This is a genomic window from Pediococcus inopinatus (genome assembly GCF_002982135.1).
In the GTDB taxonomy this organism is placed as follows: domain Bacteria; phylum Bacillota; class Bacilli; order Lactobacillales; family Lactobacillaceae; genus Pediococcus; species Pediococcus inopinatus.
Window position 1 is genome coordinate 57,672 of the sequence record NZ_CP019981.1, and the last position, 57,671, is coordinate 115,342.

Here is a 57,671-nt window from a genome sequence, read left to right on the forward strand (position 1 = left end):
TAAACAACTTAAAACAATCTTATTTCAGTTTCCACCCTATTTTAATTGTGAAACAGCCAACATCAGATATTTATGGGACATTCGTGAGTTGATGGGTGACCTACCAATTTCCGTGGAGTTTCGTAATCAGAGTTGGTATGATCCGGCGGTTCAAGAGGAAACGATGCTGTATCTTAAAAAGTTGCGCATGAGTCATGTGAGTGTGGATGAACCAAGTTCGGTGCCAAATGGGGTGCCGTTAGTTAGCACCGTGACCAATTCTCAATTAGCTGTTTTACGATTACACGGGCAAAATGCAGAAGGTTGGGCACAAAAAGGGCCGAACTGGCGTAAAACACGGACTTTGTATCGCTACTCGGAAGAAGAGCTACAAAGTTTTGCGAAGCTTGTGAAACAGATGCAGGAAAAATCGGAAGAAGTGTGCATTATTTTTAATAATAATAGTGGGCATGATGCTGCTGAAAATGCCCTGCGTTTAAAAGAAATTTTGAATATTAGTTTTGATGGATTAGGTCCGTTACAGCTTGGTCTGTTTTAAGTGATAAATCAGAATGAAACAGGCTTTGCCAAGCGGTTCTTTGTGATATACTTAAAGTTAAAATAATTCAAATATAAAATTAAATTTTTTGTGAAACTAGGAAGGAAATCTCATATGGCAGATAAATCCACATACTATATAACAACTCCCATTTATTATCCATCGGGAAAATTACACATTGGTAATTCATATACGACCATCGCTTGTGACGCGGAGGCTCGTTTTCAGCGTCTAGAAGGTAAAGATGTTTTCTTCCTTACAGGAACTGATGAACATGGCTTGAAAATTGAACAAAAGGCTGAGGAACTTGGCACCACGCCTAAGGCTTATGTTGATGGCATGGCTGACGGCATCAAAAAGCTTTGGAAATTATTGGATATTTCAAACACGAAGTTTATCCGTACTACAGATGACTATCATGAAAAAGCCGTTCAAGAAATCTTCCAAAAATTGGAAGATAGTGGCGATATTTATTTGGGCGAATACGAAGGTTGGTACTCAGTTTCAGATGAAGAGTATTTTACGGAAACCCAATTAGCCGAAGTTTATCATGATGCAGACGGCAATGTGACCGGCGGAAAAGCTCCATCAGGGCATGAAGTTCAAAAAGTTAAAGAAGAGTCTTACTTTTTCAAAATGAGTAAGTACGCAGATTGGTTATTGCAATATTACAAGGAACATCCTGATTTTATTCAGCCTGCAAGCCGAATGAATGAAATGATCAATAACTTTATCAAGCCTGGTTTGGAAGATCTCGCTGTTTCACGGACCACGTTCAATTGGGGAGTTAAAGTAAAGGATAATCCGAAACACGTGGTTTATGTTTGGATTGATGCGTTGACGAACTATATCACTGCTTTAGGTTATGGCAGCGCGGATCAAAGTAACTTTGATAAATACTGGCCAGCTGATGTGCATATGGTCGGTAAAGAAATTGTGCGTTTCCATACGATTTACTGGCCAATCTTATTACATGCGTTAGGCTTACCACTACCTAAGCACGTAGTTGGGCATGGCTGGTTATTGATGAAAGACGGCAAAATGTCGAAGTCAAAGGGAAACGTAATTTATCCAGAAACTTTGGTAGAACGCTACGGTCTAGATGCTTTGCGCTACTATTTATTAAAAGCAATGCCTTACGGAAACGACGGTGTGTTTACACCGGAAGACTTTATCGACAAAATTAACTATGATTTGGCCAATGATTTGGGAAACCTTTTGAACCGGACAGTGGCGATGATTAATAAGTATGAAGACGGCGTTATTCCACCTTTCAAAGCTGGAGTTACCGAATTTGACGAGGATCTTGAAAAAACGGCTGCCACAGTGGTTACCAACTATCGTGAATTAATGAATTCGTTGCACTTCTCTGACGCTCTTTCTGAAGTCTGGAAGTTAGTGAGTCGTTCTAATAAGTATATTGATGAGACAGCCCCATGGGTTCTAGCTAAGAGTGACGATGAAGCTGATCGCGCCAAATTGGCTAGTGTGATGAATCATTTGGCTGAAAGTTTGCGTTTATTGGCTCACCTGTTGCAACCAGTTTTGACTCAGGCGCCTGGCAAGATTTTGACACAGTTAGGTTTATCTGCTCAAACGGTTAACTTAGATGAACTTAAGTTTGGCACAATTCCTGCTGGTACTAAAGTGATTGCTAAAGGAACGCCAATCTTCCCCCGTTTGGATGCTAAAGAGGAAGTTGCCTTTATTAAGGCTCAGATGACAAAGACTGACAAGAAAAAGGGTCGTGCCGCAATGGAAGCTGCTAAAAAAGCTGCCCAGACTGCTGATGAACCTGAATTAAAGTCAGCTAAAAAATCAATTCGGATTGAAGCTTTTGACAAAATCGAGTTGAAAGTTGCTGAAATCAAGTCTGTTGATCATGTTGAAGGTGCCGACAAATTGCTTAAATTTAAGTTAGATGCTGGGGACGTTGGTGATCGCCAAATTCTTTCAGGAATTGCTGAATATTACCCAGATCCAAGTGTTTTAGTTGGCAAAAAAGTGTTAATTGTCGCTAACCTTAAACCACGTAAGATGCGTGGTGAGATTAGCCAAGGCATGCTGTTGTCAGCGGAACACGATGGCCATATTCAAGTGGTTGAAGTACCAAAATCACTTGTGAATGGTTCGGGTGTGGAATAAGAAAAGTGCCTTTTGAGGCCCGTTTTAGAATGATAAAATTAACTCAAGACCAAACGCATTTATCTAGGTGTCTTGAGTTATTTTAGTAATTGGAGGAAACATGCAATTATTTGATTCACATACCCATTTAAATGATGCTGCATTTTTAGGCCAAGAAGCCAGTTACATTGAACATGCCCATAAATTAGGCGTTCAAAAAATGGCCATGGTTGGTTCAAATGCCAAACTAAATGCAGATGCGCTTATGTTAGCTCATAAATACGCTGGATTATACGCGGTAGTCGGTTGGCATCCGGAAGATTCCATAAATTTTCATGAACCTCAAGTCGAAACCTTAAAAACCCAATTACAAGATCCGAAAGTAGTTGCGTTAGGTGAAATTGGCTTGGATTATTATGAAACGAAATCGCCACAAAAAGTTCAGCGGCGTGTTTTTGAAGAACAGCTAGCGATTGCCAGTGAGCTCAATGTGCCAGTCGCCATTCATAATCGGGATGCGTTTGAAGATACGTATGCAATTTTAAAAAACGCGCATGTTGAAAACTTTGGTGGGGTGATGCATAGTTTTAATGGCTCGCCAGAATGGCTAGAAAAGTTTTTAAACCTTGGGATGCATATTTCATATAGTGGCGTGGCTAGCTTCAAATCTGCTAAGGATGTTCACGAGTCAGTGCAGGCAACGCCGCTAGATCGGATTATGGCCGAAACCGATGCCCCCTATTTAGCCCCGATGCCATTTCGCGGTAAACAAAATGAACCTGCGTATACTGTTTATGTGGTGGAAGCTTTAGCGCGCTTGCGGGATGAAGATCCGGATGTGACCGGCAAAGCTACTTATGAAAATGCCAAACGATTTTATAGGATAACAGATGATGAAAAAAATTAAAGAAGTAATTGTAGTTGAAGGTAAAGATGATACAGTCCGCATCAACAAAGCTGTCAATGCGGATACAATTGAGACGCGGGGATCCGCTATTTCGGAGCAAACTATTGATCAAATTCGTCGTTTGCAAGAAGAACGGGGCGTGATTGTATTTACGGACCCAGATTTTTCTGGCGAAAAGATCCGTAAAACCATTTCAGCGGCGGTCCCTGATGTGAAACATGCCTTTTTGGCACGTCGGGATGCGGTGCCTAGTAAAAAGGGGAGCCTTGGCGTAGAACATGCGACGCCACAAGCTATTCGTGACGCATTGGATAAAGTATATACGGAAGTTTCTGATGCCCCTCAGACAATCACTCGTGCAGACCTGTTGGATGCTGATTTAATTGCTGGGCAAGATGCAAAGCAACGGCGCACGGAACTTTGTGAAATTTTGAATATTGGCTATGTAAATGGTAAACAGCTTTTGAAAAGATTACAGCTATTTCAAATTAGCGATGAAGATTTTCAGGATGCGGTTTCTAAATTGGGACAAGAGTAAAGAAGGGACAACAGATGACAGAAGAAATAGATATTGCCGATCCAATCCGAACACGAGGCATTTTAGAACGCTATGGATTAAATGCCAAGAAGAGTCTTGGACAAAATTTCTTGACCCGCCCTCAAATTTTAAAGGATATTGTGTCAGCAGCGGAAATTTCTGAAGCTGATGATGTTATTGAAGTCGGCCCAGGAATTGGGGCTTTGACCGAACAATTAGCTCGCCACGCCCATCATGTGCTGGCTTTTGAAATCGATGATAACCTGCTGAACGTTTTGGATGAAACTTTAGCACCCTATCAAAACATTACGATCATTAATGGTGATATTTTGCAGGTGGATCTACCAAAAGTTGTCTCAGAAGAATTAGATGGCAAACACACTCTAAAAGTGGTGGCTAATTTACCATATTACATTACGACGCCAATTTTAAAGGGCTTGTTACAGAGCCCCTTAACGTTGGATCAGATTGTGGTTATGATGCAAAAAGAGGTGGCGGATCGCTTGAATGCAGTGCCAGGAACGAAGGCATACGGTTCGTTGAGTGTGGCAGTGCAGCTAGAAATGAATGTAAATGTCGAATTTGAGGTGCCTAAGACGGCATTTGTGCCACAACCAAAGGTGGATTCGGCGATCGTGAAGCTGACCCATCGCGAACCAAGAGAGGTGCAACCTTATTCAAAGGATGCCTTTTTCAAGACGGTGCATGGGTGTTTTGCGCATCGGAGAAAGACTTTGTGGAATAACCTTGTGGGAATTTACGGCAAGGATGATGAGACAAAGGCTAAGCTAGAAGCGGTACTAGCAAAATTAGAAATCAAGCCGGGAGTGAGGCCGGAACGGTTGACGGTGGATGATTTTGTAAGGCTGACGAACGAATTAAAATAGTGAGTGAGACAAAATGGTAAGTGTAAAGAAATAGGCGTGTCGTATGCGGGATCGCAATCCCGCGGGAGACACGCCTATTTCTTTACACTTATTTTGTCGAACTGTCCTAAAGCTCAGCGGAAAGCAAAAGGCGAAGACGTGACGGATGCGGGATTGCAATCCCGCGGGAGTCATGCTTATTTATCACCTTTTGCTTTGTCGAGCTGTCCTAAAACAGTGAACGAAACAAGTCGTTAAGAGTCAAAAAAATAAGAGAGGTGAAGGCGGGATCATATCCCGCTGCGAGTTTTTGCGGCTGAATTAGGCCACAAAAATCGACAACGAATGAGAGAAATGAAATTTTCGGGACGAAAATCATCAGTAATTTCGAGTAGTGAGAACCTCTCTTATTTTTTTGACTCTGACTTGTGCAGTTGTCCTCAGATTTGTCAGATCGCAATCCCGCATACGACACGTCTATTTCTTTACACTTATTTTGTCGAACTGTCCTAAGAAAGTGGACGAAACAAGTCGTTAAGAGCCAAGAAATAAGTAAGGTGAGATCATGAGACTCGGTATCCGGTGTTAGTGTTGCTTATTTACTAGTTTCCGTCTTGTTAAGTTATTCTCAGTTTTAGTAAGAGAATTTAATCAAAAATGCGTTAACTGTGATACACATTTTAGTGTGTTTTTTTTTGAATTTGTTTTCTAAATTCATTAATTTCATATTCAATCGATTTGTACATGTTTGTTGCTCCCATCAACGATAGAACTTTTCTTTCTTTTTCGGCAGTTATAAAGTCGCCATTGCATATAGCTATTCTAATTCTTCCTAGTATAAAAAGGTCGAAACGTTGAATTTGTTGAGACAATGACATACTCAGTTCCAAAAGTTGTAAAGCTGAATTCCAACAATTTTGTTGCATTAAGAGAAATGCTTCATTTAGTAAAAAACCATTTTTTAATTTCCTTAACTGAGGATAATTTTGGTCTATATTTTTGATAGCTGTATTAGCCATGGTGTAGGAAGTCTCTGATGAAAATAAAAATAAAATATTGTTAACAAGATAAAGATCCAGTTTATCCCAAGAATCGTGAGTTTCTAAATATTTCCAGACAGGAGTTACAATTATTCGCAACTCTTTAAGACTTTTGGTATCGGTACAAAGTAAAGCTTTTATAATTAATGAAATTCTATATATATCGTCGTTCTGTCCTTTGCTTAATAGATTATTGCATCGAATAAATAACTGTTCGAGAGCTTTATGTTGTGTTGAATTAGATAAATGAATGAAGTCGTCAATAATCTCTTGTTTTGAACTTTGTTTGAAGCCATTTCTTATATATTCAAACTCATTAGGTGTTACACCTAATTCTGATATTAGAATAATTGCTTTGGGGTAAGTTGGTATTTGACGATTATTTTCAATTTTTGATATTGAGGTTCTAGACATTAGGTTATTGTTCAGCTCTTTTTGACTCAAGCTCTTGGATATTCTAATTAGTTTGAGCGTATCACCAAAAGTCACTTAATCATCTCCAATTATATTGTGAATATAGTTTACCTTTTTTCACGAATAATTACAATCATGTTAAAATCATATTATAAAACGAGATGACGAATCGGCAGCAGCTTTAATTTAAAACTCATTTTTGGATTGTTGGTGGTTAAAAGGAAGGCAGAAAATTATATGAATAAGAATAGCTTTTTTGAGTATGTAAAATCTTTTCAAAATTAAATTCAAAGTTATACGGTTAAATATGGTGATAATAGCTTAATTGTTTATAAGCTCAAATTACAATTATTAAGTGAAACATTCGATTATTGTAATAGCAGTAGTTCAATTGAAGCTTACAAAAGATTTCAAAAAATATTATCATCGGTAAAAAAAACGTTAGACGTCATGAAAATGGGAGTCAGTAGAGTTTGAGGTGAGTGTGCCAAAAAATCACTTATTGCAGAAGCTCAAGAGAATCGGTGAAAAGTTTCAAAGTGAAAGTGATTACGCGTTTTCTTATAAGAATAAATTGGCGCAACTGTGGAACTGGGGTGATGGCGATTGAGTAATAAAAAAGTTATACTTGTGAGTCAATTTGTAAACAATTTTGGTTCGGGGTTCTCTAGAATTGCCCTTATTATATTAGTCACCACATGGTTTAAAAACCCAATATATGTGGGAGTATATTCTTTCTTTTTGTTTGTGCCCAATATATTATTGGCAACTCCAATTGGTTACTTTATTGATTCGTGCAGAAATCAAAAAAAATTGTTGATAAGTACAAGTTTTCTTTCAGCAATTGCAGTGTTAGGAATTGTATTGTTAACGTACTTCAAAGTAAAATCGTTTTTCCTACTAGTTCTTTTGGCCATTGTTTATAATCTATTTTCTGGATTTTATATGCCTGTTGTTACTAAGATAACCGTACAAATATTTGATCGCAATGAGTACAATGATATAAATGCGGCCATTAGTACGGCCATGACCGGAGCAAATCTATTTTCTGGAATTATAGTGACATTTTTCATTAGTTTTTTGTCTACCTATTTTTTATTTATTTTTGACTTTATGTCTTATCTAGTTATTACAATTTTATTAATTCAACTTCGTATTAAACCGATTGCGGAGACTGCAAAAACCGAAAAAGGGAATTTTTTAAGTTTTTTGAATGGTTTTGAGGTAGTTCGTGAGTTCTTAAACACTTACAAAGTAGTGGTTCCTGTTTTTCTCGCGGCAGTTTTGTTTAACATTATTTTAGCACCTAATGATGTGTACTTAACACAGATATCTAGTCGTGTTTTTAATAACCCAAGATTAGTAGGCTTTATGGAATCGTTTTTCTCACTTGGATTTTTATTAGGATCGCTGTTCTATAAAATTATTATTACAAGAGTTCCAATGCATAACCTTATTGAAACTGCATTGGTACTTGTCCCAATATCGCTATTAATTTTTGGAGATACAACCAACTTACTAGTGTCATTAATTGGGCTCGTAATATTAGGCTTATCATTACCATTTTTTAACATTTCTTCTAAAACCATACTTCAAAATAAGGTAGAAGAAGGAAAATTAGGCACTGTTTTTAATAGCTATTTTGCTGTGATGAATATAACCCAGCCTATTGGACTACTTGGAATTCCTATACTAATTAACTTTTGGGGTATTCAGAGGTTCGCATTAATTGGAGGTCTTGTATATTTAACTTTTGCAGTAGTGTTAATAATAACGCATCAAGTATCTCCTGCGTTGGATAAATAGAAATAGGTGGTGGTAATTTTGGTTAGGGAAAGTGTGCCTACAGGCAGACCATTTTAAATGGTTGGCTTTAAAAAATACGAGGAGGAATTTAATATGGAGAATACTTTAAATTTGGATCAATAAAAGCAGCTCGATTTTTAGAAAGTTGCAGATGTTGTTAAGCAACTAGAAAAAGATCCACAAACACTAGAGAAATTTTCATCGGTTACCTCGCAAAGGCGTTTTAGTAGTCGTAAAAATAAGGTCACAGTTCCCAATAATTGGCATATTTTAAGTCGAAGTCAGGCTGAATGGCCGTCAAAAACAGCAACTGCTAAAAAAACGGGAAATCTGAGATTAAAACAGCAATTACTCAAAATGTAGAAAAGGCAGTTAAATCCGATCCAACAATGTCTAAAAAAGAGCAACAAGTACTTGAACGAAAGGTTAAAACCCAAGGCGAAAATCAAGCGAAAAAAAAGAAATTTCGCAATTACGACAACTTGTTACCAAAGCAGCAATCAGTTCATTAAGTTGAACAGAAAAAAAACACGATTACCGAATAAACAATCATTCGATAATCGTGTTTTAATTTACAGTGAGTTTAATTATCACCGGGCGTCATCTGCTGCGCATCAATGGCTCTAGTATCTAAGAACCAGTATTGATGCCAATCACCTAGTAAAGCAGTGTACGAAACTGGGGTTTTACCCTGTTCTTCAACTTTTTCAGTTAAATAGTTTCTCAATATCCAAGGATCAGAAAGTGATTGTTGGGTAAGGGTGAATAAGTGATCCAGTTTTTCTAAACTGATGTTAAGGTCGCTAGCAACCTGTTCTTTGGTTAAACCAGAAATCTCAAAGTTTTCCTTGAGTTCCTTGCGCGTATTTTTCATTTGAGTGGGATTTAAAGACATTTTAAGTTTCCTCCTTTAAAATTAAAGCTTGAGTAATTTTTCTGCGTTACCATGGGCAAATAATTCACGTTGCTTGTCTGTTAAAGCGGAAATCTCTGTTAGGAAAGTTTTACCATTTTTAGGCTGCTTGTATGGATAATCCAGTGAATACATGATGTGTTCAGGCCCCATTTCATCTAAAATGAATTTCAATTGGGGTTCACTTAACATGCCACTTGGTGTGAGCCAAACATTGTTTCGATAGTATTCAGAAAATGGTTTCTTTAAACCAGAATAGTTGGTGAGTTCATCATCTAAACGTTCCAAGAACATGGGGATCATTTCGCCCCAATGTCCGGAAATGAGTTTTAGGTTAGGTAATTTATCAAAGATGCCAGACCAAATCATGCGCATAACTTGAATGCCGACATCCATATGCCAACCAAAACCGGCACTAGAGGCAATTCCAGTCACAACATCGGACCATTCACCGTTACCAAAGTAGTGGTCGGTAATATTTTGTGGAATAAAAGATGGGTGAAAGTAAACTGGGACATCCAAGTCACTTGCCATTTTGAAAATTGGGAAGAAAAATGGGTCATCAAAGAACTTATTATCAAAGTTACCTTTTAAAAGGACGCCTCTGAAATTTAATTCTTTAACGGTTCTTTTTAGTTCACTGGCAGCGGCCTCGGGATCACCGACTGGCAATACGGCTAATGCAGCAAACCGGTCTGGATGGGCGTCCACCACTTTGGCGAGTTCATCATTTGCGAGTTTGCAGAGCCGAACAGACACTTCGGGGTCCAAATTTTGAGGTTGTGAGTTACCATAAGAGAGAACTTGCATGTCAACGCCATATTTATTCATAAATTTTAGGCGGTTATCTACATCCTGCATATCAGTCGGAGTAGGTAGCGATGTGTGCATGTAAGTCAACATATCTTTACTTAGATTTGGCAAAGTGGGCTCACCAATGGCCTTGTTAATTTCATCGGTTAATAATTTTGATTCAATATGTTCTTCAAGCGTAATAACTTTCATTTTAAGTGCTCCTTTCGTCACGAGGATTTAAATCCTTTATACAATAGATATTATAAAGAGGCCATAAGGTAAATAAAAGCGTTTTGCAAGACACAAGAGGACTATATGTCTCATAGACGTGCAGCAACAGTGTAACGCAGATGAAAACGGTCAAATAGAATAAACTGAAATTAGAAGTTTTTGATAAAATTTGGCGGTGATTTCGAAACTACTTATTGCGGCTCATTAAGCATTGTGGTATAATTTGCAATTTTTGTGAAACTATGCTACAATGTTTCACATGGGAAGGTGATGCCAATGCCAAATACACTAGCCACAATTAAGTCTGATTTAGATAACAAGGTCGGAGAAGAAATGATGGTCGTTGCACAAGCAGGTCGTAAGAAAATTACGAAACGTCATGGTATTCTCCACAAAACATATCCAGCAGTTTTCGTTGTTGATTTGGACCAAGAAGAAAATTCTTTTGAGCGCGTATCTTATAGTTACACAGATATCCTCACCAAAAACATCGAAATTGCATTTGGAGAAGAATAAAAAGGCTCTTTGTCAAATCCTGTTGATAGATGAATTTGGGACACTGTTAGAAGTTATGCAACTTCTAACAGTGTCTTTTTGTTTGGTTTGGTTCTCATTTGTTGTAATTTAACTCTTGAAACTAAGTGGTGATAATTTCGGAAACCGAAGGCAGTTCTTTGAATTTGCTTAATCATTCTATTGATCCCTTCAATTGGACCATTAGAATACTTTGATTCACTGGCATTGAGGACTATTTCAAGATTCTTTTTAAATGTGGTTAAAACATCTTTCATTTGCGAGCTAAGCTTATCGTTGTTATATAAATATTGAACAAGACCATCTTTGTCGTGATTTTTAAGACATATCATAATGCCTTGCATGGCGTTATAAGTATTTAACAGTCTTTCATCAACATCTAGACCTAACTGAACTCTTTCGAGTTGAGTTACTTGTTTCCTAAGGTGTCGATCGAAAAATGTTTTTTTAATCTCAAGCTCATCGAAGTGTTTTAAATAAAGTTTCCAGGAGAATTTAAGCATCCGATATTCCTTGGATTGTTTCTTGTATTCTTTCATAATTTGAACGCGACTTTGGTTAAAAGATCTAGTCATCATCGCAACAATATGAAAACGATCGACAATTATTTTGGCATTTGGAAATACCAATCTGGCGATATCTTGATAGTAACTATTAAGGTCCAGAGAAACTGTCTTTACTTGCTTTCTAGCGGTGCTGTCAAACTTATTAAAGTAATCAATAATAGTTTGTTTAAAGCGATCCGGTAGGATCTGTTGAATTTCATGATCACCATCACCGTTAATACAAAGAAAGTGGAAATCGCCGCCAACACCACGAAATTCATCCATAGATAAGTGCTCAGGTAAAGAATGATAATTTCTCCGAAATAGATCATCATAGTTGTCTAAATAGCGACAAACGGTACTGGGAGAAACACTATTGTCTAAAGCAATACTAGTCTGAGTACGATCATCCTGAAGATGCATGAATATTTTTTGTCTGGTAGCTTTGGAAATATTACAATACTTATTGACGAGGTCTGTTGTTGCCATTACCGAGTTTCCACAATTTTTACAGATTAATCGTTCTTTATGAAGTTCAAGATAGACGGGCTCACTAGCGTTGGCCGACGGATATGAAACGCGTGACACATAGTGTCCGTTATGACTAAAGTTTTCAAAACCACATTGAGGACACCTTGTATAAGTGGCTTTTACATTGGCAACATAGACTTTAGCAGGTTTTGATTTTATGAATTGATGCTTATAACTGAAAAAAATAACATTTGGGTCTTTAATACTGAGTGAAAATTTTATATTATTATCTATAGGGTTCATGGTTTCTCACATCCTTTGATGATGCTGTAGTGGGTGGATTTTTTTGTGTGTGGGGACCTGTGGGCCTCTTTTTTTTTCAAAAAAATCCTGTTAATAGATTACCACATTGGTAGTTCATCAACAGGAAAAAGTATAGAGCCAATAAAAAATAATTGGGCCTTGAAGGTCTTTTTATTTTGCCAAAAATAGGGAGAATTTAAAAAACTATGGATTTACAAAATGAATTAATGCACCATTTAGAAGACTCTGAAGATGAAATGATTGAGATTCGGCGCTATTTGCATGCCCATCCAGAAATTTCATTTAAAGAGAAACAAACGGCTGCCTACATAAAAAAGTTTTATCGAGATTTAGACTGTCAGATAACGGATTATGGTGATGGGTATGGTTTTGTGGTGGATATTGATAGCGGTCATTCAGGTCCAAAACTTGGATTGCGCGCAGATTTTGACGCATTAGCTATTCAAGAAGATAATGATTTGTCCTTTAAATCACAAGTACCCGGAGTGATGCACGCGTGTGGCCATGATGGGCATACGGCTTATCTTATGGTGTTAGCGAAACATTTAATTGCCTTAAAAGATCGCTTAAAAGGATCAATCCGGATCATTCACCAACCAGCTGAGGAGGTTTCTCCAGGTGGCGCACAATCCATGATTGCAGATGACGTTTTAAAAAACGTGGATAATGTGGTTGGAATTCACGTGATGTCTTCAATGGAGACCGGCATGATTGGTTATCACTTTGGTGAAACGCAAACGGGCCGTTCTAATTTCACGGTTAAATTTACTGGTAAAGGCGGTCATGCCTCAATGCCTCATTTGTCTAACGATGCGATTGTAGCCGGAAGTTACTTTGTGACCGCTCTACAAACGATTGTGGCTCGTAGAATTAATCCGTTTGATACAGCTAGTGTCACAATTGGGTCATTCGATGGGGTAGGTTCATATAACGCTATTAAGGAGTCTGTCACTCTTAAAGGGGATGTCCGCGTGATGAAAGAATCAACGAGAAAACTGGTCAGAAAACAAATTGAGCAAATTATTCATGGGGTTGAGTCGATGTTTGGTGTCACGGCTGAACTAGATTATGATGACAACTATCCAGTCCTTGTGAATGATCCTAAGCTAACAGATCAAGTGGTGACTAGCTTGAAAGCTGCAAATCTACCTGAAGTTACTGAAGTTTCGGATTGTGGGCCGCAAGATCCTTCTGAAGATTTTGCTTACTTTGCGCAAAAAGTCCCCAGTTGTTTCTTTTACGTGGGCTGCATGACAGATGATCATGCCAATCACCCCCATCATAGTCCAGATTTTATGATGAATGAAAAGTGCCTGTTAATTGCAGCTAAAGCAGCTGGAACGGTCACTTTAAACTATTTGATGCATGCATGAAATGAAAGCCAACAGATTTTTTAGTTGGCTTTTTTTAGTTAAACTAGACCCACGCTGGTACTTTGCCCAGTTTTTAAGTATAATTGTGATAAAATACTGGATTAACAAACTAGGTGATTAAATGGAGACAACGGAAAAGGCCCCAGCCAAACTCAACTTGTTTTTGGATACACCTTATAATCACTCGGATGGACTTCAAGAATGGAATATGGTCATGACGTCGGTCGATCTGGCTGATTATGTGAAGATAGAGACCAAGCCTGGTAAACGCGCCATTAGCGTGCATACGGATACAGGCTTTTTACCTAATGACAGTCGTAACCTTGCCTATCAAGCCGCTAAACTGCTTCAACAGGAGTTTCATGTGCAGGCAGGCGCTAAGATTCGGATTAAGAAAAATATTCCGGTCGCGGCTGGTATGGGTGGTGGTTCTTCAGATGCAGCCGCCGTGTTGCGTGGATTGAATAATTTATGGAATTTGGGTATTTCGCGTGAGCAGCTAGCCAAGCTAGGCCTGCGAATTGATTCGGATGTTCCATATTGTGTATACAGTCAAACCGCCTATGTGTACGGGAAGGGCGAAAAAGTGCAACTGTTACGCCAATTACCAGCGATGTATTTTGTGATTGCTAAACCAAAATTAAGTGTTTCGACACCTAAAATTTTGCGCCAAATTGATCACAAAAGTTTAAACCATTTGGAAATCGATGGGATTTTAGCAGGAATTAAACAAAATGATTTTGCGGAAATCTGTGCTAATGTGGGCAATGTTTTAGAACCCATCACAGGGCAGTTGCATCCGCAAATTCTCCAACTAAAAGATCGGATGTTACGATATGGTGCTGATGCGGCTCAGATGAGTGGTACTGGGCCAACGGTATTTGGAATTTGTCACAAAGAAAGTCGGGCCCAGCATTTAGTGAATAGTTTAAAGGGATTTTGTCCTGAGGTGTATCTAGTGAGGCCGTTAAATTAAAAAATAGAGAGTCACCAAAATTTGGTGAACTCTCTATTTTTTAAAGTAATGCAGCAACACCCAGACCAATCAGGAGTAGGCCGAAAAATATGCTGTACCAAAGGGCAAACGGCATAAAAACAGATGTACCAGCTGTCATCTTTACTCGTAATGTTTTCCAACTGGTATATACGTTGTAAAACTGAAACAAACCAATTAAAATACTCACAGTACCAATTAAGATACGCGTAATCATTATAATCGCCTTCATTCAAATTTACGAAACTTAAAACTCTTATTGGGTAGTCTGACATTACAAGCATAGTGTAGCATGGTCTATTAGTTTTAGAAAACGCTTACATAAGGCCTACATGTAACTTAATAAAAGTTTCTAAACATCAAAAATAATAAGCCAGTTCCAATCAAAATGACCAGCAACATCAATAAAAGATTACGACGACTATAATGTTTCGATAAATACATCGAGCCACCGGCTAAACTGAGACTGACGGCAACTAGTCCAAAAATTAAAGGTAATGGAAAGCCAAATTTATACAGAAAATAAGCCATTACAACATATCCAAGAAGATATTGAATCAGTAAAAATTTATTATTTGGTCGTTTCATGTGAGTCCTCCGTTGTGGATGATTATCTTAAATATACAACAAAATGGAGAAATACATGAGTGTGGCGCCTACTAAGACCAAGACGTGCCACCAAACATGGACGTATTTGACATGAGGTATGTTATAAATTAATCCGCCTAGCGAAAAGGCAACTCCACCAGCAACCAGTAGGGAAAGACCGATTAATCCAAGGCTTTCATAGAGCGGTTTAGCACCTACCATACACAGCCAACCCATCAAAACGTAGATTAGCGTTTCAACTTTTTTGAATTTACCAACGGCAAAAAATTGAAAAATAATACCACCAATTGCGAGAAGCCAAATAACGATACAAAGGCCGATACCAAGCCGCCCACGAATGGCCAACAAACAATAAGGTGTGTAGGTTCCGGCAATTAAAAAATTAATACTGTCATGATCGAGAATCTGGAAGACATGACTAGCTTTCGTGAAATATAAACTATGAAACATGGTGGAGGAGAAGAATAGAACCAACAAACTGGCTCCATAAATCGCATAGGCAACTAAATCGAGTGGTTTCCCAAGCCCCATTGCTTTAATAAGTAATAAAATTGTGCCGACGATACTCAAAATGAATCCAAAACCATGAGTAATTGCACTCCAGATTTCGTTTAACAATTGGGCGTGCCGGATTGATAGAGTTTGTTTAGTTGTTAAAGTTGATTTCATTGGTCATCCTCTCTTTCAACTAGATATTATATACCAATGATCTAGTATTTAAAACTAGATGAAGCCAAAAACTGCAAATTACTTAATTTTAAGGGAAAATGGTATGATACTAAGAAGGGTGTTTTGAAATGCGGTCGGCTGCTACTATGTAGTGAGTGAGATTTTAATAAGTAACGCCAGCGACCTGCAGCACTCGCGTTAGGTGTATTTAAAGAGAGAAATAGTAAAGAGGGAAATCATGGCAAAGCGTGTGAACACCAAGCAAAAAATCGTGATGGCGTTGTTCGAATTAATGCGAACACGCTCTGTTGATGAAGTGACAGTAAGCGATATTTGTAAACAAGCCTCAGTTTCGAGGATGTCTTATTATCGGAGCTTTAAATCAAAACAACAAATTCTAGAATATCAATTTGACGAGGTGTTTCAAGAGTTCTTTAGTTACCTGCAAGTGATGAACAATCATGATTTAACGGCATTTTTGGATGCGTTTTTTACTGTGATGCGACGTCATCAAGGGACCGTAAATGTGTTAATTCAAGCAGATTTGACCCCGATTATTTTGGATAAACTACAATTCTATATTACTGACCTGATTGATAAAGGTGTTTTAACAATCCGTGATCGAACTTCAAAAATGTGGATTGCGTTTGTTGCCGGCGGATTAACCCAAATGATTGTTAGATGGGATAAAGACCAAATGGTAGAGTCAAATGAGGAAATGGTTATGATCGCCCGTAAGTTTTTAAGGTAGTATATGGAAAGTGAATTGATTTTCAATTCTTTTCAAAAAACACTAGAAATTTTCAATCTGTATTTGATACAATGAAATAGATAGAGCTCATACTGCGTATAATTGATCAGCGTATGTTTTTTTTATAAAAAACATGCGCTGATTTTTTGTGCTTTTAAGGGCTAATCTGGTAAGTTTTAAAAAATTAGAAGGATTTTAGATGTTATTTAGAATGAAGTTACCACAGAACAAGAAAGAAACGGTTTTATTTATGTTTTTAATTTCTGCAATCTCGGTGAATATTATTGCCCCTGTGATCACAGGGTTTGAAATTGGATTTAGTTGGCAGACCTGGCGTCAGGTTTTGACAATTATTCCATTTATGTGGATAACTGTTTTGGTAATTGTGATTTTCACACAGCAGCCAGCTGGGTGGTTGACGGGGAAAATTGTAGCTCAAGAAGATAGTTTTGCGGCTCATATGGTGATTAATGGGATGTGTTCGGTATTATTAATCTCAATTTTTATGACTGTTTTAGGAACATGGATCGGAAGTCAACAAATTAGCTGGGCACCAATTCAGCAATTCTTCGTAAAATGGCCACGTAATTTTGCGATTGCTTTAGCTGTGGAACTATTGATTGCGCAGCCGATTGCTCGAGAGGCTATGCAGATTATTCATAAGCATTCAAGCGTGGTAGTATAAGCTTTGCATTGAAAATAGGAAATTTTATTTAATAAAGCGTTTACATTTAAGAAATCATATGATATAGTAATCACGGATAAAGTTTTTGTGGATCGTTACTAATTAGATTAGGCGTGACCACAAGCAATGCAACTCATTGCTTGTGGTCATTTTTTTTCAAAAAAGAGGATGTGATAAAAATGTTGACTATCGTTCAGATTTTTAATAACAATGTAGCTTTGGTTAAGCTAAATGATAATCGACAGGCAATCGTAAAGGGAAAAGGAATTGTTTTTCAAAAGAAAAAAGGACAAGGTGTTGATGTTGAAAAAGTAGAAAAGATCTTTTATCTGGAGACCGCGGAATCTAGAGAAAATTTATATTTTCTGCTTAAAGATATTCCCATCGATATTGTGACTACCACATATGAGATAGTCGACGTGCACAGAAAGCATTTGATTTTCCAGTACTTGATTATGTATATATAACGCTAAGTGATCATATTTACGGTGTTTATAAACGACTTCAAGCAGACAACTATACTGAAAGTCTTGTGCCTGATATGCACACAGAATATCCGACTGAATATGCTATTGGTGAAAAAGCAGTAGAAATTATATCCAATAATTTGCACATTCAGTTACCACATAGTGAAGCAAAGAGTATTGCTTTACATTTCATCAATGCAAAAGGCACACCGGGAGCCGATAAACTTGATGAATCACTGACTATGAGTGTAAACGACATTGTTCAAGACATTTTGAACCAAAATCATATTCTACGTACTAAAGAAAATGGCAATTATTATGATCGATTAATGGTTCATCTTCAATATTTGGTGGATCGACTCAACCAATCTGAAGTACATGGTTCGGCATTTACAAAATCTTTAGAAAAAAGTCTAGAAAAATCTTATCCAAATTCAACACAGATTGCAGAAGAAATTTATGACAATCTGCAAAAACAATTATCTGCAACACTTAGTGATAACGAAAAACTATATTTTATTATTCATATACAGAGACTAATTAATGAACAGGCTCAAGAATAAACAGTTATGGAGGAAAGTATTATGGCAACAAGAGAAGAAGTATCAATGGTTGGTTTTGCAATCGTCGCATATGCAGGAGATGCAAAAACGGCGCTGATTAAAGCGCTCAATGAAGCACGCGATGGTAACTTTGAAAAAGCACGCGCATTACTTAAAGAATCCAATCAATCCATCGTTGACGCTCATAACGAGCAAACACAGCTTTTAAGTAAAGAAGCTGGTGGTGATGATATGGACGTGACATTCATTATGGTTCATGGACAGGATACATTGATGACCACGATGATGTTGAAAGACGAAGTTCAATACTTTATTGATGAATATGAACGAATTGATGTTATCGAAAAGAAATTAGGAATCGAAAAATCGAAATAAATTAATGTAGGAGGTTATCTCATGAATTGGATTGTTAAACAAATTGAGAAAGCTCAACCATTTTTTAGAAAACTGTCTGCAAATATCTATCTTCAGGCGGTTCGTGATGGGTTTATCTCATTAATGCCAATTATTATTTTCTCAAGTATTTTTATTCTAGTAGCAAATGTACCAAACATTTGGGGCTTTTACTGGCCAACAAATGTAGGTAATAACTTAAATAGATTTTATAATTATTCAATGGGTGTTTTATCGTTAATGGCCGCAGCAAACGTTGCACGAGCCTTAACACGTAATTTAAATGTTCGGTTACCAAAAATTGATCAGATTCCAGAAGCTGCCGTTATGTTTGGTGCTCAAATCAGTTTCTTATTGGTTGCTGTTGACCCATTTACAAACAAAGCAGGAGAGCTTTTCTTTAACACTGCTTTCATGGGTACTAAAGGTTTAATTTGTGCTTTCTTAGTTGCATTTATTGTACCTAACATTTACTTTTTCTGTTTTAAACATCATATTACAATTAAGTTACCTGATGCGGTCCCACAAAATATTTCATCTGCATTTACAAATATTATTCCATTCGCATTTGCCAGCTTCTTCTTCTGGATATTTGATATTGTATTCAGAGCATTAACAAGTGCAAACTTAGCGGCTTGGATTATTCAAGTTCTCTCTCCATTATTTACAGCTGCTGATGGATACTTTGGATTAGCAATTGTATATGGATCAATGGCCTTCTTCTGGTTTATCGGAATTCAAGGACCATCAATTGTTGAACCAGCTGTTACAGCTATCTATTTAACTAACGTTGAAGCTAACTTAAAATTATTTCAGGCTGGTGGACACGCAACAAATATCCTTGCACAAGGAACCCAGTATTTCGTTGCTACCCTTGGAGGTACTGGTGCTACTTTAGTAATTACTTATATGTTTGCATTATTTGCGAAATCGAAAGAACTAAAGGCTGTTGGACGAGCCTCGGCAATTCCAGTTTCCTTCGGTGTTAATGAACCGATTTTGTTCGGTGCTCCTTTGATTTTGAACCCAGTATTTTTCTTACCATTCATTTTGACACCAATTTTTAACGTTTGGTTGTTCAAATTCTTTGTTGATTTCTTTGGTATGAATGGATTTGTTTATAACTTACCTTGGACAACACCAGGTCCAATTGGATTATACATGGGTGTTGGTTTCTCAATTCAAGCTTTAATCTTAATTGTGGCCTTGTTAGCAATGGATGTCGTTTGTTACTATCCATTCTTTAAAGCCTATGATTCACAAAAAGTTGCTGAAGAAGCAGCAACTGATGCAGAAAATGCTGCAAAAGGCATTTCTGCAACAACTGTTGAAGCACCTATTGAAGTTGACAGTGGTGAAATTCCAGTTAGCATGACAAAAGATAAAAAGAATCTAAATATTATGGTTATCTGTGCCGGTGGTGGTACTAGTGGTATTTTGGCCAATGCTTTAAATAAAATGGCCAAAGAAAAAGAGTTACCTGTTGAAGCAGCTGCTGCAGCGTACGGTGCTCATGGTGACTTGTTACCTGACATGGATGTTGTTGTTTTGGCACCCCAAATGGATGCGATGCGTGATTCATTAAAACTAGAGACCGATAAAGCCAATGTCAAAATGATTACAACGACTGGTAAACAGTATATCGATCTAACAAGACATGCAGATAAGGCTTTGGAATTCATTGTCGGTAAATTAAAAGGCGAATCAGAGGATACTGAGAAACCTACACAGACTCCAACACCAACTGCTTAACACTAGGAGGTTAATATGTTAAATAGAGTAAAATCTTTACCAAAAAATTTCGTTTGGGGTGGTGCCACAGCTGCCTATCAAGTTGAAGGCGCAACCAAAGTCGATGGGAAAGGCAAGACTATGTGGGACGACTACTTGAAAGCGCAAGGTCGGTTCTCTCCTGATCCTGCAAGTGACTTTTATCATCGTTATCCAGAAGATGTAAAATTATCGCATAAGTATGGTTTAAATGCGATTCGAGTTTCCATTGCTTGGACACGGATCTTCCCAGATGGGTATGGTGAACCTAACCAAGCGGGTGTGAAATATTATCACGAATTATTCAAAACTTGTATCGAGAATGGTGTTACACCATATGTTTCATTACATCATTTTGATTCGCCAAAAACACTTTTTGACCAAGGCGATTGGTTAAATCGTAAAAATATTGATTACTTCGTGAAGTATGCTGAGTTCTGTTTTAAAGAATTTACTGAGGTAAAAAACTGGTTCACAATTAATGAATTAATTTCACTTTCTCTTTCTCAATATATTGCAGGAAACTTTCCGCCTAACCATCATTTTGATGTGACAAGTGCTATTCAAGCTCAGCACAATGAACTTTTAGCACATGCAAAGGCCGTTAATTTGTACAAATCATTGAATTTAGATGGTCGAATTGGGTTGATTCACGTTTTGCAGCCAATTTATCCAATTACTGAGACACCTGAAAATAAACATGCCGCTGCTTTATACGATGCGTTTATTAATCGATTTTTACTCGATGGGACTTTCCTTGGTGAATATTCCGATGAAACCATGAGCTTGATTAACGAAATTTTGGATAAAAATAACGCCAAACTTGATATTCAAGATGGTGATATGGATATCTTGAAAAAAGCTTCTACTCAAAATGACTATTTTGGGATGAATTATTATCAATCACAGTTTATTCAGGCTTACGACGGCCCAAGTGGTAATAAATTTAACGGAACTGGTGATAAGGATTCTTCATCCTTTAGTTTCCATGGTGTGGGACAGATTGTACAAAAACCAGGAGTTCCAACTACTGATTGGGATTGGAATATTTATCCAGAAGGTTTGTACGATATCTTGAAACGTGTTGCAAAAGAGTATCCTAACTCTAAAACTATTTATATTACTGAAAATGGTTTGGGCTATAAAGATAAATTTGTAAGTGAAGATCAAGTAATTGAAGATGAACCAAGAATTGATTACATTGATCAACACGTTGCAGCTTTATTGAAAGCTCGTAGTGAGGGCGTTGATGTTCAAGGATACTTCGTTTGGTCCTTACAAGATCAGTTTTCTTGGGCAAATGGGTACAATAAGCATTACGGATTATTTTATGTTGATTTCGACACTCAGAAACGATATGTCAAAAAGAGTGCGGAGTGGTTTAAAGAATTAGCGGATACGATGGATAAATAATGTCCTGAGATCTTAGTAGTTTCTCCTAAAAAAGCCTTAAACATCAAACGCCTGCTGGTCTGCAGGGCGCTTGTGCTTAAGACTTTTTTATTAAATATTAATACGTGCTTGAATTATTTGTAAATATCTGTTTGACTTAATTTATGAGTTGATAAGTAAAACGATTTCATGCTAAAAGAGGATGAGTAATCAATGGCGAAAACACTGTATTTAATGCGACATGGAGAAACACTTTTTAATGCACTTGGAAAAATTCAAGGTTGGTGTGATTCACCGCTTACGAAGACCGGTATTCAACAGGCTAAAGTTGCGGGTGAATACTTGGATAAATTACCAATTGATCATGCATATAGTTCAACATCAGAGCGCAGTTGCGACACAATTGAAATTGCCTTGAAGAATCGCATGCCCTATCAAAGGCTAAAAGGGCTGAAGGAAATGAATTTTGGTGTTTATGAGGGCGAGAGCGAAAAGCTCAATCCAACAATCCTTAAAGATTATGAAACTTTTTTCCTCCCTTTTGGGGGCGAATCATCCAAAGCGGTTGGTAAACGAATGCTAGAAACATTAACTGACATTATGGATAAGCCGGATCATCAAAATGTTTTGGCCGTTTCACATGCTGGTGCCTGTGTGAACTTCTTGGAAATGCTGCAGGACCCGACAGACGTTTTGAAGAGTGGATTTTCGAATTGTAGTATTTTTAAATTTACGTATGACCAACGGAAATTTAAATTAGTAGATGTGATTCGATTTTAAAACAGTTTAAAATTGCGTGTTTTTTTCTCAAATGGTAGCGCTACAGCCTCAGATTGACTATAATCAACTTAACAGATTAAAAGTATGAGAGGTGTAACCCGATGCAATATAAAAAAATTCTCGTTCCGGTTGATGGTTCGAAAAATGCTGAATTGGCAGTGACCAAAGCCGTGTTTACAGCTAAACGCAATCAAGCTCATTTAGACATTGTTTCAATAATTCAGACTAGCCGATTTTTAGATGTTTATGGTCATATGGGGTCAAATACAGATTATCTAGATATTACTTATCACCGAACGCAAGAATACGTAGAAATGTTGAGAGACACCATTAAGGAAAAATATGATTTTGATGATGTCTCGATTTCTGTGGAGTCCGGGAATGCTGGAAAGATCATTGCAAAGTTGGCTCCAGAAGAATTGCATAGTGATTTGATTATGATGGGAGCCACCGGTATGAATGCCATGCAGCGGACAATGATTGGTTCGGTTGCAGATTACGTTGTGCGGGTCGCCAACTGTGATGTTTTGCTGATACGAACAGATCTTAATAACAAATTAAGCTAAAACAAGGTTGCGATGCGTCTAAATGAAGTATCAGCAACCTGTTTTTATAATAATTAGTAGTTTAAAAATGGTATGATGAATATAACCTTAAAAAAGAAGAGGAGTTTATCAATTGACACAATTCGAATTCAAATTATCTTATGAAAATGGCCGCGTTGTCACATTTTACCGAGACTATGAAGGCCTTGAGGATGCTGAGAAAGATTTATTGGCCCATATGTCTTCTGGCTCAACAATTAAATTTAGCGAAAAAGGGTTAGTGGGGATGCTGTCATTTCGCGGGGCAATTAGCTATTTGATTACTGAAAAGAATCGCCCAAACGGTGTCGAAGCAATTACTTGGGAATAATTCAAATGGTGCTTCAAAGGGTGGATAATTAAGAAAAAGAAGCCGTCTTTGAAGCATTTTTATTTCACAAATTATGATAGCGCTTTAAAAACAAAGGAGTCTTATTATGAATACAGGAATTTCTACTCAAAATTTAGAAGGTGGCTTTGAAGCTGCGTTTAACAGTAATGCCGAGACCTATTATTTTGCCCCAGGACGCATTAATTTAATTGGGGAACATACAGATTATAATGGCGGCCGCGTTTTTCCATGTGCGATTAGTTTAGGGACTTATGCAGCAGTAAGCTCCCGGTCTGATAATGAATTCCATTTATATTCGGCCAATTTTGCTGATCAAGGGATGCAAGTATTAACGCTGGGAACGGATGAAATTCAAGAAAAAGTTGGAAATGTTTGGACGAATTATCCAAAGGGAATGCTGCGATATTTAATCGAAGCGGGAAACCAAATTACGCATGGGTTAAATGTGTACATAGAAGGTAATTTGCCTGACGGTGCGGGTTTGTCCTCGTCAGCATCCCTAGAAATGTTGTTTGGAAAAATTCTGCAAACAGAGTTTGATCTCCAGGTGGCCCCGATTGACATGGTGAAATTTGGTGTAAAAGTCGAAAATGAATTTATTGGTCTAAACTCAGGAATTATGGACCAGTTTGCCGTTGAAATGGGTAAAAAAGATAACGCGGTTTTGTTGGATACCAATACGCTTGAATATGAGCACGTACCACTTAAACTAGGTGAGTACGTCATCATCATTATGAACACCAACAAACGCCGTGAGCTGGCAGATTCTAAGTATAATGAACACCGGCGTGAATGTGATGAAGCTCTAGCTCAATTGCAAACCGGTATCGATATCCCCACCTTGGGAGCGCTAGATAAAGAAACGTTTGACGAATACAGTTATCTCATTCAAAGTGAACCACTGCTCAAGCGTGCACGTCATGCTGTGTTTGAAAATCAGCGAGTTGGTGAGGCCGTTACAGCGCTGCAAACGAAAGACCTGGCTAAATTTGGTCGGCTAGTTAACGCTTCTCATGTATCCCTTCAATATGATTTTGAAGTGACCGGTAAGGAGCTGGATACTTTGGTACATACTGCTTGGGAACAAGATGGTGTTTTAGGGGCCCGCATGATCGGTGGCGGTTATGGTGGTTGTGCCATTGCCCTGGTTCAAAAGCCTGCGGTTAAAACTTTCGAAGAGCGTGTAGGTCGCAATTACCAAGCCGTGATTGGATATGCGCCTGATTTCTATGTGGCCGAAATTGCGGATGGCCCCCAACAATTACAAAAGGAGTAAGGGCAGTTGGAAAATATCGTTGAAAATTTTGTGACCAAAGTTTTGGAGCAAGGACCCTACCAAGAGTTAGATCGGCAGTATCTCGTAAATCGGATCTACGCATTAGTGGGTGAAACTGATCCTCAGCTTGAAAAACATCCCAGTAATTTTTTGGAAATTCACGATGCTTTGATCGAGATGGCTATCCAAAATAAAAAAATTGAAGATAACCCTACAGAACGGGAAATATTAGGCGCTGATTTAATGAATTTTGCGACTCCCACACCGTCTCAAGTGAACGCCAAATTTTGGAATCTTTATCAAAAAAGTGCTTCAGCGGCCACAACTTACTTTTATCAGTTAAGCCAGCATAATGACTATATTAAAACTCGGGCGATAGCTAAAAATATTGAATTTCCGGTTGCAACAGATTATGGCAACCTAGAAATCACAATCAATCTATCCAAACCTGAAAAGGATCCGCGCGCAATTGCCCTAGCTCAAACGCAGCAATCAACTAGTTACCCACAATGCCAGTTATGTATGGAAAACGAGGGATATGAAGGCCACGTTGGGTATCTGGCCCGAGCTAATCATCGGATCGTTCGTTTGTTGCTAGATGGTGAAACATGGGGATTTCAATATTCACCATATGCGTATTTTGCGGAACACTGTATTTTCATTTCTGAAGCACATCGACCAATGCACATCGATCGATCGACGTTTCAAAACTTAGTGGCGCTCACGAAACTGTTTCCTGAATATTTTGTTGGGAGTAATGCTGATTTGCCAATTGTGGGAGGTTCGATGTTAAGCCATGATCACTATCAAGGCGGGAAACACAATTTTCCGATGGCCATGGCAAAAGTTGAAACATCTTTCAAATTGGGTGACTATCCTGACGTTCAGGCAGGAATTGTGAAATGGCCAATGTCAGTGATTCGCCTTGCAAGTGAAGATGAAGGCGAGTTAGTGAACGCTGCTACCCACATTCTCGATACATGGCGAAAGTATCGTGATCCAGACCGCCAAATTCAGTGTGAAACAGAGGGGATCAATCATCACACGATTACGCCGATTGTTCGAAAACGAGCAGGTCAATTTGAGATGGATTTAGTTTTACGAGATAATCAAACTTCCAAGCAGTATCCAGATGGAATCTTTCATCCTCATGCTGATGTGCAACACATCAAAAAAGAAAATATCGGTCTGATTGAAGTAATGGGTCGCGCAATTCTGCCGGCACGTTTAAAAACAGAGTTACAAGAAGTTCAACGTTATTTATTAGCGCAACCTAATCAAATGAAGGCATACCATAAGAATTGGGCTGACGAAGTGAAACAACGGCATACAATCACAGACACAAATGTCCAAGAAATTTTGAATCAAGAAGTTGGGCACGTCTTTTTAAGAGTGTTAGAAGATGCTGGGGTCTTTAAACGGACCAGTGATGGGCAAACTGGTTTTCTAAAATTTATTAAGGCAATCAATCGGTAATTAAGTAAACTAGAAAGTTTTAGGGCTGGTTCTCTAAAATTTTCTAGTTTTTTAATCGAATTGTAAGCCCTTTAGTCGTTGAAAAGGGAATTCAATGTTATAATTAGGGTATAAAATTTATAACCTATTGGGGGAATTCAAAATGAGTGCAAGTCACTTAGATCCAAAACGTTTTTCAAAAATTTTAGTTGGGGTTGATGATTCCCCAGATGCGCAGTTAGCGTTTCGATTTGCCATGAACCGGGCTAAACAAGACAAGGCTGAGCTCGATATTGTTTCGATTTTAGAAGAAGATGAAATCAATATTTACCAAGCTTTAAACAAAGACTATATTCAAAACAAGCGTGATGATTTGGAAAAGCACCTACAAGGGTATCGAAAGATTGCAGAAGATTTTGGCATTAAAAAAGTGGAAACCTTCACAGCTGAAGGAGACGCTGGAGAAACAATTGTCAAAGATGTCATTCCACATGTGGACCCAGATTTGTTGGTAATCGGGTCTTCTTCCAAAGCTGGGGTTGCCCGTTACTTTGGTAGCCAGGCTTCTTACATGGCTCAATACTCACCAATTTCGGTGTTAGTCATTCGATAAAAACTTCGTAGTTTAATTAGAGACGGGTTGAAATTGAGTGAGTGACAAGTTAGAATGATTCTAGAAACAAATAATTCTAAAAGAAGGCTTGAAAATAATGACAAAGCAAGTTTATGATGATTATTTTTTTGATGAACCAGCATGGAATACGCATGATGGTGGGTATGTGCCGCTTGAAGAATCGACGGCACCGCAACAAAAATTACGGGTACCGGCAATTTTAGAACCTGATAAGGAAACAGACACGGATATGTATTACACGGTGATCGCCGAAGAGGGTGAAACACAGCTCTTACCTGGGCCTAAGACGAAGACCTGGGGATATAATGGTGCCTTATTAGGAAAGACGATTGTTTTTAAGCGCGGCAAAAAAATTCATATCACGTTAAAAAATGACCTTCATGAACTAACGACTTTTCATTGGCATGGTCTTAATGTGCCAGGGCCTTACATTGATGGCGGTTGTCATGCGCCAGTTTATCCGGGTGAATCTAGTGACATTGAATTCGTATGTGATCAACCGGCGGCAACGCTTTGGCTACATGCCCATCCTTGCCCATCGACCGCACAACAGGTTTGGCATGGCCTTGCAACACCGGTTGTAGTGACTGATGATGTTGAAGCAAAACTACCATTGCCTAGAAACTACGGCGTTGATGATTTTCCCATTGTGCTCCAAGACCGTAATTTCCATGAAGACAATCAGTGGAATTATCAAGCAGATTACGATCCCGATGGCGTTCAAGGAAAAACTGCCATGATTAACGGTACAATTAATCCATACATCGATGTCACAACACAGCGGGTGCGTTTGCGTGTGTTAGATGGCGCTAATCGCCGAGAATTTCGTTTACACTTTAATGATGGACTGGAATTTGCCCAAGTGGCTTCTGATGGTGGCATTATGCCAAAACCCGTTTACTTTAAAAAAGTCATGATTACTTGTGCTGAACGAGATGAGTTCATCGTTAATTTTGAAGGCTATCATGATGGCGATGAAGTGGCTTTGATGTCCGATGATGTGCCTTTAGTTCGTTTCCGGATTCATAGCTTTGCCAAAGATGATACCAAACTACCTGAGCGTTTGATTGATGACCCCGAACTCCCTGTAACACCTGGGACTGACGTTCGCCATGTAGTAATGTCTGGCATGGATGAAGAAGTGGCGATTGATGGTAAGAAGTTTGAGATGCAACGAATTGATGCTCGGCAAAAAGTTGGGGATGTGGTGGTCTGGGACATCACCAATACTAACGATATGGTGGGTGGCATGATTCATCCGTTCCATATTCACGGAACCCAGTTTTTAGTTGTTTCTCGAAATGGTCACGCTCCTTATGCGAATGAACATGGGTGGAAAGATACGGTTAGTGTTAATCCTGATGAGCATGTGCAGATCAAAGTGCGATTTGAGTATACTGGTGTTTACATGTATCACTGTCATATCATTGAACATGAAGATGGTGGCATGATGGCTCAAATTGAGTCGTTTGATCCAGAACATCCAAAGACTTATAAATTAATGGACATGGATACCTTGATGAATGCATTTGCCAAGGAAAACAATGTTGATACCAAAGATTTATGGTTGGGTGGCATGGAATCTTACGATAAAATGGGTATGAAGATGTAAGATTCTTATAACAGAATACTAAAAAAGTGGTTGTTCACCTTTAATCGGGAACAACCACTTTTTAATTAGAAACATTTTTAAATTTCAAAATATTTGTATAAATCATCGATCGTCAGTTTTTGTTTTTCGTCACCAGACACATCGATTTTAATTTGACCTTTATCTAACACGATTAAACGATTGCCATATTTCAAGGCGTCTTCTAAGTGATGAGTGATCATCAAACAGGTCAGCTTATCTTCACGAATCCGATCGTCAGTGGCCTGTAATAATTCCTGACTAGTTTTGGGATCCAATGCGGCTGTGTGTTCGTCCAATAGTAGGATATCTGGCCGTTTAATAGTAGCCATTAAGAAGCTCAAAGCCTGTCGTTGCCCGCCAGACAGTTCACCAGCGGGGGTGTTTAAACGATTGCTTAAATCATTTTCCATCGTTCCGGTGATTTCTCGAAAATGGGGCATTTGTCGTTTTAATCCGCGGAACACCAGTCCACGTCGCGCACCGCGTTTTTCAGCAAGCAGCAAGTTTTCAGAAACTGTCATCCGGGGGGCAGTCCCTAGTTTTGGATCTTGGAAAACCCGACTTAAGAAGCGGGTCCGTTTTTCTTCAGACAGACGCGTGATATCTTTCTCGTTGACCAGAATGTGACCGTCATCGACTGCTAAGTTCCCACCAATGGTATTAAAAAGGGTGGATTTTCCGGCCCCGTTGGAACCCAGAATCGTGATGAAATCGCCAGGGTACACTTTTAAATTAATTCCCCGCAGAATCTTTTGTTCATCAGGAGTATGCCGATTGACATAGGTGGTGACATTTTGAAGTTCTAAAATTGGATTAGTCATGATTACGCACCTTCTTATCTGGGAGTGGCGTCTTTACGCTGTTTTTGATTAAATTGTCTAAATGGAGCGCCTTACGCAGCATTGGCAACATCAGGCAGATGGCCAATACGATTGAAGAAATTAGGTTCAAATCGTTTGTACTGAAGCCGAGCTGTAAGACGATCAATAAAACGAAGCGGTATAAAATACTGCCACAAATCACGGCGATCAAACGTTGATTCATCGATAAATTACCAAACACAACTTCGCCAATAATAATGGAAGCTAGGCCGATGACGATGATCCCAATTCCCATGTTCACATCTGCATAACCATCACTCTGAGCTACGAGGGCACCAGATAAGGCAATGAGTCCATTGGATACCATTAAACCCATGATCTTCATGCTGTCAATGTGAATTCCAAGCGACTTTGCCATAGTTTCATTATCGCCAGTTGCGATGAATGATTGGCCTAAATCAGTTTGGAGAAACATACCAAGAATAACGGTGACGATGATCACAATGATTAGACCAAGCGTGACACTGTCGAAGTACTTTGGTAGTGATTCTAGAAAATGATTCGTAAATAAACTTTGTTTGCCGAGTAGTGAAATATTAGAAGTCCCCATGATTCGTAAGTTAATTGAATAACATGCGGTCATGACCAAAATACCAGCTAGTAAGATGGGGATGCGACCTTTGGTATAAAGTAAACCAGTTACTAAGCCGGCGATCATACCCACGATAATGGCTAACAATGTCGCTAAAATGGGAGACATACCGTGACTAATCGCGGCAACACAGACCGCAGCGCCCATTGGAAAAGTGCCTTCAACGGTCATATCAGGGAAGTCAAGAATCCGAAAAGTTAGAAACAATCCGATTCCTAAGATACCCCAGAGAAATCCTTGTCCAATTGCTGATGTTATTAAGCTCATTTGAATACCTCTCCCTTCGTTTCGGCGGTTTTAATTAGAGAATCGGGAATGTGAATGCCGAGTTTTTTGGCTTGCTTAAGATTGATGGTCAGTTCCCCATGTTTGACAAACTGAATGGGTGTCGAAGCGGGTTTCTGGCCCTTTAAGATCTTGCCAGCCATTTGCCCGGTCATCACACCAAGCTTGTATTGGTTCACACTGTAGGTTGCGACACCGCCTTGTTTAACCATGGAGTCAACAGCTGGGAAGACAGGGATCTTGGCGTTGTTCGCATTTTTAACAAGTGTCTGCATCGCACCGGCAATCGTGTTGTCGGTTGGCACGTAAACTGCGTCCACATTTTGCAACATTGTTTGAGAAACCTGATTTAAATCATTTGAATTGGAAATTGAGTAAGCTTTTAAGGTTAAGTTTTCTTCGGCACAGAGCTTTTTGAAAAGTTTGTATTGTGTCACGGCCGAATTATCACTAGAGGTGTAGATGATTCCTAATGTCTTCATATTTGGCATTAACTTTCGAATCAAGTCCAGTTGTTCTTTTAAAGGGGCTTGATCAGAAACACCGGTGATATTGCCACCGGGATGTGATTCGTTCTTCACTAATCCGGCGCCTTTAGGATCAGTTACCGCACCTAAAACGATTGGTGTTTTGGTTGTAACATCAGCTAAGGATTGTGAAGAGGGAGTTGTAATCCCGATCATCAGGTCGGCATTTTCGTTTTCAAACTTCTCACTCATTGATTTCAAGTTGCTCTGGTTACCCTGCGCATATTGATAATCAATTTTGACCGTTTTGCCTTTGACGAATCCTTCAGATTTCAAACCGGCAATGGTTCCTTTTTGAATCTGGGTTAAAGCTGGTTGATTCATCAGTTGCAGAATCCCAACGGTTGGAATTTTAGGCTTAGCGGTTTGTTTAGCGTTTCCTTGAAAAAATGCGAAACCAAGAAAAATAAATATTGCTGCAATAAATGTAATTAAACGTTTCATATCCTCGACTCCTTTATATTTTGCACATGGGATTGAAATTTTTGAGAAAGAAAAAAAGAACAATCCCATTGCAGGATTGTTCTTAATAAATCGAAACAAAACCCACATGAATATTATAATCCATGCGGGCTTTTTTCTACGTCAAAATTAGCCGGCACAGATACGATCTGTATGCATCCAGGTCGTATCTTGCCAAAAGACAAACTACAACCTAATTACCGGCTTTGCCAACGATTATTAAGTTGTGTGTATGTCTTTGTCATGTGTCTAGCCAACTTTCTTTATTAATTAATTATGAGTATAGATATCTTTTTAGCGGGTGTCAAGCTAGTTTTTGAACTTTCTTTATTAAATGCGGATTAGATAAATTGAAACTATGGACCATATTTGCGAATCATGCTATACTTTAGAAAAATTTTAAAGTGAGGGATCTGCCGTTGAGAAATTAAGCCAATTCTGTTGAATCTGTGAGTAAACCTGTCATAGGGGGTGCTCTGCAGTTTTTCAGGATCAGCTATTTTTTCTTGATGAGCAGGTCTTTTTGTATGCTCATTTTAGCTAGTCTTGAAAAAAGCTAGAAATATGAGGTACCTGTATGTCTAAAATTGAAATTAAAAATCTAACGTTTGGCTATGAAAGCCAAGGAAACCTGTTGTTCGATCACGTTAACTTGAATCTGGATAGCAACTGGAAATTAGGGCTAATTGGGCGCAATGGGCGCGGTAAAACGACTTTTTTGAAGTTGTTGCAAAATCAGTTAGGCTATCAAGGAAAAATAAGTTCTAATTTAGCGTTTGATTATTTTCCGCAACCCATCGCTAATCCTAAGCAGCTGACGTTTTATGTGCTAAATGATTTGGGTGTGGACGAGCAGTGGCAAGTGGAACGCGAGTTGAGTTTGTTGGGAACCGACCCAGATATTTTGTGGCGTGAATTTACCGGTTTATCTGGTGGTGAACAAACTAAAGTGCTTTTAGCCAGCTTGTTTACGCAGGGAGTTAATTTTCCACTGATTGATGAGCCGACGAATCATTTGGATATCAAAGCCCGTGATCAAGTGGCAGCTTATTTGCAGCAAAAGAAGCAAGGATTCATTGTGATTAGTCACGATCGCCATTTTGTAAATCAGGTGGTTGATCACACCCTATCGATTGAGAAGTCCAATATTTTAATGTATCAAGGAAACTTTGCTGTCTACGAAGAACAGAAAAAGTTATCAGATCTCCATGAAGAAATGGAAAATACAAAACTTAAAAAAAGTATCAGTCGGCTCAAACAAACCGCGGCCGAAAAAGCCGAATGGTCACGATCTAAAGAAGGGGAAAAACTCGGCAATCCCCATAAGAAGGGGAGCGGAGCAGTGTATGATACGGGTGCGATTGGCGCACGGGCCGCACGGACTATGAAACGATCGCTGACCTTGAAAAAGCATATGGAAAATGATATTCAATCAAAAGAAAAGTTGTTGAAAAATATTGAATACATTGACCCATTAACCATGAACTTTCAGCCTAGTTATCATGAACGTTTGCTAACTTTAAAAGGGGTTTCACTTCGTTATCAGGACGCCAAACAGCCGTTATTTAAGCCGATTTCGTTTGATCTAAAAAAAGGAAATCGAATCGGCATTGTGGGTCCAAATGGATCCGGCAAATCAACTTTAATTCACGCGCTATTAGGTAATTTTTTGGGTCAGATTAGTGGTGAAATTGAGCAACCAAAGCATTTGCAGATAAGTTATGTGCGGCAATCCTATGAAGATAATCAAGGAACCCTTCAGGAGTTTGCTGAACAGCACCATTTGGATTATCAAGAATTCTTGAATAATTTGCATAAATTGGGATTGGAACGCAATGTGTTTACCACCAAAATCGAGCACATGAGTATGGGCCAACAGAAAAAGGTGGAACTAGCAAAATCGTTGTCGGTCCCAGCAGAATTATACTTGTGGGATGAGCCGTTAAATTATTTAGATATCTATAATCAAGAACAGTTAGAAACGCTGATTACCTCGGTGAAACCTTCGATGATAATTATCGAACATGACCGCGAGTTTATTGAACATGTGACGACTGGTGTGGTGGAATTGAAAACGTCAAATTAGTTTGTAAATTTGTTGAATTAAAAGCCGAAAACAGATACAAAATATGTTAAAATTAGTTTATGCGGATATACTTAAAAATAAAAAGTATAGACAACTAGTTAAAAAGGAGATTCGCATATGGCTCATTTAATTTATACGGTTTTGTTAACAGTTTTTGGATTACTTTGTATTTTTATCCCCCTGTGGTTATTGATGAGAGCCAACAAGTCGATCTCAATGAAGGTTGAACCGACAGATGATGACTCTAAGATTTTTTACACCTATGTCTGGTTTTACGAGACAGGAAAACTGAGTGTTTTAAATGGGGATGCCTATCAAGTCGGAAAACAGGTTCAAGCTACCAATGCGGGAAAATATATCATTAAAAAAGTGAACAAAGAGATTTTGTTTATGGGAATGCAGCGAAAATATGAATTTGTTTTAGATTAGAATTTTTGCTCAATCAAAAAGGTGTTTCGCTTAATTGCGAAACACCTTTTAAATTTACTTTGATTTTTGATCTTTAAGTTTCCAAACCTTATAGAGATCGTAACTGAATAGAATAAAGATGGCAATGGTACTAATAGTTGTGATGGTTAGTCCAAAGGATACGAGATCCACAATGGAAAGAACTAACATAAGTAAAGCACCAATAAAACTAAAAATTAATTTTCCGTTCATATTACCACGACCTAAGCATTTTGTTGTTCAGCTTGAACTTGTGCAACTCGTTCGCTAATCTTCATAAATGGTAAGTAAAGGAAAACACCAAGGATGATTATGAAGAGTTGTACTAATGGTGCTCGCCAATCACCGGCCGTTGAAAGATAAGGACCAATTAGTGGTGGCGTTGTCCAAGGAACCAAAACGACTGTTCTTCGTACCCAACCAGCTGCAGTTGCCGCGTATCCGATGATACTACCAATTGTTGGGAATAAAACGAATGGGATCATCAATGGTAAGTTAAAGACAATTGGATAACCAAAAATCATTGGTTCGTTAATGTTAAATAATCCAGGAGCTAATGATAAGTTAGCAACTTGTCGAGACGATTTAACTTTACTGAAAATTAAAATAGCAATAATTAATGAAATTGTACTACCTGAACCACCAATCAATGTGTAACTACTTACAAATGATGTGGTGATGATATTTGGAATATGTGCAAATGAATGTGAATGAGCGTATGCGGTCATATTGGCATTCATGTTGATTAAAACTAGTGGATCCATTAAAGTTCCTGAAATAACAGTTTGATGGATACCAAGTGTAAACAGGAAGTTAGCTACTGTGTAAATGACACAGAATCCAACGATATTAGTATTAAATCTACGTAATGGCTCTTGAATCCACGTTTTGATTAAGTTAATCAAATCGGCATTGAAGAGACCTGCTAATAATGCGGCAATAAGAGCAAAGATTGACATTAAAATTAAAGCAGGGAGTAACACACTGAATGATGACGAAACTGCAGGTGGTACGTTTTCCCCTAAATGAATCTGTAAACTCTTGTAACTAGATAATTTGATGAAAAGACCTGTGGCCAAAAGACCAACAATAATCCCACCAAACATTCCTTGTGTCCCAGCATTAAGGTAACTAATTCCGCCAGTAACCGTAGCCATTTTGGCACCACCTGAAGCAACAGTGCCTAAAGCAATATTTCCTGGCATCATAATCATTAAACAAGCTAATGACATGGCAGACGCAGCAATTGGATTATCAAACCCTTTGTTTTTAGCTAAGGCATAACCAATCATGGGGGCTACTAACAAACCGGCAACGTTTAAAGTACCATTATTAATCGCATTACCAAACACCTGTACTTTTGCTAATGTGTCTCCATGGAATATCCAAGTAAACACGGTGTTATTGAGCAACACTCCTAGTCCGGCAATGATGAACACTGGCAAAATAACTGCGAACGCATCACGCAAGGAACGGAGATAAACCCAATTACCAACTTTTACATATATTTCGGTAAATTTGGCAATGAAACCAGAGTTTTCAAGTTTGTCGCTTGTACTCTTGTTGTTATCTTCACTCATAAATTTTTCCTCCTTTGTTAAACAATTTAATTAAGATCGTTTCCATTTGAAGCAATAACTTTTTTGAACCAACCGTAACTCTTCTTTGGAATTCGTTTCATGTCACGTAAATCATGATTGCCACGATTGACGTAAACCATGCCGTAACGTTTTTCCATATTTCCAGAAGAGCTTGGAATGTCAATCAATCCCCAACCAAGATAACCAATTACAGGCACGCCGTCTTCAAACATGGCATCTTTCATGGCCTGAATATGGGCACGATGGTAATCAATCCGATAATCATCCTGAATTTCATGACCATCATAAGTTTCCCGAACACCAATGCCATTTTCGATTGGAAACATTGGAATTCCATAACTGTTATACGTTTTTGTGAGAATATCACGGAAACCAAGTGGATCAATTGACCAACCCCATTCTGAAACTTTCAAGAATGGATTTTCTTTGCCACCAGCGTCGAGATAATAATTTGGGAGGGTATTATCTGGGACGATTGTGCTGCTGATTGTGGAACTTTGATAATAGCTAAATGCGATAAAATCACTCGATAATTGATCAAAAACAGCTTGGTCTTCTTTGGTGAAGTCCATATTGATATTATGATTTTTCACGAAAGTAAGGACTTCATTTGAATAGTGACCAGTTGCAAAAACGTCTAACAAATTGCGATTCAAGAATTCATCAATCTGACGAGCATACTGCACATCTTTGGGTAGGGATGAGGCTGGATAAACTTCGCTGTACGCAAGCATTCCACCAATTAAGTCATCTGTTTGTTTATGTAGATAATTTGCAACACCTGCATGAGCCAACATAACGTGATGTGAAATTTGATAAAGTTCATCATCCGTTCGATCACCTTTCAGGTAACCAGCAATCCGAAATGCTTCTGAAGTTGAATATAAATTCTGTTCATTGAAGGTAATCCAATATTTAACCCGGTCGCCGAAACAATCAACCATCTTTTTACCAAATCTGATGAATGCATCCACGACATGACGGTCTAAAAAGCCATTGTATTTTTCAGCGAGATGAAGCGGCATATCAAAATGATAAAGACAAATCATTGGTTCAATATGGCGTGCCAACAATTCGTTAATCAAATTGTCATAAAATTTGATACCCTCTTCGTTAAACTCACCGTCGCCATCGGGATTTACCCGACTCCAACCAATTTGAAATCTGTAGCAATTCATTCCTTGATTGGCCATGAGGTCTAAATCTTCAGGATAGTTATGGTAGTCATCGACTGCGACTTTCCAATCTGAAGAATTTTCGGTAGCAGGGAATGTATCATAAACGGATTTTCCACGTCCGCCTTCGTTATAACCTCCTTCCGTTTGCATACTTGAGACTGAGTTTCCCCAAAGGAAACCCTTGGGCATTTCTTTTGACATATACCTATCTCCACCTTTCTTGAATCCGGTTTCATTATATAACCATCTTAATAACTATGTAAAGTCTTTTATTTAAAAAGTATATACATTTGTTTAGATTGATTAGTTGCAGATCCTGTAAGACTTGAAGTAAACAGTATGAAACAAAGGCTTAAAAGGGTAAAATAGAACTAATAAGAGATGCGAGGAAAAATAAAAATGTATAAATATCAAGAGATATCTGAAAAAATTCGCGAAAAAATTATAAATGGCAATTTTAAAGCGGGCGGTTTACTGCCAGATCAAAATCAGCTAGCCAAAGATTTTGATACAACTCGAATTACGATTCGAAAAGCAATTCAAGCCTTAATTATTGAGGGGATTGTTTATACAAAGCGGGGTGCGGGGACCTTTGTCCGTAAGGATTATTTACAAAATCTGGATGATATGGGTAACGCAATCGATAAACCACTTGGCACAACGCATACGCATCCTAATAAAAAAGTGCTAAGCAAGGTGCTAGATTTGGACGCCCGTTTGCCAAACAAAGAAGAACAAGCTAAGTTGATGATTACGGCAACGGAACCGGTGTATGTGATTGAGCGGGTTCGCTATATTGATAATGCCGCTTATAGTTACGAGCACACGATCATGCCGACCTCAATTGCGCAAATTACTAAAGAAATCTTGGAAGGCTCGGTTTACGGTTATTTAACGAACGAATGTCATTTAACAATCTCAGGTTCTCATCGAATTGTGAAAGCCGATCGGGCAACGCAAAGAGACGTGGAAGCATTGGGAGTGAAAAAAGATGAACCAGTCTTAGTTATTGAGCAGGTTAGTTATCTTGAAGACGGAGAACCTTTTGAATTTTCTCAATCGCGGTTTCCATACCAAACAAGCCAGGTAACGGCAGATATTGATTTGAATAATTAATTTAAGACAAAAAATAAAGCTTCCTCAAATTTTGAGGAGGCTTTATTTATAATTATGAATTTCCCGATTGATTAGCTGCGTGAAAATAAAAGCTAAGGTTTGGATAAACGTAAATCGTTTGTGAAAAATTGAAAAGAACATCATTTTTATAATAGTTGGATTGCTGTAATACCATACAAGCGGTTTTTGGTTTAAGTCCAAGTAGGTTGGCCTGTTCACTGGTTAGGGCATCTTGAGATAAATATTGATCGCTGTTGTTAATTCGAATGTCATACTTTTTTGCAATATAATCAAAGATTGAATGGTTGATACTTACTAGGGTTAGGGTAGGCACCTCACTTTTTACATAGTATGCATATTCCAAACTGTAAAGTTGTTTGTCGATATAACGAAGACGAATAATGCGATGTAGTGCTGCGCCATTTAGGACCCCAAACTCTTTGGCTAAAGCTTCGTCCGCATGAATTTCATCAAAAGTAACGATTTTTGAAGTCATTTCTTTATGATAGCGGGTCCGGCTAGTTCCCATAGTCAAATTGACAACCGTGTGTTTGGCTTGACTAATATCATTTACGAAGTAGCCACTTCCTTGAACACGGCGGACCAATCCCTTTTGAGCGACAATATCAATTGCCTTCCGGATGGTGTTCCGGCTCACATTATAGCGTTCCATTAACTGATGTTCAGTAGGAAGCTCTTGACTGAAGAGCTTATTTTCAATTGAGTGGATCAAATCGTCTGCAATATCATGATACATTGAAGGTTACCTCCTATCCTACATAATTTGAATAAAACGTGAGCAAAAGCTGTTGGTCGTTTTGCTAAAGTTTAAACTAGGCCAATTTGTACCCACCTATGCCATCACTAATTGTAATGAAAACGGTTTAATAGTCAACCTCTTTTATAAGAAAAGAACATATTATTTACAATAAGAACATGTTTTCCCTTTGAAAGGCTGATTTTAAGGGGATTTAAATTAAATGAATAGAGAACAAATTATATTCAGTTTTTAAAAATAAAAATTATTTTTCCTTGATACAGAAGGGGATAGCAAGGTTATTTAAAAAAAAGTGATAATCAGGCTTGTAAAATTTGTACCTACGAGTTACAATTCAGTTGTAATGAAAGCGGTTTTACATGCAACCGCTTAAATAAAAAATAAGACAAAATTCTAGGAGTGATTATTATGGCAGAAAAAACGATTATGTTAGTTTGTGCAGCAGGTATGTCAACAAGTCTTTTGGTATCAAAAATGCAAAAGGCAGCAGAAAAAGAGGGCGTTGATGCAGAAATTTTTGCAACAGCAGCTTCAGATGCTAATAACAAGTTGGAAGAAAAACATCCAGATATCTTAATGCTTGGACCCCAGGTTCGTTATATGGAAAGCAACTTCAAGAGCAAGTTAGATATTCCGGTTGAAGTAATCAACATGCAAGATTATGGCATGATGAATGGCGAAAAGGTTTTGGCAGAAGCATTTAAGACGATTGGCGTAAAATAAGAGCGCTGGAAGAGGTGGAGAAATCCGCCTCTGTAAACACGCTTCAAACCCCAAACGTCCACATATTTTTGAAAGCGGAAACAGAAATTGCTTCCGTTTTTACATAACATAAGAAAGAGATGGATTAACTATCATGGCTGAAGAAAAGAAAGCAACAGAAGAACAAGAACAGAACTTAGAAGCAATCATGGGTTTGATTATGAATGGTGGGAATGCAAAGAGCTCATCGTTTGAAGCAATCCATGCCGCAAAAACTGGTGATTTTGAAACAGCAGATGCTAAGTTAAAAGAAGCTGACGGTTTCTTGACAGAAGCCCACAATTCTCAAACGGGAATGTTAACTGATGAAGCTAATGGGATTCATGCCAAGGTTACGTTGTTAACAGTTCATTCACAAGATCACATTATGAATGCCATCACATTCCGTGATTTAGCTGGAGAAATTGTTGATTTATACAAACGTCTTGATGGCGCTAAAGTTGAAGATTAGTTAAACAAAAGAGGCAGCCAATGATGTTTCATTTGGGTGCCTTTCTTTTGTACAAATATTAAAATGAGGTGCATAAAATGAGTGAACAAAAAATGCGAATGCCAGAGGGATTTCTCTGGGGTGGCGCTGTAGCAGCCCATCAACTAGAGGGTGGCTGGCAAGAAGGCGGTAAGGGTGTCAGTATCGCTGATATCATGACAGCTGGAGACAAGGATCATCCTCGCCGTGTAACTGACGGTGTTAAAGATGGCGAAGTTTATCCAAACCATTGGGGAATTGATTTTTATCATCATTATCCAGAAGATATTAAGTTATTCGCCGAAATGGGCTTTAAATGTTTCCGAACATCAATTGCTTGGACTCGAATTTTTCCTAATGGCGATGAAACAGAACCTAATGAAGAAGGACTTCAATTCTATGATGACCTATTCGATGAGCTTTTAAAATACAATATTCAGCCAGTAATTACGTTATCTCATTTTGAGATGCCTTATCATTTGGTAAAAGAATATGGTGGTTGGTCAAACCGTAAGTTAATCGGTTTCTTCTTAAACTATGCAGAAGCTGTTTTCAAACGTTATAAAAATAAAGTTAAGTATTGGATGACATTTAACGAAATTAATAACCAGACGACTTGGGATGATCCTCATCCAATGCTACAGAACTCTGGTTTGCAATTAGGCGACGACGATAACTGGGAAGAAGCGATGTACCAAGCAGCTCATTATGAAATGGTTGCCAGTGCTAAAGCCGTTAAACTTGGCCATGAAATCAACCCAGATTTCCAAATTGGTGACATGATTGCTATGTGTCCAATTTATCCATTAACTGCTGATCCTAAAGATATCATGATGGCAGAACGTTCCATGCAGACTCGTTATTACTATGGAGACGTTCAGGCTAATGGTTTCTATCCAAATTGGGTGCCAAAATATTGGGCACGCAAAGGATTTAAGATTGACCGTACTGAACAAGATGCCAAGGATTTACGTGAAGGAACTGCAGACTACGTTGGCTTTAGCTACTATATGTCCTTTGTAACGAAGTTTAGTAAGGATAATCCAGAGTATGTTTATACCGAATCTAAAGATCAAGTCGACAACCCTTATACAGAGAAATCTGATTGGGGTTGGCAAATTGATCCAATCGGTTTACGCTATGCCATGAACTGGATGCAAGATCGTTGGCACAAACCAATGTTTATTGTTGAAAATGGCTTTGGCGCCTATGATAAAAAAGGAGCCGATGGTAGTGTCCACGATGATTACCGGATTAGTTACTTCCATGATCATGTTGAAGCTATGGAAAAAGCGGTGGTTGAAGATGGCGTGGATCTTATCGGTTACACACCATGGGGATGCATCGATCTTATCTCGGCCAGCACAGGTGAAATGAAGAAACGTTACGGATTCATCTATGTTGATCAAGATGATGAAGGAAACGGCTCATTGAAACGTTCTAGGAAGGATTCGTTTGACTGGTTTAAGAAGGTTATTGCATCAAACGGAGAAGACATTTCTGAGAAGTAAGATTTGATTTGAAAAGCAGTTAGCTGTTCAGTTGGCTGGCTGTTTTTTTCTTTTGAAACTTGTTCCACAAAAACGACCAATGTGTTATGTTATAGGTGGATATAGGGGAAGGTGAATCGTATGTTTCCATATGAAAGAGTAAAATTGTTAAACCAATTGGAGCTAAGTATCTACAAATATATTATTGCCCATCCAGCTGAGGTAGCCGACATGACTATCCGGCAACTAGCAAAGAAAAGTCACGTGTCACCAACGACAATTTTACGGTTTCTCCGAAAAATGAATTTTGATGGCTATTCCGAGTTTAAATATGCTTTGAAACGGCAACAAAAAATTGAAGTTGAAGAACCATCACAACAACAGTTGGTTCCGATGAATCAGTTCTTTGACCAGGTCAACGATGACCATTTTCTTAATAAAATTAACCAGGCGGCTCAATTCATTATCGATGCGGATACCAGTTTGTTTTTTGGATTAGGAACTAGCGGTAGTTTGTCACAATATGGCGCCCGTTTGTTAGCCAATTATGGGATTTATACGCTAAATTTTACAGATCCATTTCAGCCTAAGCCATTGGCGCGGCGAGACTTTTCTGATACGTTACTTATTTTGTTATCCGTATCCGGTAAGACACCCCAAGTTTTGAATCAAGCTAAGTTTTATCAAGAAAATGGCGCAAAAACGATGTCGATTACTGCCAATCGTTATTCTACTCTGGCACAACTTGTCGATTTTAACATTTCGTATAATGTCCCCGAAGTACGGATGGCCGATTTAAATCTCACGTCGCAAATTCCAGTCGTTTTTCTTTTAGAACAAATCGGTATTAAGGCCCATAAAGATCTTTTGAAATCGACAAACAGTCAAAAAGATTCGATTTTTTAAAATAAATAGAAAACGCTTAAATTGGCCCATACCAGTTTAAAAACAAGGCTATTATTAACTTTATCTGCTTACTTTGTAAAACAAACCAATCAATAATATGAAACATGTTTCTTTAAGAAACATGTTTTTTTTAACGAAAATTTAAACTTTCTTTCGAAAATAGGTAGGCACAAATCTAAAAAGGTGCTATATTAAAGGAGATGAAAGCGCACACAGTGTTCTTTCGAATAAACTTTATCACTTGCGAAGTTATACCTATTATTTTAGTTTTTGCTATTTATATTTCGTTGCAAGTGATATCTGGGAGGGTTTTACATGAGTGAGAAAAAATCCAGCTTCGTGCAGGATAAGCTTATTCCCTTAGCTGGGAAAATGGCTGCTTCTCGTCATTTGGTTGCACTTCGTGATGGATTTGCGCTGGTAATGCCACTAATCATTATTGGTTCAGTCTTCATGATCGTCAGTCAGTTTCCAATTCCGGCCTACATCAATTGGATGAGTTCGGTATTCGGTCCTAACTGGGCAACAGTTGTTGGTTGGGCGACAAACGCAACATTCAATATTATTGGATTAGTTGCTGTAATTGGTATTTCATATCAATTAGCTAAGTCGTATGACGGTGTTGATGCATTGTCAGCAAGTATGATTTCTTTAGGAGCATTTATCCTAACGATCCCATTGACTACTGATAAAGCAGGAAACACATTTGTACCTTTGACAATGTTAGGTTCAATGGGCCTGTTTGAAGCATTGTTAATTGGATTATTCATTACTGATTTCTATGTATGGATGATTCATAAGAACTGGCAGTTCCATATGCCAGACACAGTTCCACCCGCAGTTGGGAATGCCTTTTCTGCATTGATTCCTGGCTTCGTGATTATCACCGTTGTTTGGTTATTCCGGATTGGTGTTAGCTTTACAGCATTCAAGACGATTCCAAACATCATCACAGTTATCTTAGCTAAACCTTTGACAGCCGTTGGTGGTACGATCTGGGGAGCTCTAGTAGCTGAATTCTTCGTTTCATTCCTTTGGTTATTCGGTATTCATGGTGCTAACGTTGTTGGTGGGATCATGGCACCAATTTGGTTAGGTCAAATGGGACAAAACGCTGCTGCTGTTAAAGCAAACAAACCAATTCCAAACGTTGTTAGTCAACAATTCGTTGATAACTTCGTCCATGCTGGTGGTTCTGGTGAAACAATTTCACTTGCCTTAATGATGTTCTTCTTTGCTAAATCAGCAAACTTGAAGGCCATTGGTAAGTTGGCTGCTGCACCTGCAATCTTCAACATTAACGAACCTATTATGTTTGGTTTACCAATTGTTTTGAACCCTGTTATGGCAATTCCATTTATCGTTGTTCCATTAGTAACTGTTATTATTACTTATGTATCAATGAAGACAGGAATTGTTGCACGAACGATGGGAGTTGCTGTTCCTTGGACAACGCCTCCAATTATTTCAGGTTGGTTGGCAACTGGTCATCTTTCCGGTGCTGTGCTTCAGTTAGTTAACTTTGTTATTGGTGGTGCAATCTGGTATCCATTCTTCAAGGTTGCTGATCGTCAAGCATTGAAACAAGAAAAAGAAATTGCTGACAAAGAAGCTGCAGAAGCTGCAAACAACTAAACATTCGTTTGTAAGTTTTAATAAAATCTGTCGAAATCATTCGGCAGATTTTTTAGTAAAAAGCAGAATTTTTAATGAGACGGTTAACTTCTGAGAATCCTGTAGTTGTCCGTAGAGCTAAAGTTGCTAAAACAACAAGTTCTTATGACAATCTAAATAACAGAATGTTTTGATAACTTTCTCCGTGAAACTGAGCCGGAACGTAGTGGGCACAACTTGGCTTGCTGCACTCCTAAAGGTACCAAACCAGTCAGTGTTACGTATCCTTAATTTTGTGACTAGGGTTGAGGCATTCGCATGGTAAGACTACTATACAAATGGGTAGCGGGCATAGATGAAGATACACATCTGGCTTTCGGAGTAAAAATAGGCTCAGCTGTGAAATTATTGTTGGCGCTTTAGCGCTTACAATAAGGTCAATATTGAAGACAACTGGTTGGCTTCAATTTGTGCCCACAGCGTTCCAGACTAATTTTACGGAGAATGCCAAATAACTATCGTAGATCTACCTTAAAAATTTTCAACAATTTAGTTTTAGAGGTAAATGTTTCATTGAAATGCGTATAATTAAGAGTGAATGAGAAATTGATTATTTAAAAAGAGGAGCGAGAACCATGAGTAAACATAAAAAGGATCGACCAAGTTCCGCCGTGGAACGTAACGCACAAGCTAATGTGGACAAAATTAAAGAAAAAACTAAGACTCAAAAAACTAGTATTAAAGATTTACCTAGTTGGTCACAGGACTTGGCATACCGGCGGTTTGGACTTAGTGAAGTGATTTCTTTTATCCCTTTGATCATTGCCGTCTTGGTAACACCTATGCTGAACGATCGCGTTCCCATGGGTGGGGGACTTGTGGTTAACAAAAATGCCCTATTCATCATCCCTTTCGTTAGTTTATTAATTTCTGGTGGTAGTTATGTGAGTATCAAAATCCGCCGGAAAGCGGAACAAGTTACAGATATTGAACATTTAGCATGGAACGAAATTTTCGCGTTTCTTGCCAATGTCCTAGTTGTGGTAGTTTGTTCAGCAGTTCTTATTTATCAGTTATTTAGAGCATTTACAGCTTAATATATAGGGGGTATTATTTTGGCACGATTAGGAATTTCTTTATATCCAGAGCATTCAACATTTGAACAAGATAAAGCCTATTTAGATCTAGCACATAAGTATGGTTATACACGGGTATTTACATCGCTATTACAAATTAATGGTGATCAAGACGCCGTTGTAGCTAACTTCAAGAAAATTGTGCAGTATGCGAATTCACTAGATTTTAAAGTTATGGTGGATATGAATCCATCCTTATTTAAACAACTAGGAATCACGTATGATGATCTGTCTTTCTTTGATGATCTTGGTGCGTGGGGATTACGTTTGGATGAAGGATTTACTGGGATGGAAGAATCGCGGATGACCCGAAATCCATACGGAATTAAAATCGAAGTGAATATGAGTAACGGAACCCGTTATTTGGAAAATATTCTCAGTTTTGCGCCCGATAAACAAAATCTATTGGGCTGTCATAACTTTTATCCACAGGAATACACTGGACTTGGGGAAGACTTCTTTGTGAAGTGCTCGAAGTTATTCCGAGAAAACAACATCAATACAGCTGCTTTTGTGAGCTCAAACGCTGCTAAATTCGGTCCTTGGCCTGTACAAGATGGTTTGCCAACGATTGAAGATGACCGCCACCTGCCAATTGATACGCAAGTTCAACATTTATTGTTGACGGGCTTGATTGACGATGTCTTGATCGGGAATGCGTATGCTTCAGAGGATGAATTAAAAGCTGCTTCGGTTGCTTTCTTCGGTCAGTATCCAGTCTTGCATGCGGATTTTGTGGATGACCTAACGGAAAATGAAAAGTTGGTTGCTTTGGGCAAACCCCATTTGTATCGTGGCGATGCTTCTGACTATTTGCTGCGAGACACCATGCCACGTGTTTGGTATAAAGATAAAGAAATTCCAGCTCATCATGAACAAGATGACTTTAAACGTGGTGACATTATTGTGGTCAATGATGTGTACAGCCGATACAAAGGTGAACTTCAAATTGCGTTAAAAGCATTTCCAAATGATGGCCGGCGGAACGTGGTTGGACATCTGACGGATGATGACTTATTCCTTTTGAATTACATCAAGCCATGGAGTACGTTTGAATTAAAATAATTAGCAAATGATGCGTAGAAATCTGAAAAGATTCTACGTATTTTTTTGTACACTTTTCTATTGTTAATAAACGCTTTAGGCCAAAGTTAGGAAAGACTAAATAAAAGTTAGGGTTGACTAAATAATGCATTTGCTTATAATCTAATTGGTAAGTTAATTGAGTGAACACTTAATTAATTTGAGGGAGGAGGACGTCATCACGAGAAAATCTCAGAAAGAAAAAATACCGGTTCAGTACTACAAATCTTTTACAGATGATTTAGTAACTACGCAGGATCAGGAGTATAAATTACCGGATGATTATGTGTGGGAGCATACAAATCCAGGCTACAGATTTCTCTCAAAATTGCTTTATATGATAGTATGGGTAGTGAGTTTTTGCTATTGTCGCTTATGTCACGTGACTTTTAAAAATCGGCGGGTGTTGAAGGCTTATCAAAATCAGGGTTATTTTCTGTATGGAAATCATACCCAGCCAGTGGGAGATGTACTTACCCCAAGACACATTAGTCCGTTTAAAAGTATGTATACCTTAGCTAGTCCGGCTAATTTAGGACTGCCGATTCTGGGACCCATGCTTACAATGGGTGGGGCAATCATTGTGCCTGACTCTTGGCGGAAATTACGTGAGTTTGATCGTATTGTTAAGAAGCGCATTGACCAAAAACATGGTATTATGATCTATCCGGAGGCGCATGTGTGGCCGTACTATACAAAAATTCGCCCGTTTCCAGATAGTGCCTTTCATTATCCAGTTCAGCAGCAGGCACCGTCATTTTGCGTGACGACGACTTACCAAAAACGAAAATTTGGTTCAAAACCACGCCGGACGGTCTATATCGATGGCCCATTTCTACCCAAGGCGGATTTGAACAAAAAGGCGCAGCAGGAGCAACTACACCAAGAAATTTACAACTGCATGGTTAAACGCAGTAGATCCAGTACGTACGAATATATTAAGTATCAAAAAAAGGGGGAGGAAGCATGAATATCTTGTATTGTGGCAATGAAAAGATGGCAGATGGTTTGTTGATCTCAATTCTTTCGTTACTAAGAAATACCAAGCAAACACTGAATATTTATATTATGACTGCATTTATTCAAACAAACGAAAAAAATTATTATCCACTCAGTGAAGCAACGGTAAATTTCTTAGATAGCGAAGTCAAACAAGCTAATCCAGCTAATTCAGTCACCAGACTCGATCTTACCGAACTATTTGAACAACAAGCACCAACCGCCAACATGGAAACAGTCTTTACACCTTACTGTATGTTGCGCTTATTTGCCGATTTATGTCCTAGTTTACCCGATAAGATTTTATACTTAGATACTGACGTGATTTGTCGAAAAGATTTTAAAGCATTTTATGATCAGGATCTTACTGAACATGAAGTTGTTGGGGTGGCAGATTATTATGGCAAGTGGGTTTTTAAACACAAAAAAGGCCACTTTAGTTATATGAATTCAGGAGTTTTGTTGATGAACCTTGCGTTAATCAAGCAAACTCAGTTATTACGCAGATGTCGTGATTTGTGTCGAACAAAGAAAATGTTCATGCCTGATCAAACGGCAATTAATAAATTAGCAGTCACTAAAAAAATTGTGCCCCGCCGCTACAATGAGCAACGACGTCTCCACAGAAATACAGTTTTCCAGCATTTCACTACGAGTTTCCGGTTATTTCCTTGGATCCATACTTTGACCGTTAAACCATGGGATGTTGAGGCGGTTCATGACAAACTAAAATTATACGAATACGATGATGTTTTAAGTGAGTACCAAGACTTGAAACCACAAATGGAGGCACTCAAATCATGAAAACAACTCAAGAACGACTTCCACTCTTTTTCTCTGTGGATGACCATTACGTACCATTTTTATTGGTTGCCTTAAAATCTATGATTGCCAACGCTAAGTTAGCATACAAATATGAAATTATTATTTTGCACGAAGGTATTAAAGAAGAAAATCAGAACCAAATTTCAGACTTAGCTAATGATCAATTTGATATTAAGTTTGTGTCAATGAAGGGTCAATTAGCAAGAGTAATGACAGGTAAAGAAGCAAAATTACGTGGAGACTATTTCACGTTTACAATTTTCTTCCGCCTCTTTATTGCTGATATGTTTGCCGAATATGATAAAGCCGTTTATCTTGATGCTGATATCATTGTCCCTGGGGATATTGGTGAACTTTACCAAACTGATATCGGGGATAACTTGGTTGCGGCAACCTCAGACTTCTTTATTGGTGGCAATCCATTTTTAGCCGACTACAGTAAAAATTCTGTTGGCGTTCCTGCTGCCGACTATGTTAATTCTGGTGTTTTGATTATGAATTTGAAACAATTCCGGGCGCAAGAATTTTCTAATGAATTTTTGTACTTATATAACAAATACCATTTTGAAACCATTGCCCCAGATCAGGACTATTTAAATGCGATTGGCCAGGGACGAATTTATCATTTAGGTGATGAATGGAATGCACAAGCAGGTTATCCAGAACGGGTAGTAGAGAATCCTAAACTAGTCCACTACAATTTATTTAATAAGCCATGGAGTTATGCGAATGTGGCCTATGGAGACTACTTCTGGAAATATGCGAAACAAATTCCTGGCAGTTATGATGCAGCCAAGGCAATGCAAGCAGCATATACACCAGAACAAATTCAGGCTGATAAAGATAACTATAAAGGCTTAGTTGAAAATACCCAAAAGATTATCAGGTCAGGAAAAACTTTCAAAGAGCTTTATAAGCAAGATCACAAACCAAATCGGGGAGTGAATTATGCGAACGACTAATCTAGTTCCTGGCAAACGAGAACCAGTGATTGCGAATATTCAAAAGGCTGTGGCTAAAAATCAGTTTAATGCCAAAGTCGAAGTTAGTGACGCAAAATTATCAAGTGGGCAAGAACAAGTAATCTTGTCAAACTACTTGAAACACTATAATCATTTTGGATACAAGTTTAATCATATTTTTGCTAATGAACTGTCTAGTATGGCCATTTCGCTGGTTTCTAAACAAACTAAAGTCGTGGGGCTTGAAAATATGAAGAATATTTCAGGTGGTGGAGTTGTCACGAGTAATCATTTTAATCCGATGGAAAATTTAGCGGTTCGTAAAGCGATGCGCCAAGCTGGAAAAGGGCAGATTTTTATGGTTAGTCAATTGGCCAATCTAAAGATGCCGGGAATTCTTGGATTTATTATGACGTATTCTGATACAATTCCAATCGATGATAGTACGGATTATATGGGTCACCAGTTTCCAGACCAATTACGAGAAATTTTAGCTCAGAATCGCTTGATTTTAATTTATCCAGAGCAAGAAATGTGGTTTAATTACCGAAAACCACGGCCACCAAAGCGCGGTGCTTATTACTATGCGGCCCAGTTTAACGTGCCAATTATTTCGTGTTTTGTGGAGATTAAGGATTTAGATAAAACGGAGTCAGATTCTTTTAAAGAAGTTTCTTTTGTGTGTCACATACTAAAACCGATTTATCCAGATCCCAGCAAAAGTGTGCGTGAAAATAGTTTGATGATGATGCATTTAGACTATGAACAAAAGTGCAATGCCTATGAAAGGGCCTACGGGAAACCCCTAACCTATGAGTTTGAATCAAGTGATATTGCGGGATGGATACCACATAAATAAATTAAAAACGCCTCTGAATTTAATTCAGAGACGTTTTTTGAATTTTACACTTAATAGCTCAGGGCTTTGACTAAAGCGGTGATCGCATGATCAGTACTCGTTTCGGAGAGTTGTTGATCAAAATATAAGTAGCCAAGAATTGCGCCGCCGGTGATTGACCACATGGTTTTGAGAATCTCGATGTTGGACCAATCCACGATCAAATGGCTAGCCTTTAAGGAATCAAGTTGTTGGTTGATCCGATGCCAATAAGCACCAGTGAATTCGGTAGTAAGTTGCGTACGAACTTCTTGATCATATAGCATTTCGGAAACGAGAATTTTAATAACTTTTGAGTTTTGTTTTAAAAAAGCGAAGCGATCCTGAACTAATGCGGTAATGAAGGCATTCAAGGATGGATAAACTTTTGTCAGCTGGGTTTTTACAAAGGTATCCATGCTGGCTGGAAAGAAGCTTTGCATCACTGGTGTCACAATGGCGTGAAGTAAGCCACGTTTGTTCACAAATTTATTGAAAATATTGCCTTCAGCGACGCCAGCCTTTTCTGCAATCTCTTTGGTACTCGTGTTGGCATAGCCTTTCTCTGCAAAGACGTCGATGGCAGCAGCTAAGATTTTAATTTGTTTATCTGTCATGTTGTCAAAGGCATGAGCGTCTTCAAAAAGTTTTCGTTCAGAATTAGTCACGGTATGGCCCCTTTAGAATTGTTCGTAAATTTTATGTCGTGCAAGCGAGTGTTTAAGTTACCACTCAAAGTCGAGTATACGGTGTTGGGTTAATTTGTCAATGGTTAGAAGAAAGATAAGGTAACGTTTGTGTTGTTCGCCAGTGATAATGTCTTAACTAATTGGTCAGCAAAAATGTCTCGCAAATATGTTTCACCTCCGGCAAAATAGTTAATGGAGGTGGACAACATGAGAAAGGTTGTTTTAACAGTGAAAGAAGACCACAAATATCAAGTAATTCAGCAAGTAGTTAATGAACGAAAGAATCGTTGTCGAGCTAGTATTGAATTAAATCTATCATTACGACAAATTGATCGATTAATAATCAAATATCGAACTAAGGGTAAATCTAGCTTTGTGCATGGCAATACTGGCAAAAAGCCACAGAATAAGATCTCAACCAAACAAATCAATCGAATTATTAAGCTGTATGAAACTGATTACCAAGGCTTCAATATTTCCCATTTCTATGAGTTTTTATTAAGTAGAGAAGGTATTCAAGTTTCTGAATCAACTTTACGACGAATACTTAGAACCCATCGGGTTCTGTCACCCAAAGCTCATCACAATACCAAAAGACAAATACGCAAAGAATTAAAGCTCAAGGAACAACGGCAGGCTTTGTCTAAACGTGACGAAAAGACCTTACAAGTTGTTGAACCAGTGGAAGCAATAAAGGCTCATCCGTCACGCGCTAGGAAAAAATTTGCCGGTGAACTTATTCAGATGGATGCCTCGGTTGAGCTCTGGTTCGGCAATACAAAGACTTATCTACATGCGCGATTGATGATTATAGTGGTGCGATTGTTGGCGCCTACTTTGATACCGAAGAAACGTTAAACGCTTATTATCAAGTTATGGCTCAAATATTGACTTCTTTTGGAATCCCGTATGAGATTTTAACAGACCGAAGAACGGTTTTTAACTCAAACAAAAAAGCAGATTCTCCAACGAAGGAAAACCCACTCACTCAATTCGGTTATGCGTGTAAGTCACTGGGAACCAAACTCTCAGTGACTAGCATACCGCAAACCAAAGGCAGAATTGAACGCCTTTTTGAAACACTACAAAGCCGACTTTTAAATGAACTTAAACTAGCAAATACAACGACAATTGAGCAAGCTAACGACTTCCTCAACCCATTTGTAAAAGAATTCAATCAAAAGTTTGCTTTACCTATTAAAATTAACACGAGTGGCTTTGACAAACAACTTACATCTTCAGAAATTGATCAGATTTTAATCACAACTCGAGAGCGCTCAATTTCATCTGGTCACACTGTCAAATTAAATAATCAGGAATATCAATTATTTGAATCAGATAAGCTAGTTTGTTTAAAACCACGAACTAAGGTCTTAATCGTTAAAACTTTAACTGGTAAGCTTTACGCTACTACAGATGCAGATCAAATATTTGATTTACATCCGCTTGCAGATCATGACTTAGTTTCGCCAGCTTTCGAGGTTATTATTGAAAAACCATCTAATATGGCCCCAAAGAACAAGAAGCCCAAGGCTTCTATGAACCACCCATGGAGGAGAGCCAATTATCGCGACTATTTGCGTACAATTGGGTATTCCGAAAAAGGAGCAAATCATATGGCATATGAGATTTAAATTTGACAAGGATGTTCAATGATTATTGAGACATTTTTCCTTACCGATTGACAGGTTAGAAGAAAGATAAGGTAACGTTTGGTAACAAACTGCTGATTTTGAAATCGCTTGAAGCATTAGTGAACAAAAGTAAGTAATGATATTAAAGGCATGTGCTAGATAAAAACGACGGTGAAAATTAGTTTGGAAAAATTGTGAATATGAATCCTACCACAATAGTGTTGTGATGGGATTTTTTATTTTAAAAATTAATTTTACTTTCTATTGTTAATTTGGATAAAGGGTGCTATGATATCAGTGTAATATCAAGTAAGCGATTTTAGTAGTAAATTATGGGGAGATTTTATTATGTATATGACTCCAGCATCAGCATTTAAAATGGTTAATAGTTTTTCGACCGATAAAGTGAAGGCCGTGACAGAGTCCTTCACCTCAATGAGAATTCTGGTTGGTGGGAAAGAGTATCCTCCGTTTCCAAAGAAAGCAAATAGTGAAATGGTCAAAATTGGGAGAAGCTTTCTCGGATTACCGGCAGCGACGATCGTTGAGTTTACCAAAGATGAAATGAAAATTCACAATGAAAAAGATCAGGTTGTTAAAAACGAAAAAATTAGGGATTTTCAAAATGTGCAATTTGGCGTGATTCGAAAAATGGGATTTGCGGCACGAGTTCCATTCCTTACTAGTGCAATGACCATCGCAATCAAGATGCAAGACCAGAGTTATTATATTTTGAACTCTGATTTTACACCGTTTAAAGAATTGGTCGCCCTATTTAAGGCCCAATCGGTTAATGTTGAAGATCCTTTTAACATTGCGTCGTTACCAAGTAATGAAAAACGAGATGAGTATTTTAACAAAAATTATGAGGAACTCTGCAAAGGCACGAATTATCCCGTGTCGTATGGTTCAAACTATGGTGTGAAAGGTTTTTAATCGAGATTTGATTTTTGGGGGGGAGTGGCTTATGACTAATAATTTATCAGTAAAATACGTACGGGTGTTAAAACAATGGTACCTCTGGCAATTGGTGGTCGCGTTTGTAGCATTCTGTTTGACCTTTTTCTGGGAACCATTTGGACCGACGCGATTGGTTGAAGTGGTTTTGGGATTGGCAACAGTGATTTTGGGCATTGGCATTCCTTTCGAGAAGCCTTTAAGAACTGATCAAAAGTTGAGAAGCGGACTTAGAAAATGTAATTATTATTTTCAGTCAATCATTCAATTATTGTTATTACCACTCGGATTAGCAGCGATTGTTTTGATCTTTCATAAGGTTTTGCTTCTTAATTATCCGTTTCTGGCGATTTTAGCTTTGCTGTATTTATTAATTATGTATCTACCTGTTGCGTACTATGTGCTTGTCAATATTCAGTCTTATATTGGTCGAATTATTTTGGTCACGATCATCATTTTTGAAGCGTTGGGGTCTGGATCCGTGCTTGCATTAATGTACACCCGGGAACATGAAATTGGTTCTGTTTTACAGACGATTGATATGAGCGGGGTGGTAAATGCGTTTGCTTTTATAATTACAGTCGGATTTTTGATGTATTTATGGGGCTTTAAGCTACCGGGATTTCGAATTTCGCGAAATGTAAATTGGTTAATTCTGAGTTTCGTCCTTGTGTTGTTGTTAGCAATTGTGGTTTGGAACGCCTTTGGTTCTGGAGACAAACTTTCGAATATGTTTACGAGTTTTGATTTTACACTGGGACATTTTAGTTTGAAAGTAATTTTGAGTGCACTTGAGACTGTTTCTGAAGAATGGGCCTTTCGGTTTGCTGTATTATTTCTAAGCTTAAAAGCGTTTAGCAAACGAAAAAATCAGCTAGTTTGGGTGATTGTCATTAATGGTGTTTTATTTGGATTGTGGCATTCCTCTAATTTACTTGCGGGCCAAGCCATAAATGCTACCTTGAATCAAATGGTATTTGCTGTGGGAATGGGGATGCTGTTTGCGGCTGTTTATCTATACACACAGAGCATTGCAGTAACCATGGTTGTCCATTTTCTTTTGGATGTCTTTTCCTTTTCATATGCGAATGGGAACTTCTTAATGGCTAGCCCGGATGACATTGGCTGGGTAGAAACCTGGATTTTGTTGATTGTTGTTGTGGCAGTGGCACTATTCTTAGTCACCGGTAAACGAAAACTAGCAATTCAAAAATCGTTAGTTTATTGAAACGCTTAACGAGTAACCTGTGGGGAATCTAAATATGTTAACTTTGAAACTGATCGGAATTGCCGTGATCTTACTAGCTTGTTGGCAGTTCTACGCCGTTAGAAAATCGTTTTTAAATTTGAAAAATAATGCTAATCAAGGAACGTCAGTATTTATTGGGTTTGCGCTTTGGTCAGGTTTGTTTTTCGGGATTATTTTGTTAGTCGTTGGCTTAGGAGCACTCTTTTCGTGGTTTTAAATGCATAGTAAAATACCTTTCCAATTTAGTTGGAAAAGTATTTTTAGTTTCGGAAACTATTTAATTGATTGCAGAGATTAGAAATAGTCCGCCAAAATCGGTTTTTGTTGAATGAATAAATTGTCTAGTTTAGCTAATTTTTCGGCATCAGCTGCGATCTGCCCAAATGCACGTTGAGCGGCTAATGAACGATAGCCAAAAACGGCTTTTGTGAATTGTTGAATTGTGAAGGTTGGGACAGCCTCTTTTAACTCTGAGTCATATTCAATCCCCGTTTTTCCAGCGGTTACCGAAATTGTCCAAGTGCCCTGATTTTGTTCCAGTGTTTCATCCAAAATATTAAAACTAACTGGCTTGAAGTCAGTTTGTGCAAAGGGATATTTGGCAAGAAATGCCTGCAGGTTCACAATCCGACCCATCATGTATGGCTGCGTCGTTACCTTTAGGGCGTAAGGATCAGCCAATAAATCACCCTGGTAATTAGGATTAGCATTTTCAAACGTGTAACTTTGATAGCCAGCGCCGTGTTTGAATACAAAACTTAAAAGGGATTGATAACTAGCTGGGGTGAGATGGACAAATTCTTGAACATGAAATTCATCGGCAGTTCTTGTGTAAATGAGATATCCAGTCACGGTTTGTTGATCGTCCTCAAAATAGGCAACTTGCCATTCGGGATGCTTTTCAGTTAAGTAGTGCCACCACCAATCAGCCCGAATTAATCCGCCATTTTGACTGAGGGGAGAACTAAGGTAGGCTTCTTGAATCAACGGAATGGCTTTGGCTAAACTAGTTCGGCGGACATGGCCGGTTTTGCTTGGCCGCACCCGAGGGAGTTTGTCGCCATCAATTTGATAAAGTTGGTGATCAAAAAGTTGTTCATAGCCGAATTTACGATAATAGGCAAACGAGAAGGGTGCCAAATAAGACAACACAACGTCATTTTCATACATATCGCTAAGCGCCGTTTTCATGAGCGTACCAGCCGCCCCTTTACCCGAGTATTCAGGAACGCTCATGACGTCGGTGATGCCGTTCATCAGAAAGGCTTGGCCATGAAAGTTTACTTTATATGGCATGCTGAAGAGGCCACTGACTAGATCGTGGTTTTCATAAATGCCATAAGGGATGCCATGATCGAAGCGAGTGGACCAAAATTGTTTGCGAAAGTCGCTGTCTGATTTATTAAATGCATAGAGATATAAATCATAAAGCGCAGATTTTGCAGATTGATCGAGCACAAAACGTGATTTCATAGGAACCTCCGTGGTTAGTTGATACCCTAATTCTAGCATAATTAGCAGTGGTATAGACAGATTTAAAATTTAAAATTATGAGTTAAGTTTTAGTAGGAAAGCGTTCAAATTAGATTTAATGATCTATTTGAGTTTCGCTACAACGTTGGTGCTGGGGCCGTGTGGGGTCGCTTACGAGCTAACTTCTGTCCAGAAGTGGATCTCTCCAGTCTCCCATGTCTCTAGGCGATAAATCGCCAAGTGACATCGACACACTCTTGCACCAACGTCTCCGCTACACCTGTCTTATCTAATTTATGAAATAACTTTTCTTACTAAAAATTTACATTAAAGATTAAAAATAGAATTAATCGATTGTAATGGACGTTTATAAATAGGCGAAGTAGAGGTGTTGGCGTGAGAGGCCGGAAAGATTCACTTTTTGCGAGTAGCAAAAGTTAGATTGGAGGCGAGCCCACACGTCCCTAGCAAACACCAGAACGGAGCTATCCATTTCGTGACAATATTTACGTTGTTCGCTGGGCTTGCTACAAACGGTCTTCTTTTGCTATAATATAATTCGTTGCTAAATAGTAATGATTACTTTTTAAAAGCGAGGAAGATATGCGAAAAAGAAAGTGGCTTTATGGCGCCTTGGTACTTATGGGCGTGCTTAATGGTTGTGGTCGCAAAACACAAACTTCTAATAAATTACATATTGTAGCTTCCTTAAATTTCTATGGTGAAACTGCGAAGGCCGTTGCGGGAAAGTATGGCACGGTGACCTCTATTATTAAAAGTCCCAATGTAGATCCGCATGATTTTGAGCCAACTACAAACTCAGCTAAAGCAGTCGCAAAGGCAGATGTTGTGGTGTATAACGGCTTGGGTTATGACAGTTGGATGCAAAGACTGATCAGCTCTGACTCTGAGGGGAACGTTAAAGCTTTAAATGTGGGTAAGTCCGTGATGAATAAACAAACGGGTGATAATCCGCATTTGTGGTATAACGATCAAACAATGGCAAAGCTGGCGAATCGATTAGCTAAGATCTATGCAAAAAAAGATCCCAAACATCGCAAACAGTTTGAAGCGAACGCTAAAAATTACGTGGCTTCATTGAAAGTTATCCAAAAGAAAGTAGCAGCTCTCAAGCAAAACCGACAAAAATCATTGGTTGATGTGAGTGAACCAGTCTTTAACTATGCGCTTACCAAAATGGGATATAAGATCAATAATTCACATTTTGCTTTAGCTGTGGAGAATGGCTCGGATCCCTCGGCTCAAGATATTCGCCAAATGCAAAAGGATATTAAACAACATAAAATTGCGTTTTTTGTTAATAATCCGCAGGCTTCAGATGCGATTGTAAAGAATATGGTGACGCTGGCTAAGAAGCATAATGTTCCCGTTTTGAATGTGACAGAAACACAGCCATCCAATAAAACTTATATAGAGTGGATGACAGATCAATATCAGCAAGTGGCAGAAATTCAAAAGAAAGAAAGATTGCAATGAGTGCGTCCGTATTAAATATCAAAAATTTAACCGTATCATTTCCGGATCACTTAGTTTTAAATGATCTTTCGGTTGAATTAAATAAAGGTGATTTTTTGAGTGTGGTTGGCCAAAATGGTGTGGGAAAGACGACGTTGGTGCGGGTCATTTTGCATCAGTTAACGCCACAAAAGGGGAGTGTCACATATACGCCTACTTTTAAACACATGAAGATTGGTTATGTCCCTCAGTTTCGGAATATCGATGAAGAGTATCCTTTGTCTATTCGTGATTTTATAGGTTTGAACTTGCACGACAGTCATTTACCTTGGCTGTCGAAAAACGAGCGGCAAAAATTGAATCGCATTATTAAAGATACTAACTTAGAATCGATTCAAAACACTCCACTTGGGGAAGCCTCTGGTGGAGAAAAACAAAAAGCTTATCTAGCACAAGCTCTTATTAACGATCCCGATCTTTTGATCTTGGATGAATCAACCGCTAGTTTAGATAGCTTTCGTAAATTTGAATTGTTGGATTTGGTTCAGGATTTTAATGTGCATCAGAATGTGTCGGTGCTGTTTATTACCCATGATATTGAATTGGCCCAAAAATACGCCAATCAATATTTACTTATGCGCAACGGCAGCTATCAGAGTGGTCCCATTGGTCAATTCAAAGAAACTGATTT

The 57,671-nt window shown here is 38.4% G+C and carries 57 protein-coding genes and 2 pseudogenes (2 of these 59 cut by a window edge); 43 read left to right on the forward strand and 16 right to left on the reverse strand.

The window, feature by feature from the left end; genetic code table 11:
- From PI20285_RS00275 to rsmA, 5 genes are all read left to right on the forward strand, one after another.
- Positions 1-538: the 3' portion of a DUF72 domain-containing protein gene (locus tag PI20285_RS00275; protein ID WP_057774011.1), read on the forward strand. The gene continues 311 nt to the left of window position 1, outside the view; 538 of the gene's 849 nt are visible here — the last part of the coding sequence; its start codon lies off the left edge, out of view; it ends in the stop codon at positions 536-538.
- Positions 539-652: 114 nt separating this feature from the next.
- Positions 653-2,683 (forward strand): methionine--tRNA ligase, encoded by a 2,031-nt coding sequence (gene metG, locus PI20285_RS00280; RefSeq protein ID WP_057774008.1) that lies wholly within the window; start codon positions 653-655, stop codon positions 2,681-2,683.
- Positions 2,684-2,783: 100 nt separating this feature from the next.
- Positions 2,784-3,569, forward strand: coding sequence for a TatD family hydrolase (locus PI20285_RS00285; protein WP_057774007.1), 786 nt, complete (start codon positions 2,784-2,786; stop codon positions 3,567-3,569).
- Positions 3,556-4,107, forward strand: a complete 552-nt coding sequence (rnmV, locus tag PI20285_RS00290; protein ID WP_057774005.1) for a ribonuclease M5 — start codon at positions 3,556-3,558, stop codon at positions 4,105-4,107. The genes PI20285_RS00285 and rnmV overlap by 14 nt, the downstream gene beginning before the upstream one ends.
- 14 nt (positions 4,108-4,121) lie before the next feature.
- Positions 4,122-4,994, forward strand: coding sequence for a 16S rRNA (adenine(1518)-N(6)/adenine(1519)-N(6))-dimethyltransferase RsmA (gene rsmA, locus PI20285_RS00295; RefSeq protein WP_057774003.1), 873 nt, complete (start codon positions 4,122-4,124; stop codon positions 4,992-4,994).
- A 659-nt stretch (positions 4,995-5,653) separates the two neighbouring features.
- Here rsmA and PI20285_RS00300 read toward each other — a convergent pair.
- Positions 5,654-6,502: a helix-turn-helix domain-containing protein gene (locus PI20285_RS00300; RefSeq protein ID WP_057774001.1), complete on the reverse strand. Its 849-nt coding sequence runs from the start codon at positions 6,500-6,502 to the stop codon at positions 5,654-5,656.
- 531 nt (positions 6,503-7,033) lie between these two features.
- Between PI20285_RS00300 and PI20285_RS00305 the strand changes: the two genes are divergently transcribed.
- Positions 7,034-8,233 carry an MFS transporter gene (locus tag PI20285_RS00305; protein ID WP_057773999.1) on the forward strand — a complete coding sequence of 400 codons (1,200 nt, stop codon included), beginning with the start codon at positions 7,034-7,036 and terminating at the stop codon, positions 8,231-8,233.
- A 389-nt stretch (positions 8,234-8,622) separates the two neighbouring features.
- Positions 8,623-8,745, forward strand: a complete 123-nt coding sequence (locus tag PI20285_RS11980; RefSeq protein WP_269084007.1) for a hypothetical protein — start codon at positions 8,623-8,625, stop codon at positions 8,743-8,745.
- Positions 8,746-8,816: 71 nt separating this feature from the next.
- Here the strand turns inward: PI20285_RS11980 and PI20285_RS00310 are convergent, their stop codons facing one another.
- Together PI20285_RS00310 and PI20285_RS00315 are read right to left on the reverse strand one after the other, a co-directional pair.
- Complete coding sequence (locus PI20285_RS00310; RefSeq protein WP_057773997.1) at positions 8,817-9,128, reverse strand: DUF2316 family protein; 312 nt, start codon at positions 9,126-9,128, stop codon at positions 8,817-8,819.
- 21 nt (positions 9,129-9,149) lie between these two features.
- On the reverse strand, positions 9,150-10,151 hold the full coding sequence (locus PI20285_RS00315) for an amidohydrolase family protein (protein ID WP_057773995.1): 1,002 nt from the start codon (positions 10,149-10,151) through the stop codon (positions 9,150-9,152).
- Positions 10,152-10,448: 297 nt separating this feature from the next.
- Here PI20285_RS00315 and PI20285_RS00320 point away from each other — a divergent pair, with 297 nt between their 5' ends.
- The gene (locus PI20285_RS00320) at positions 10,449-10,688 is read left to right on the forward strand and encodes a Veg family protein (protein WP_057773994.1); all 240 of its coding nucleotides are present in this window, start codon (positions 10,449-10,451) and stop codon (positions 10,686-10,688) included.
- Positions 10,689-10,741: 53 nt separating this feature from the next.
- Here PI20285_RS00320 and PI20285_RS00325 read toward each other — a convergent pair whose 3' ends face one another.
- Entirely contained in the window at positions 10,742-12,025 is a 1,284-nt protein-coding gene (locus PI20285_RS00325; RefSeq protein WP_010620868.1) for an ISL3 family transposase, read from the reverse strand.
- A gap of 206 nt (positions 12,026-12,231) precedes the next feature.
- On the opposite strand from PI20285_RS00325, the gene PI20285_RS00330 reads away from it, so the two are divergent.
- Together PI20285_RS00330 and ispE are read left to right on the forward strand one after the other, a co-directional pair.
- Positions 12,232-13,419: an amidohydrolase gene (locus tag PI20285_RS00330; protein ID WP_057774249.1), complete on the forward strand. Its 1,188-nt coding sequence runs from the start codon at positions 12,232-12,234 to the stop codon at positions 13,417-13,419.
- A gap of 121 nt (positions 13,420-13,540) precedes the next feature.
- Positions 13,541-14,395 carry a 4-(cytidine 5'-diphospho)-2-C-methyl-D-erythritol kinase gene (ispE, locus tag PI20285_RS00335; protein ID WP_057774246.1) on the forward strand — a complete coding sequence of 285 codons (855 nt, stop codon included), beginning with the start codon at positions 13,541-13,543 and terminating at the stop codon, positions 14,393-14,395.
- A 40-nt stretch (positions 14,396-14,435) separates the two neighbouring features.
- Here the strand turns inward: ispE and PI20285_RS00340 are convergent, their stop codons facing one another.
- The 3 genes from PI20285_RS00340 to trhA all read right to left on the reverse strand — a co-directional run bounded on the left by PI20285_RS00340 (position 14,436) and on the right by trhA (position 15,691).
- Positions 14,436-14,630, reverse strand: coding sequence for a hypothetical protein (locus PI20285_RS00340; RefSeq protein WP_057774243.1), 195 nt, complete (start codon positions 14,628-14,630; stop codon positions 14,436-14,438).
- Between the two features lie 122 nt (positions 14,631-14,752).
- The gene (locus PI20285_RS00345) at positions 14,753-15,001 is read right to left on the reverse strand and encodes a hypothetical protein (RefSeq protein ID WP_057774240.1); all 249 of its coding nucleotides are present in this window, start codon (positions 14,999-15,001) and stop codon (positions 14,753-14,755) included.
- A 27-nt stretch (positions 15,002-15,028) separates the two neighbouring features.
- Positions 15,029-15,691 (reverse strand): PAQR family membrane homeostasis protein TrhA, encoded by a 663-nt coding sequence (gene trhA / locus PI20285_RS00350; RefSeq protein ID WP_057774237.1) that lies wholly within the window; start codon positions 15,689-15,691, stop codon positions 15,029-15,031.
- Positions 15,692-15,929: 238 nt separating this feature from the next.
- Between trhA and PI20285_RS00355 the strand changes: the two genes are divergently transcribed.
- From PI20285_RS00355 to PI20285_RS00415, 13 genes and pseudogenes are all read left to right on the forward strand, one after another.
- Entirely contained in the window at positions 15,930-16,442 is a 513-nt protein-coding gene (locus PI20285_RS00355) for a TetR/AcrR family transcriptional regulator (protein WP_057774234.1), read from the forward strand.
- A gap of 199 nt (positions 16,443-16,641) precedes the next feature.
- The gene (locus tag PI20285_RS00360) at positions 16,642-17,127 is read left to right on the forward strand and encodes a DUF2798 domain-containing protein (protein WP_057774230.1); all 486 of its coding nucleotides are present in this window, start codon (positions 16,642-16,644) and stop codon (positions 17,125-17,127) included.
- Between the two features lie 179 nt (positions 17,128-17,306).
- Positions 17,307-18,157 (forward strand): annotated as a pseudogene (locus tag PI20285_RS00365) (PRD domain-containing protein).
- A 21-nt stretch (positions 18,158-18,178) separates the two neighbouring features.
- Entirely contained in the window at positions 18,179-18,532 is a 354-nt protein-coding gene (locus PI20285_RS00370; protein WP_057774227.1) for a PTS lactose/cellobiose transporter subunit IIA, read from the forward strand.
- 21 nt (positions 18,533-18,553) lie between these two features.
- On the forward strand, positions 18,554-20,302 hold the full coding sequence (locus tag PI20285_RS00375; RefSeq protein WP_057774224.1) for a PTS lactose transporter subunit IIBC: 1,749 nt from the start codon (positions 18,554-18,556) through the stop codon (positions 20,300-20,302).
- A 15-nt stretch (positions 20,303-20,317) separates the two neighbouring features.
- Positions 20,318-21,733 (forward strand): 6-phospho-beta-galactosidase, encoded by a 1,416-nt coding sequence (lacG, locus tag PI20285_RS00380; RefSeq protein ID WP_057774222.1) that lies wholly within the window; start codon positions 20,318-20,320, stop codon positions 21,731-21,733.
- Between the two features lie 192 nt (positions 21,734-21,925).
- Positions 21,926-22,492 (forward strand): histidine phosphatase family protein, encoded by a 567-nt coding sequence (locus tag PI20285_RS00385; RefSeq protein ID WP_057774220.1) that lies wholly within the window; start codon positions 21,926-21,928, stop codon positions 22,490-22,492.
- 101 nt (positions 22,493-22,593) lie between these two features.
- A complete protein-coding gene (locus PI20285_RS00390) occupies positions 22,594-23,058 on the forward strand; it encodes a universal stress protein (RefSeq protein WP_057774218.1) in 465 nt (154 codons plus the stop codon).
- A gap of 112 nt (positions 23,059-23,170) precedes the next feature.
- Positions 23,171-23,407, forward strand: coding sequence for a hypothetical protein (locus PI20285_RS00395; RefSeq protein ID WP_057774216.1), 237 nt, complete (start codon positions 23,171-23,173; stop codon positions 23,405-23,407).
- 106 nt (positions 23,408-23,513) lie between these two features.
- On the forward strand, positions 23,514-24,704 hold the full coding sequence (locus PI20285_RS00400) for a galactokinase (protein WP_057774214.1): 1,191 nt from the start codon (positions 23,514-23,516) through the stop codon (positions 24,702-24,704).
- 6 nt (positions 24,705-24,710) lie between these two features.
- The gene (locus PI20285_RS00405; RefSeq protein WP_057774212.1) at positions 24,711-26,180 is read left to right on the forward strand and encodes a UDP-glucose--hexose-1-phosphate uridylyltransferase; all 1,470 of its coding nucleotides are present in this window, start codon (positions 24,711-24,713) and stop codon (positions 26,178-26,180) included.
- A gap of 142 nt (positions 26,181-26,322) precedes the next feature.
- Positions 26,323-26,772 (forward strand): universal stress protein, encoded by a 450-nt coding sequence (locus tag PI20285_RS00410; RefSeq protein ID WP_057774210.1) that lies wholly within the window; start codon positions 26,323-26,325, stop codon positions 26,770-26,772.
- 97 nt (positions 26,773-26,869) lie between these two features.
- Positions 26,870-28,405, forward strand: a complete 1,536-nt coding sequence (locus PI20285_RS00415) for a multicopper oxidase family protein (protein WP_057774208.1) — start codon at positions 26,870-26,872, stop codon at positions 28,403-28,405.
- 77 nt (positions 28,406-28,482) lie between these two features.
- Here the strand turns inward: PI20285_RS00415 and PI20285_RS00420 are convergent, their stop codons facing one another.
- From PI20285_RS00420 to trpX, 3 genes are read right to left on the reverse strand one after another with little or no spacing between them, the layout of a single operon-like run.
- Positions 28,483-29,247: an ABC transporter ATP-binding protein gene (locus tag PI20285_RS00420; protein ID WP_057774206.1), complete on the reverse strand. Its 765-nt coding sequence runs from the start codon at positions 29,245-29,247 to the stop codon at positions 28,483-28,485.
- Entirely contained in the window at positions 29,240-30,166 is a 927-nt protein-coding gene (locus PI20285_RS00425; RefSeq protein WP_057774203.1) for an ABC transporter permease, read from the reverse strand. The genes PI20285_RS00420 and PI20285_RS00425 overlap by 8 nt, the downstream gene beginning before the upstream one ends.
- The gene (gene trpX, locus PI20285_RS00430) at positions 30,163-31,155 is read right to left on the reverse strand and encodes a tryptophan ABC transporter substrate-binding protein (RefSeq protein ID WP_057774201.1); all 993 of its coding nucleotides are present in this window, start codon (positions 31,153-31,155) and stop codon (positions 30,163-30,165) included. The genes PI20285_RS00425 and trpX overlap by 4 nt, the downstream gene beginning before the upstream one ends.
- A 595-nt stretch (positions 31,156-31,750) precedes the next feature.
- Here trpX and abc-f point away from each other — a divergent pair.
- Positions 31,751-33,259 (forward strand): ribosomal protection-like ABC-F family protein, encoded by a 1,509-nt coding sequence (abc-f, locus tag PI20285_RS00435; RefSeq protein ID WP_057774199.1) that lies wholly within the window; start codon positions 31,751-31,753, stop codon positions 33,257-33,259.
- Positions 33,260-33,376: 117 nt separating this feature from the next.
- Complete coding sequence (locus PI20285_RS00440; protein ID WP_057774197.1) at positions 33,377-33,688, forward strand: hypothetical protein; 312 nt, start codon at positions 33,377-33,379, stop codon at positions 33,686-33,688.
- A 54-nt stretch (positions 33,689-33,742) separates the two neighbouring features.
- Here PI20285_RS00440 and PI20285_RS11565 read toward each other — a convergent pair whose 3' ends face one another.
- The 3 genes from PI20285_RS11565 to PI20285_RS00450 are packed head-to-tail and all read right to left on the reverse strand — an operon-like array spanning position 33,743 to position 36,686.
- On the reverse strand, positions 33,743-33,919 hold the full coding sequence (locus PI20285_RS11565) for a hypothetical protein (RefSeq protein ID WP_156406527.1): 177 nt from the start codon (positions 33,917-33,919) through the stop codon (positions 33,743-33,745).
- An 11-nt stretch (positions 33,920-33,930) separates the two neighbouring features.
- Positions 33,931-35,286, reverse strand: a complete 1,356-nt coding sequence (locus PI20285_RS00445; RefSeq protein WP_057774195.1) for a PTS sugar transporter subunit IIC — start codon at positions 35,284-35,286, stop codon at positions 33,931-33,933.
- 26 nt (positions 35,287-35,312) lie between these two features.
- The gene (locus PI20285_RS00450; protein ID WP_063696593.1) at positions 35,313-36,686 is read right to left on the reverse strand and encodes a glycoside hydrolase family 1 protein; all 1,374 of its coding nucleotides are present in this window, start codon (positions 36,684-36,686) and stop codon (positions 35,313-35,315) included.
- A 198-nt stretch (positions 36,687-36,884) separates the two neighbouring features.
- Here PI20285_RS00450 and PI20285_RS00455 point away from each other — a divergent pair, with 198 nt between their 5' ends.
- On the forward strand, positions 36,885-37,601 hold the full coding sequence (locus PI20285_RS00455; protein WP_057775005.1) for a GntR family transcriptional regulator: 717 nt from the start codon (positions 36,885-36,887) through the stop codon (positions 37,599-37,601).
- Positions 37,602-37,653: 52 nt separating this feature from the next.
- Here the strand turns inward: PI20285_RS00455 and PI20285_RS00460 are convergent, their stop codons facing one another.
- Positions 37,654-38,358 carry a GntR family transcriptional regulator gene (locus tag PI20285_RS00460; RefSeq protein ID WP_057775003.1) on the reverse strand — a complete coding sequence of 235 codons (705 nt, stop codon included), beginning with the start codon at positions 38,356-38,358 and terminating at the stop codon, positions 37,654-37,656.
- A gap of 429 nt (positions 38,359-38,787) precedes the next feature.
- Here PI20285_RS00460 and PI20285_RS00465 point away from each other — a divergent pair, with 429 nt between their 5' ends.
- The 11 genes from PI20285_RS00465 to PI20285_RS00515 all read left to right on the forward strand — a co-directional run bounded on the left by PI20285_RS00465 (position 38,788) and on the right by PI20285_RS00515 (position 49,484).
- A complete protein-coding gene (locus PI20285_RS00465; protein ID WP_057775000.1) occupies positions 38,788-39,102 on the forward strand; it encodes a PTS sugar transporter subunit IIB in 315 nt (104 codons plus the stop codon).
- 133 nt (positions 39,103-39,235) lie between these two features.
- Positions 39,236-39,592: a PTS lactose/cellobiose transporter subunit IIA gene (locus PI20285_RS00470; RefSeq protein WP_057774997.1), complete on the forward strand. Its 357-nt coding sequence runs from the start codon at positions 39,236-39,238 to the stop codon at positions 39,590-39,592.
- Between the two features lie 77 nt (positions 39,593-39,669).
- The gene (locus PI20285_RS00475; RefSeq protein WP_057774995.1) at positions 39,670-41,121 is read left to right on the forward strand and encodes a 6-phospho-beta-glucosidase; all 1,452 of its coding nucleotides are present in this window, start codon (positions 39,670-39,672) and stop codon (positions 41,119-41,121) included.
- 144 nt (positions 41,122-41,265) lie between these two features.
- A complete protein-coding gene (locus PI20285_RS00480) occupies positions 41,266-42,006 on the forward strand; it encodes a MurR/RpiR family transcriptional regulator (RefSeq protein WP_236698840.1) in 741 nt (246 codons plus the stop codon).
- A gap of 315 nt (positions 42,007-42,321) precedes the next feature.
- Complete coding sequence (gene celB / locus PI20285_RS00485) at positions 42,322-43,641, forward strand: PTS cellobiose transporter subunit IIC (protein ID WP_057774987.1); 1,320 nt, start codon at positions 42,322-42,324, stop codon at positions 43,639-43,641.
- 614 nt (positions 43,642-44,255) lie between these two features.
- Positions 44,256-44,717, forward strand: a complete 462-nt coding sequence (locus PI20285_RS00490) for a hypothetical protein (RefSeq protein ID WP_057774982.1) — start codon at positions 44,256-44,258, stop codon at positions 44,715-44,717.
- 18 nt (positions 44,718-44,735) lie between these two features.
- Positions 44,736-45,821, forward strand: a complete 1,086-nt coding sequence (locus tag PI20285_RS00495; protein WP_057774980.1) for a DUF871 domain-containing protein — start codon at positions 44,736-44,738, stop codon at positions 45,819-45,821.
- A 400-nt stretch (positions 45,822-46,221) separates the two neighbouring features.
- Positions 46,222-46,809 (forward strand): lysophospholipid acyltransferase family protein, encoded by a 588-nt coding sequence (locus PI20285_RS00500; RefSeq protein WP_057774977.1) that lies wholly within the window; start codon positions 46,222-46,224, stop codon positions 46,807-46,809.
- A complete protein-coding gene (locus PI20285_RS00505; protein ID WP_057774974.1) occupies positions 46,806-47,642 on the forward strand; it encodes a glycosyltransferase in 837 nt (278 codons plus the stop codon). The genes PI20285_RS00500 and PI20285_RS00505 overlap by 4 nt, the downstream gene beginning before the upstream one ends.
- Positions 47,639-48,625: a glycosyltransferase family 8 protein gene (locus tag PI20285_RS00510; protein ID WP_057774971.1), complete on the forward strand. Its 987-nt coding sequence runs from the start codon at positions 47,639-47,641 to the stop codon at positions 48,623-48,625. Before PI20285_RS00505 ends, PI20285_RS00510 begins: the two co-directional genes overlap by 4 nt.
- A complete protein-coding gene (locus PI20285_RS00515; protein ID WP_057774969.1) occupies positions 48,612-49,484 on the forward strand; it encodes a lysophospholipid acyltransferase family protein in 873 nt (290 codons plus the stop codon). Before PI20285_RS00510 ends, PI20285_RS00515 begins: the two co-directional genes overlap by 14 nt.
- Before the next feature lie 50 nt (positions 49,485-49,534).
- On the opposite strand, the gene PI20285_RS00520 is transcribed toward PI20285_RS00515, so the two are convergent.
- Entirely contained in the window at positions 49,535-50,170 is a 636-nt protein-coding gene (locus tag PI20285_RS00520; RefSeq protein ID WP_420892111.1) for a TetR/AcrR family transcriptional regulator, read from the reverse strand.
- Positions 50,171-50,398: 228 nt separating this feature from the next.
- Here PI20285_RS00520 and PI20285_RS12065 point away from each other — a divergent pair.
- The 4 genes and pseudogenes from PI20285_RS12065 (at position 50,399) to PI20285_RS00545 (ending at position 54,248) form a co-directional block, all read left to right on the forward strand.
- A pseudogene (locus PI20285_RS12065) lies at positions 50,399-51,825 on the forward strand (ISNCY family transposase).
- 348 nt (positions 51,826-52,173) lie between these two features.
- A complete protein-coding gene (locus tag PI20285_RS00535; RefSeq protein WP_057775211.1) occupies positions 52,174-52,761 on the forward strand; it encodes a hypothetical protein in 588 nt (195 codons plus the stop codon).
- Positions 52,762-52,792: 31 nt separating this feature from the next.
- On the forward strand, positions 52,793-54,010 hold the full coding sequence (locus PI20285_RS00540) for a CPBP family intramembrane glutamic endopeptidase (protein ID WP_057775208.1): 1,218 nt from the start codon (positions 52,793-52,795) through the stop codon (positions 54,008-54,010).
- Positions 54,011-54,044: 34 nt separating this feature from the next.
- Positions 54,045-54,248 carry a hypothetical protein gene (locus PI20285_RS00545; protein ID WP_057775205.1) on the forward strand — a complete coding sequence of 68 codons (204 nt, stop codon included), beginning with the start codon at positions 54,045-54,047 and terminating at the stop codon, positions 54,246-54,248.
- Between the two features lie 77 nt (positions 54,249-54,325).
- Here the strand turns inward: PI20285_RS00545 and PI20285_RS00550 are convergent, their stop codons facing one another.
- Positions 54,326-55,504: a GNAT family N-acetyltransferase gene (locus tag PI20285_RS00550; protein ID WP_057775202.1), complete on the reverse strand. Its 1,179-nt coding sequence runs from the start codon at positions 55,502-55,504 to the stop codon at positions 54,326-54,328.
- Positions 55,505-56,107: 603 nt separating this feature from the next.
- On the opposite strand from PI20285_RS00550, the gene PI20285_RS00555 reads away from it, so the two are divergent.
- Complete coding sequence (locus PI20285_RS00555) at positions 56,108-57,001, forward strand: metal ABC transporter solute-binding protein, Zn/Mn family (protein ID WP_057775199.1); 894 nt, start codon at positions 56,108-56,110, stop codon at positions 56,999-57,001.
- On the forward strand, positions 56,998-57,671 hold the 5' portion of the coding sequence (locus tag PI20285_RS00560) for a metal ABC transporter ATP-binding protein (protein WP_057775196.1). It continues 22 nt past the right edge of the window; 674 of the gene's 696 nt are visible here — the first part of the coding sequence; its start codon is at positions 56,998-57,000; its stop codon lies beyond the right edge, outside the window. The genes PI20285_RS00555 and PI20285_RS00560 overlap by 4 nt, the downstream gene beginning before the upstream one ends.

Bases quoted from the DNA above. Each gene is read 5' to 3' on its own strand.
- metG (WP_057774008.1), top strand. From the start codon at position 653: ATGGCAGATAAATCCACATACTATATAACAACTCCCATTTATTATCCA.
- PI20285_RS00285 (WP_057774007.1), top strand. From the start codon at position 2,784: ATGCAATTATTTGATTCACATACCCATTTAAATGATGCTGCATTTTTA.
- rnmV (WP_057774005.1), top strand. From the start codon at position 3,556: ATGAAAAAAATTAAAGAAGTAATTGTAGTTGAAGGTAAAGATGATACA.
- rsmA (WP_057774003.1), top strand. From the start codon at position 4,122: ATGACAGAAGAAATAGATATTGCCGATCCAATCCGAACACGAGGCATT.
- PI20285_RS11980 (WP_269084007.1), top strand. From the start codon at position 8,623: ATGTCTAAAAAAGAGCAACAAGTACTTGAACGAAAGGTTAAAACCCAA.
- PI20285_RS00310 (WP_057773997.1), bottom strand. From the start codon at position 9,128: ATGTCTTTAAATCCCACTCAAATGAAAAATACGCGCAAGGAACTCAAG.
- PI20285_RS00315 (WP_057773995.1), bottom strand. From the start codon at position 10,151: ATGAAAGTTATTACGCTTGAAGAACATATTGAATCAAAATTATTAACC.
- PI20285_RS00320 (WP_057773994.1), top strand. From the start codon at position 10,449: ATGCCAAATACACTAGCCACAATTAAGTCTGATTTAGATAACAAGGTC.
- PI20285_RS00325 (WP_010620868.1), bottom strand. From the start codon at position 12,025: ATGAACCCTATAGATAATAATATAAAATTTTCACTCAGTATTAAAGAC.
- PI20285_RS00330 (WP_057774249.1), top strand. From the start codon at position 12,232: ATGGATTTACAAAATGAATTAATGCACCATTTAGAAGACTCTGAAGAT.
- ispE (WP_057774246.1), top strand. From the start codon at position 13,541: ATGGAGACAACGGAAAAGGCCCCAGCCAAACTCAACTTGTTTTTGGAT.
- PI20285_RS00340 (WP_057774243.1), bottom strand. From the start codon at position 14,630: ATGATTACGCGTATCTTAATTGGTACTGTGAGTATTTTAATTGGTTTG.
- PI20285_RS00345 (WP_057774240.1), bottom strand. From the start codon at position 15,001: ATGAAACGACCAAATAATAAATTTTTACTGATTCAATATCTTCTTGGA.
- trhA (WP_057774237.1), bottom strand. From the start codon at position 15,691: ATGAAATCAACTTTAACAACTAAACAAACTCTATCAATCCGGCACGCC.
- PI20285_RS00355 (WP_057774234.1), top strand. From the start codon at position 15,930: ATGGCAAAGCGTGTGAACACCAAGCAAAAAATCGTGATGGCGTTGTTC.
- PI20285_RS00360 (WP_057774230.1), top strand. From the start codon at position 16,642: ATGTTATTTAGAATGAAGTTACCACAGAACAAGAAAGAAACGGTTTTA.
- PI20285_RS00370 (WP_057774227.1), top strand. From the start codon at position 18,179: ATGGCAACAAGAGAAGAAGTATCAATGGTTGGTTTTGCAATCGTCGCA.
- PI20285_RS00375 (WP_057774224.1), top strand. From the start codon at position 18,554: ATGAATTGGATTGTTAAACAAATTGAGAAAGCTCAACCATTTTTTAGA.
- lacG (WP_057774222.1), top strand. From the start codon at position 20,318: ATGTTAAATAGAGTAAAATCTTTACCAAAAAATTTCGTTTGGGGTGGT.
- PI20285_RS00385 (WP_057774220.1), top strand. From the start codon at position 21,926: ATGGCGAAAACACTGTATTTAATGCGACATGGAGAAACACTTTTTAAT.
- PI20285_RS00390 (WP_057774218.1), top strand. From the start codon at position 22,594: ATGCAATATAAAAAAATTCTCGTTCCGGTTGATGGTTCGAAAAATGCT.
- PI20285_RS00400 (WP_057774214.1), top strand. From the start codon at position 23,514: ATGAATACAGGAATTTCTACTCAAAATTTAGAAGGTGGCTTTGAAGCT.
- PI20285_RS00410 (WP_057774210.1), top strand. From the start codon at position 26,323: ATGAGTGCAAGTCACTTAGATCCAAAACGTTTTTCAAAAATTTTAGTT.
- PI20285_RS00415 (WP_057774208.1), top strand. From the start codon at position 26,870: ATGACAAAGCAAGTTTATGATGATTATTTTTTTGATGAACCAGCATGG.
- PI20285_RS00420 (WP_057774206.1), bottom strand. From the start codon at position 29,247: ATGACTAATCCAATTTTAGAACTTCAAAATGTCACCACCTATGTCAAT.
- PI20285_RS00425 (WP_057774203.1), bottom strand. From the start codon at position 30,166: ATGAGCTTAATAACATCAGCAATTGGACAAGGATTTCTCTGGGGTATC.
- trpX (WP_057774201.1), bottom strand. From the start codon at position 31,155: ATGAAACGTTTAATTACATTTATTGCAGCAATATTTATTTTTCTTGGT.
- abc-f (WP_057774199.1), top strand. From the start codon at position 31,751: ATGTCTAAAATTGAAATTAAAAATCTAACGTTTGGCTATGAAAGCCAA.
- PI20285_RS00440 (WP_057774197.1), top strand. From the start codon at position 33,377: ATGGCTCATTTAATTTATACGGTTTTGTTAACAGTTTTTGGATTACTT.
- PI20285_RS11565 (WP_156406527.1), bottom strand. From the start codon at position 33,919: ATGAACGGAAAATTAATTTTTAGTTTTATTGGTGCTTTACTTATGTTA.
- PI20285_RS00445 (WP_057774195.1), bottom strand. From the start codon at position 35,286: ATGAGTGAAGATAACAACAAGAGTACAAGCGACAAACTTGAAAACTCT.
- PI20285_RS00450 (WP_063696593.1), bottom strand. From the start codon at position 36,686: ATGTCAAAAGAAATGCCCAAGGGTTTCCTTTGGGGAAACTCAGTCTCA.
- PI20285_RS00455 (WP_057775005.1), top strand. From the start codon at position 36,885: ATGTATAAATATCAAGAGATATCTGAAAAAATTCGCGAAAAAATTATA.
- PI20285_RS00460 (WP_057775003.1), bottom strand. From the start codon at position 38,358: ATGTATCATGATATTGCAGACGATTTGATCCACTCAATTGAAAATAAG.
- PI20285_RS00465 (WP_057775000.1), top strand. From the start codon at position 38,788: ATGGCAGAAAAAACGATTATGTTAGTTTGTGCAGCAGGTATGTCAACA.
- PI20285_RS00470 (WP_057774997.1), top strand. From the start codon at position 39,236: ATGGCTGAAGAAAAGAAAGCAACAGAAGAACAAGAACAGAACTTAGAA.
- PI20285_RS00475 (WP_057774995.1), top strand. From the start codon at position 39,670: ATGAGTGAACAAAAAATGCGAATGCCAGAGGGATTTCTCTGGGGTGGC.
- celB (WP_057774987.1), top strand. From the start codon at position 42,322: ATGAGTGAGAAAAAATCCAGCTTCGTGCAGGATAAGCTTATTCCCTTA.
- PI20285_RS00490 (WP_057774982.1), top strand. From the start codon at position 44,256: ATGAGTAAACATAAAAAGGATCGACCAAGTTCCGCCGTGGAACGTAAC.
- PI20285_RS00505 (WP_057774974.1), top strand. From the start codon at position 46,806: ATGAATATCTTGTATTGTGGCAATGAAAAGATGGCAGATGGTTTGTTG.
- PI20285_RS00510 (WP_057774971.1), top strand. From the start codon at position 47,639: ATGAAAACAACTCAAGAACGACTTCCACTCTTTTTCTCTGTGGATGAC.
- PI20285_RS00515 (WP_057774969.1), top strand. From the start codon at position 48,612: ATGCGAACGACTAATCTAGTTCCTGGCAAACGAGAACCAGTGATTGCG.
- PI20285_RS00535 (WP_057775211.1), top strand. From the start codon at position 52,174: ATGTATATGACTCCAGCATCAGCATTTAAAATGGTTAATAGTTTTTCG.
- PI20285_RS00540 (WP_057775208.1), top strand. From the start codon at position 52,793: ATGACTAATAATTTATCAGTAAAATACGTACGGGTGTTAAAACAATGG.
- PI20285_RS00545 (WP_057775205.1), top strand. From the start codon at position 54,045: ATGTTAACTTTGAAACTGATCGGAATTGCCGTGATCTTACTAGCTTGT.
- PI20285_RS00550 (WP_057775202.1), bottom strand. From the start codon at position 55,504: ATGAAATCACGTTTTGTGCTCGATCAATCTGCAAAATCTGCGCTTTAT.
- PI20285_RS00555 (WP_057775199.1), top strand. From the start codon at position 56,108: ATGCGAAAAAGAAAGTGGCTTTATGGCGCCTTGGTACTTATGGGCGTG.